Genomic DNA, 57671 nt, shown 5'->3' with positions numbered 1-57671 from the left:
TATGTCCCTGGCACCCACTGCAACCTGCGGAACCCAATGGCTTTCTTCGAGCAGGCGAATCTTAGAGTCAATTGCCTTGTCCTTATAACTTTGGTCTCCACTCAAAGCCTCCGCACCATAAACTCGGTTAGTGATTGCGGTGTACCGAAAAGAACCTTCAAACCAGTCGAACGGTTGGAACGACACGCTGTATCGGCTATAAGGATCGGTCCGACTTGCAGTCAAAGACAATTCACCCGCTGGCGCCATGCGTGCGCTAGGTGTCTGTAACAGGCCAATACCGCCAAAGTCGCTTTGCGTGTGGCGGGGTTCGGCGATCGTCCAAGCGCTACATCCGAGCAACAGGCATGGAATCAAACGATATCTCATGGCTTCACCTCCAGCAGTGGCTGGGTGGCGATAAAAGCGGCCAGTTCAGTATTCAGGTCTGGTGTTGGATCACCCTTGGAGGTGCGATGCACGGGCACATAAATGCGCGCCCCAGGCGCGGGAGGTACTGACTTAGTTTCGTTCCACAGCGCTATACCTTCCTGGAAAACGCGACCATCCGGCTGGATGACAAACAGCAAATCATTGTCGGCACCAGCATCACGCGGGCAGTTTTTCAGATAACTGATTGCCGGCTGCAAAGCCTGATATGGAAGTTCGCACTCGCCAGTAACCGCACCGACAATCTTCACAGTGTTCGGACGAGGGGGGTAGAGCAGCACATCACCGTTGTTCAGGTAGGGATTGTCCACACGGTTCAACTCAACTCGCACTGGATCAAGTTGAGCGACTCGGCGGCCAGTAACCGGCATGGCTTGCACCTTGTCGATCAAACGCTGAGCCAACGCTACCAGCTCGGTTTCGTCATCCTGTAACGCGTTGCTCCTAACAGTCGCGAGATCGAAGAGCACACCCAGCTTCAAACGCTCCTGCGCGTTGCGTAGTGGGGTGTGCAACCACGCAGCACCAAGCAGATAAGCCTTCGGGTTAACCTGGGCCGGTAGCAAAACGTCATGCAAGCGAGTCCCTTCCTGGAACGCATAGCGCCCAGGTTTGGCGGCATCACCCTGCACGGTGACCAGCGAGTCAGCATATGCGGCAAAAGTCATGAGAAGGCCGCAGCAAAGCAGCCAGGAGGAACGAGGAATCATTGCACTACCGGCTTATTCGGGCGCACTTGAACAATGCGTAGGGGCAATTCGGGAGTCAGGTGTTGCACACTGGCCATGATGAAGCCGTCGGCAGGGTCGACCCAATACTGGTTCCGCGCGGTGAAGCCCAGACCTTCCAAGGCGATGTCCTCGTCAACGCGCAGTAGCTCTACGTCGCGGTCGAGGATATGCACGGTTTCCAGGCCCTTTTTCTCGAATCGGCTGGTAAGAGTCACACCCATCCGGTAACCATCGACAAAGTCCACTTGACGGCGGGTCTGCAGGCCATCGGCAACTCGGTGCAAGCCGGCTTTGAAAGGCGACACATCATCAAAGCGAGTGCCATCGAGGTTGTTGTTGAAACCAACGCTACGAATGGCCAAGCCGTCTTCGAGCATTAGGATCTGACGAGTCGAGGCCATCCAGAAACCAACCCCATCCTGCACACGCACCAACGCCATGACGGCTTCACCTGTAGGTGCCGTAATGGTGATCTGGTAGTACGGAGTTGCATCCACCTGTTGGCGGGTGAGTTCCAGGGGCTCAGGACCTTCGAAAGCGGCCTTGAGCGTATCCATGGAAGCGGTCATCAACGGGTTGCAGGCGCTAACCAGCAAGGAGGCCACCGATAGGGTGGCCAGTCGCAGAAATTTCACTAGACATCCAATTCTTAATTATTACTGCCCAAGTCATCTTGAATGCCAACACCGGTACGAAGCAGGTTTGCTGACGGGAATACCTGGCTTATGAAGCGGTTCCAGCGAGTGACGTCTGCTGGGCCGACATAGACCACATCCTGCGGCTTCAATTTGAAGTGCTGGGACAAGGCGAATGCTGAAGGCGATTTGAGATCGATCTGAAAGACTTTGACGGGCTCGTCGGCTAGATTCTCCACGCCACGAATGACGTAAACCTCTTTGCCGCTGGAAGTTTCCTGGCGCAACCCGCCTACACTACCTAGTGCATCGGTTAAGTTCATGTTACTTCCTTTGAAGTTCAGCGCGCGCGTCGCCGTTACCTCACCCAACACATAGACCTTCTTTTGGTCATTGTAAGGAAGGTGCAATTGATCACCGTCTTTAAGATAAATATTGTGTAAACGTGAATCCTTACGATTGAGTGCGTCGAGATCGATAAAATATTCGCGGCCGTCTCGTTTGAGTACTAGTCCGGAAATATCAGCAGTTTCCGCAACGATAGACCCTTGGCCGACCGCGTCAAGCAGCCTGAGGGGAGTGTTCGTAATAGGAAACTGACCTGTCTTTAGAAATGCGCCAGAGAGAATTACTTTCTGACTGACAAATCTCAAGATGCTGACATCCACCTGAGGCTCTGCTACTACTTTAGCTAATTTCGAGGAGATAGTTGACCGTAGTTCTTCAATTGTTTTACCAGCCGCAGCAATCGTACCTACATAGGGATAAAAGAGACTGCCATCGGGGCGGACAAGCCGGCCATTTGCTTCAATTTGTTGTTGCGATCCGGAAGGCGCAGTGAGTTCCGGATGGTCCCAAACGGTAATGTAGATCAGATCACCGGCACCGATTCGATATTCAACTGGCTGATAGTTCAATAATTCAGGTGCTACGAAGTTGGAGAGATCGGTGGCCGACTCTACAGCGACAAGCTTCGGAGTGATCGGTATCAGCTCGATCCGGCTGCTCTCAGGCGAACCTTCACGTACTAGATTACCCGTGTCCATGTGCTGACCAGGGGAAAATATGCAGCCTTGCAGGGTCAGGCCAACCAGCATGGCCAAGGGAAGCGCGCGATTCATTGTTGAAATTGCTCGAGGGATAGGCAAAACAAAACCTCCCAGCAGGGCTGGGAGGTTAGCGTATCGAACTTAAAGCGATGGGAACTGGTATCAGTTGGTGCCAGTTGTGCCGGTGGTGCCTGTAGTGCCGGTAGTGCCTGGAGTTCCATCATTACCGCCACCACCGCCGCTGTTGGAAGCAGCAACGCCAACAGCGATCAGGCCAGCGCCAACAGCCAAGCCAGTTCCAACAGTTACGCCACCAGCGATCGGCGTAGACAAGCTCAGCGGAGCATCAGTTTTAGGCGCCGCTGGAGCTTTTGCAGGTGCAGTTTCCGCAGCCATCAATGGGAGGCTGATGGATGTTACGAGGGCCAATGCCAGTAGTTTTTTCATGATCGTGCTCCTTGAAAGGATAATCCCTGAGGGTTATCGGGGTAGGGTATTGCAGTCCGTGTATCCAATGCAAGCTACTGCTGCATGAATCTTGTATTTTTCAGCGTTTCAGTTCTGGCTGTAGCCTCTGAGGTTCTAATTCAGGAACCGAGAGCGTGATTCATAATCGAGGGCAGATTCTGTGGCTTGTTCAATCACCACGAAAGGTTGTCAAGCCAGCTAATTCCAACAGGATCAGCCTTTCTTCTCTACCATGTTTTTCGCCGGTTTTGGGGCGTTAGCCTTGAAACCAAAGGTCGGCGATCTCGACAAAAATTTTATAAGCTGAAGTCAGGCAACTTGGCCTCGGATATAGGATGCCATTGATTTAACAGCCCTTCGTATTCGTGTAAAACTCTGCCCCACGTGAATCGCTCAAGAAAACGGTTAGAACTGCCTATTTTCATTTTTTCAACAGCTATGTCGTCCGTCAATAACTTATCGAATAAGCTAGCGCAGCTAGACTCATCTTCGAAGTAGGCCGCTGCAGGCCCAGCCACCCAGCGGTTAAAATGATTGTCATGCGCGATAACCGCGCAACCGGCCCCGAGTGCTTCAACTAAAGAAGGATTGGTTCCTCCCACACGATGACCGTGCAGATAAAAACGGCAGAAGAATCGCAAAGCTTCAACTACCTGCGTTTGGTATATGGCCCCAGGGAAGATGACCTCGTTGCTAGCAGAATTAATGACCTGGCGATGAAAGATGTTGGTGTCTGGCGTGAAGTTGCCAAGTACGACAAGTTTTTGATTGCGCGGTGATTTGCTGAACGCTCTAACCATTTCAAGAAACGAGTTCTCAGGCTCGGGACGGGCAATGATCACTGAATATTGTCGAGGTTGAATACCATACGGTTTAAGAAGATCGGGATCTGCCGCAGTTACCTCGTCTCCCCCATATGGGATCATAGTTATTTTGTTTTCATTAACTCGAGTGGATAAGTGTTCCATAATTTTTGGATGGTCGGCAATCAAATGATTTCCAAACCAACAGCCTGCACGCTCATTCAACCAAAACCATGTTTTGGCAAATTTACCCCATTTGTCGCGTCGCCACTCGATGCCATCCATGTTGATGACATTTGTCTGGCCTTTAATTCGCTGCATTATATTAAAAATTGCGGTGTTGTAACCAAGGGTAAGAAACAATCCATTTTGCGTTAGAGCATGCTGAGTGGCTTTCCAGTCAAAAACAACCGTACCTGCAGCACCATCCCGACTTACAGGGATATGTATTCTTCTAACGTTATTCCAAAAGCTTTCTGATATCGCGCCAGTGCCTTCCTCTTGACAATAGACCGTTACGTCCCAATCGCGCGACGCAAGGTATAGAGAGATTTTTTCTGCAAATGTTTCAAATCCACCATGTTGGGCGGGAATGCCGCGTGTGCCTAGTATGAACAGACGTTTTTTACTTGTATTCAACTGCATATTTTTTTGCTCTGCAATACATTCCGATTGTGAGAAGTGGGTAAGCTATGCTCATCAAGTTGAAAGCGTTTTCCGATAGCGCCGATACAATCAACTGGGCGAGAATGATTTTAGACAAATAATGTTTGAGTCCTAATCGAGAAATCATCGCGACAAAAGGTAACATCCATAGGATGAAACCAATCAGTCCAAGTTGGCCTAACAGACTACCCCAAAAAGAGTCCCCAACACCTTGAGCAATTTGGCCAGAGGTATTGAACATCGCGCTATAGTTTCCGAAAGTCGAAAGGCCGTGACCAAAAGCGGTTATATGAGAAAATACGCCGATAAATCCGTTTAAATGTATCATGAATCCGGCATGGCTTTGGGCGTAGATAAAAATCGCGGGAATAGCCATTAATAGAGCTATGAGTTTTAATGTAATGCTGCCGCGAGAATTTAAGGCTACTGTTACTAAGAAAAGTTCCAGCCATGCTCCCTTGGAAAGAGTTAATGCCAAGCATAAAAAAAGGATTAATAGTAAGCCAACCATTCTAGACTTTTTAATCGTGATATTTGTGTCGTACATTACTACGCATATAAAGAAAACGAGCGTATGTCCAAGGTTTATTGGGTCCAAAAAAGAAGAGACCATTCGGGGAATACCGTTCGGGAGCTCCATCCAACCCATGATGCTGATTGGTTCGATAAAAAAAATCGGGTAACCATATTCAAACACAGGTATTTTTTTTGATATGAAAAAACGAGATATGTCTATTAGCGTCCATAAATGCAATAGTCGTTCAAAAACTCCGAACGCGCACATGATCAATGCGATTGACACGAGCGTTTTTAGAGCGGCCTGATAGTCTGAATATTTATTGATACTGATATATCCGACCGCAAAAATTATGAACGGCATTATCAGCTGTCTGATAGATGCAATTTTTGCAAAGTCCTCTGCAGGGCTGATTGCGTAAGAGTAAAGTATCAAAATAGGAAGGGCAAAAATTACGGAGATTATTATGGGGTTGTTTTGAACTCTTATTTTCCGTGCACTTAACGCGAGTACTGCGATAATCGCCCCATCTTTCAAATACACCCAATCGATTGAAGGCGCTACTGAGTACAGCAGCGCAATCAGCAAGCTTGACCACGCTAAGTAATACATCAGTATTTTCGTATTTGAAATTGGACTCATGTTTCACGGGCTCGAATGGAAATTTTTTCGTAATAAGCAGAGTAGTGGGCATCCCAATAACTTTTCGCTGGTTCCTCATTAAAGGGAAGCAGTCTGAGAAGCTCCTCAATTTTTTTTAGCGAAAGTTCAAAGTTATTGTTGGAAAAGTCAGAGGCATCTAAGGAAATTCCGGTTTTCATTGACGCGATTTCAATTGCATGTGGGATGATACTTGAGATTATTATTGGCTTTCTGAAATAAATGTGTTCATAAAATTTATTCGGTGCCGCGTATCGATGCAACTCTTTTTCTGGGGAGTAGTACGCCCAAGTAATATCTATTTTATCGTAAAGTTTAGGTAATGAAGCGTGATTGAATGGGCCTAGGAACTGAATGTTTTCGTGTTTTTTAGATAGTTCTGCTATTGCTGGAGACATCGCTCCTTGACCTGCGATAATGAGATTTATAAAGTTAATGTTTTTAATAGAAAATTCGATTAGCCATTCCAGCCCTCTAGTTTCTGAATCGAGAGTACCAAAATATCCAACATTCGTTTTTTTTCTATGGGGTGGCTCAGTATCTAATTGAGTTGGCTTCGCATCAGACTCGTATAGTGGTACATTTTCTATAATAAAGTCGTTGGCGAATGGCTTGAAACCTATAATACGATCCTTATAAAAATCGAGTCGGCATGGGTGAGGTACGATTACCTTGCTAGAATTTTTAGCAAAAAAATATTCGAGCCTGTCAAAAAGAACTTCAACTTTCGGGCTGTTAGCTTTGGTTTGGGAACAGGGGTCGACGATATCAAAGTATATTCTGACTCCCTTTAGTTTCGCGAAAAAAAAGCCAATAATTATAGTCTCAAGATCCATAAAGATAACAGTGTCATTTTTTTTTGCGGATACAATTATTTTTAGCGGCACCCATACAATATACATCAGAAAGAATATTTTCTTTAATCTTCCCTGTCTTTTAATTGGGAATGACTGGGATTTATCTGTGGATAATCCATCTAGCTCCCAGGTGTATGTATTTTCTGGCTTTACGCCGAATACTGAAGCATTTCGAGAGGTTCTAGAGTCAGCACTAAGCGGTAAACTACGGAATATGAAGCGGCTCATGCGGTCTCCTCGATATTCGATATTCGATATCGTAAGATTGTTTTTTATCAAAAAATTTTCAACGTTGAGGCATGCACCATTTTTTCCAAACTCATAATATTGATATTGTTTTTCTTCGGATATGAGTTTTGTTAAAGTGTCTAGTGTTTCGCAATATTCAAATGGAAGTTCTTCAAGTTTGAAATATAAGCCGCCTCGGGAAATCTCATACTGCTCTCTGTCAGGGCAGAATAGAATTATTTTCTTATTTGTCGATGCGTAGTCAAACGCGACTGACGAATAGTCGGTGATTAGCATGTTCGTAACTTGCAAGATATCTTGGATATCTTCAATTTTATTTGCGTTAATTACATTCTGTGTGTAAAAGCTATCTGGAATTCCTGACTGGTCAAATGGGTGTAACCTAATTGCCAGAGTCTTTTGAGGGAAATAGGTTTGGAATATCTTTTTTATAGCTTCACATTGAAAAGTTATGTTGGTACTTGCTTCTCTGAACGTAGGTGCATAAAGGACGATATCCGAATCGAAACATACACCCAGCAGTTGGAACACCTTTAATCGTGTTTCGTGTTTCGGATTGTATAGAATATCGTTTCTAGGTAATCCAGTAAGAAGTATTTTTTCAGATCCGAATGAGAGAGCAGAGCGAAATGCTTCTGAAAAGAAATCACTCTGCACCGTAATGTAATCCCATTTTTTATATGGATCTTTAGATGGTAGCCATCTGTATTTTTTCAGCCAGGCTAGGTCTACCGGAGAGTCGAAGCCCATTTTTTTTATCGGCGAACCATGCCATAAGTTTATTTTCTTTATCCTGCTTGGTATATATGTCGCTATATCTCTCGATGAGTGTGTGAAGCAAACTGCACTGCAATTTTTCAGCAAGCTGAAGTGCATTCTGCTTCCGAACTTAACTCCTTCTGTGCATGCATCACTGTCTGTAACATAAAATACTCGGTGCCCCCGGTTTCTCATGTGCTCGTATAGGTATTTGCTGTTGTCGCAGTATTTATTATTAAGTGCAGTGAAAATAATTGATTTTTCCAGCGTTGTGTTTTTTTTGCTCGTGCTGACGCCGATAAAAAATTTAAGATATGAGAGAGCTTTCTTAACGAGGCTGTTCATCTGTTTTCCGCGCGGTAGCTTCTTAATATTAGAAAATCTTTATTAGTCACTACTGGTTTTGAGCGTAGAGTAAAGCGAATTTATTATTCTTTGGGAAGCTTTTCCATCGCCATAAGGATTATGAGCATAACTCATCTTTTGATAAGCTTCGGTATCGATAAGTAAGCGATTGATCTCACAGACGATCGTTTCAGTACTTGTACCGACAAGCTTTACCGTCCCTGCCGAAATCGCTTCTGGCCTTTCGGTAGTCTCTCTCATTACCAGCACTGGTTTACCGAGTGAAGGCGCCTCCTCTTGAATTCCACCTGAATCTGTGAGGATTATGTGGGCCCGAGTCATCAGATGCACGAAAGGTAAATAGTCTAGCGGTTCAATCAAGTGAATATTCCCGATGTCATTGAGTAACCGATTTACTGGTTCGCGAACATTGGGATTCAAGTGCACAGGATATACGATATCGACATCTGGATGCAGTTTTGCAATCTGAATAAGTGCGTGGCAAATGCGGTCGAAGCCGTCGCCAAAGCTTTCGCGCCGATGGCCAGTAACCAGTATGATTTTTCGGGTTATCTCTAGAAACGCCGTTGGCTTCGCTGCTAGCGATCGTAACTCTGTATTTGCCTCCAGCCGAACCGTAACATCTAACAACGCATCGATGACTGTGTTCCCAGTAACTAAGATATTTTCTGAGGAAACATTTTCCCGTATCAGATTTGCCTTTGAGTTTTCAGTCGGCGCAAAGTGCAGGTTAGCAAGCGCAGCGGTAAGCTTCCGATTACCCTCTTCCGGCCATGGAGAATAAATGTTTCCAGTCCGTAAACCAGCTTCCACGTGAGCTACTGGAATCTGAAGATAATATGCTGCAAGGCTAGCGGCAAAGGTAGTCGCTGTGTCTCCATGTACCAGCACAACATCTGGTCGGTATTCAAAGAATACTGTCTTCAAACCCTGAAGAATGGCGGTTGTAACGTCCGTTAAGTCTTGGCCAGATTTCATTATATCGAGATCAAAATCTGGTTGTATTTCAAAAAGATCGAGCACTTGATCCAACATTTCCCTGTGTTGACCAGTTACACAGACTTTAGCTTCGAAGCGTCCATCTGCCGCCAGAGCGAGAGCTAAGGGGGCCATTTTTATCGCTTCAGGCCGAGTGCCAAAAATACAGAGAGTTTTCATAGTGATTCTTTAATGAGTATTCTGGAGTGGTAAATGTCTATCGAGCATTTGGCGCGGAATACTAGAACCATGATCTCGACTATTAGTACGGATAATGCGATTTGCCAAGCCTGATGGAATTCTAAGAAATAGCACGCTGTTAATAAAGCAACTTGTGCTAAACCTGCCCACATCACGCTGACGTTTGCGGCTCTGGAGTTTCCAAGAGCGCCTAGAAACGGGTATCCCAAAAGTACGGACGGAGTAGTAACAACAAACGTGAGCATGAAAATCACAAGAACGGTATAACTCGCAGAGAACTCTTGACCAAAGATTAACTCAATAGCCCAAGGCCCTAACAAAATTCCACCTATGAGTCCTGCGAAACCTAGAAAAATAACCGCCTTAAAAATTCTAAAAAATAATGCAAAATTCTGGTGTTTAGCCATATGAGGGTATAGCGCTTGAGATACGGGAGAAAATAAAGACTGAGCACCTTTATAGAGTTGCTCTGCTGCAGAGTAGTAGGCAACTTGTATAGGCGAGGATACTAAACCGAGAAAAAATGCGCCGCCTGCTGTGTATGTCGCAACTGCTGCACGTGCCCAGAAAAATTCGGAGGAATCCCTGAATGTCTTCTTTACAATGCCCCATCCGCACCATTGTGGCCAATAACCAACTCGTAACATCATAGCAATGCCCATGGCTGCGGCGACGACACTGCTGATACCGTTTGCAATTGCAACCCAGTAATAATCTTCTGGTCCAGATACCCAATACACTACTAATCCCAAATAGAGCGTGCGGGATAGCACTGTGTATATCGTGATGAAGGTCATTCTTTCAATGCCCTGGAAAAACCAAATTGGTTGAAATGTTTGTCCTATTACGGGCAGGATCAGCAGCCATAAGAAAGTCTCATAATCTTGATATTTGTCTTGGAGCGAAATGAATGCGATAACTAGGCATAATACCGGTATAAGCAATCCCAGCTTGCACATAAAAACTGCACTTATTATTTTTCGAAGCGCAGGCTTATCTGACTGCTGTTTTGCTATTTGATATGTCGCGGATAGCCCGAATCCAAAATCTGTGAACACGCACGCTATCTGGACCATTGCGAGGCCGAATGCAATAATGCCGTAAAGTGGTGCTCCAAGTGTATGCGTTAGATACGGGATTAAAAGAAATGGAAGAATATAATTCGCAATCTGGATGGCGAAAAGCGCTCCAGTATTGCTAAATAGTGTCCGAGATTGGCTCGCCATTTTATTATTCGAATCGATCAACTATTGATGAAATTAAATCTAGCGCTTGTTTTAGGTCGGCTACATGCGAGCGATCAAGAATTTTTAATAATTGTTTCACATCGGTACTAGATATATTAGGTGTACGTGGAAGGTAGACAACGTCGCAGTGCTGTCGCAGTTCGTCAAATTTACCCTCCCAGTCGTGCCCCATGCCAAAAATTGAAACTCCATAATGCCTGATGTCGATAGTTTTTTGTTCCCAGCTTGATTCGGGAATGGCTAAGTCGACACATTTGATGTTACGAACGATTTCGATCCTGTCTTCAAAAGGAACTATCGTTTGCTTTTTTTTTCCTGCGTTGAACTCGTCTGTAGACACCGCAACAATCAAATAGTCACCCAGCTCTTTGAGTCGCTTAAGTAAATTCAAGTGCCCGATGTGAAATAGGTCAAATGTTCCATAGGTTAGTACTATTTTCTTCATGCTGTTTGTCTGCGAGTGTTGGATTAATATAGATGGCGGTAGCAAAAATATTGCGGTTGACTTCATGGGTCGAACTGTCGACGGGTGGAAATGTTTAAGGGGTCAATATATATCTTTAGAGAGGAGAGTGAATGGTGTTTTTATTAGTATTTTAATATCAAGCCAGAGGGACCAGTTGTTTATATACGCTAGGTCTAGTTCGACTCGTTTTTCCATTTTTTCAATTGTTTCAGTCTCTCCTCTGCACCCGCTTATTTGAGCTAGCCCAGTGATGCCTGGTTTAATTCTATGCCGAGCCATATAAGCATCAATTTTTCCCGTGTAGTAGTTATTGTGGGCGACCGCGTGAGGGCGAGGTCCAACTAATGACATACGCCCCTGGAGCGCATTGAACAATTGAGGTAGTTCGTCGATTGACGTGCGACGTATGAACTGACCTACACGAGTAATGCGAGGATCATCTCTTTTAGCTTGCTTAACTTGTCTATCATCGTGAATGCGCATGGAACGGAATTTCCATACTTTAATAATCTTGCCGTTCCAGCCATGTCGTTTTTGCTTAAATAAGACGGGACCAGGTGATGAAAGCTTTACTGCTACAGCTGTCGCCAGCAGCACAGGGCTAAGAGCTATGATTGCGAGTAATGCACCTACACGATCTAACATTGCTTTGGAGAGGGCTGCTGTAGGATAAGAAGTAAGGGGACTTTCGTTGAGGTGAATCGCGGGCAATCCCTCAATTTCCGACACGGAATGGTTGAGCAGAATAAGACTCTGCAGATCAGGGATCCATATGACGTCTACACTCGAATCTAGCATGTCAATGTAGAGACTTTCGATTTGTTCTGCTTCAGTTAAAGGTAGGGCGATGTAGAGGCGACGTATGCGATGGACTGAAATTAGATCTCTCAAGTGAGCCAAATTTCCAATCACAGGATAAGATGAACCCTCTTTTATAGGATGATCGTGTGCAGCCACTAATCCAATCAATGGTTCATTTTTTTGACGGGTCAATTTGTCGGCAAGATCAAGCGCTAGGTCGCCTGTTCCCACAATCAATGATGTGCGGGCAGCTTGCAACCTATGTTGATAGCGCTGCGAGAGATTATGAAGTGGTATATACAAACAAGCTTGGATAGCGAAGCCTGCTAGGGCGAGAGTTATAATCACCTCGCGAGAGTACATTTCACTCGTTTTGGTAATAAAAGCCATAACAACCAAGCCTGAGAGCAGAGTTACCCATCCAGCTAGCAATCTCCCCAAGCCAACTAAATATCCATGTTGTTTATGGTAGACCTGCATCATGGAATAAGCGGGTACTGACCCTAGCATAATCAGTATTGCGAGCATGCGATATGGGGTATCAACTTCGCCAGTTTTGATCACTGCTAGAGCGCAGAGAAGTAGAGTGAGCACCGAGATTGCCGCAGCCCATTGTGCCCAAAATGTGAGTCCACGATTTGCTGGCATTGTTGTGTTGCGCTTGCGAATCAAGATTATGTCCCTTGCGTCGAAATGGGCACAGGCATCCAAAACTGTGCCCGCTGTACGGAGTGTCTTCCCCGTGCAACTGGATTACTGTTCCGTTGTTGCTCCGCACGGTCCTGTCGCGTCGTATCCCCAACCAGTTAGAGGTAAGCGCTTGCCTTGGTCAATATCAAGGTTTTGGGCACGCTACCGCCCCAGGATTGACAGTTGGATTCCTGAGAACGTGCGCCGAGGGTGCGACGTGAGCCGTATGCGCAAACGCTGGCAATTTTTAGGGTCGAGGACAAATCAGGCAGGCCGAGTCTACGCTCGGTAAATGGCAAGCAGAGGAGATGAGTCTTTCCTTGACTGCTGCACAACGCTATGGCTGTGCAATGGCATCCTGCCGAGATGAGATGTTACCCCAGCCGACGGCACATTTTACTGAATTGCTGGGAAAAGTGAAGGCAAATACACCTTTGTGTGACAGATAGTGTATTCGGTTTGGTCTTTCGAGAGGCGGCCCACTGACAGGATCCACACGGTGACAGCGAAGATAGTATTTTGGTGAGATAATTGCGCATCGAATAGGGGGATGGTGTCGCGCGGGACGTTCGTCGCGTTTTCCACGAATGATTTGGCTTGGCGCCGTTCATAAAAGATTATGTCGTGAGCTGGATATTCATTCATTCACTTCGACTAGTGGGGAGAGCTTGTGCTATTTTTCAGGCGAAAGAGTTTGGGCGTTTTCAATTGCCGTGATTGGGACACTTAGGATGTGTTCGCGGTGTAGAAGCTGTAGGAGGATGACGATGCGTTCGGTGCCGTCTCTCGATAGTACGATGGCTTCGAGTTCTTTGTAGCTGCCGCTGTTTAAGCGCACGCGATCGCCGGGTTCGATAGTTTTAGGAGCTTGCTGTTTTTCGGCCAGATGCTGCTTTAGTTGTTCGATCAATTCGTCTGCGACAGCGATCGGTTGCGTGCCGAACGTGACCAGCTGATTAACTCCGCGAGTCGAGCGGATCGGGTGCCAGTTGTCGTTGAGTTGGTCAAGTTGGATGAACAGATAACCAGGGAACAGTGAATCCTGAGTAGTGGTGCGACGGCCGCGTAAGAAGCGTTCAACTGTTTGAATAGGACGATAACACTTGAAGCCTTGGCGCATGAGATTTTCCTCGGCTCGTGAGTCTTGTCGAGGCTTGCACTGGATCAGGTACCAGCGGGGCGGTGGGTGCTGGGGGGGCATGCGAAGGGCTCTCTTGGGTAGACCAAGGCAGCAGTGCCGCCCTGGTTTGCCGATGTTATTTGTCGGAAGCGTAATCGTACTGGTAGTAGCTGTAGTTGCCGTAGCCGTAGGCGGAAGCTTTGCGCTCCACGGCGTTAAAAATAGCGCCCTTTACAATGATGCCATTTTGTTCAAATCGACGCTTCGTTATTTGAATCTCTTTAGCAGCGTTGACGCCAAAACGCGTAACGATCAAGCTCGTTCCTGCTTGACGGCCGACCAGAGCTGCATCGGTCACCGCCAGTATAGGTGGAGTGTCAATAATTACCAGGTCATATTGGCTGCTTACTTGCTCCAAAAACTGGGTGAAATTACTGTGCATCAACAGTTCCGACGGATTCGGTGGGATCTGTCCGCGAGTAATGATGCTGAGGTTTTCCACCTCGGTAGAATGCGTCGACGTTTTCAGATCAACTTTTCCTGCTAAAAGATCGGATAAGCCGTTGTTCACATCCTTGCGGAAAAGCTTATTCAAGTATCCTTTGCGCATGTCGGCGTCGACTAGTAATACACGTTGTCCTGTTTGCGCGATGATTGCTGCAAGGTTACATGATACGAAGGATTTACCTACAGCCGGGCTTGGTCCGGAGATCATAAGGATATTGTTTTTCGCTTCTAGCGTAGCGAAATGCAGGCTGGTGCGCAGACTCCGCAATGATTCAACAGCCAGATCTGCGGGATTGTTCACGGCAAGTAGTAGGGAACCTTTACTATCACGACTATTACCTTTCAGACTGGCTTCAATCAGAGATTGGCCTTTGCTTAGCGGAATAGACGCGTATACAGGAATTCCAAGTTGTTCAATAATTTCTGGGTCTTCGACGCCTCGATTCATCGCTTTTCGAATCAAGACGTAACCCACGGCTATTAACAGCCCAAGCATTGTGGCAATTAAAACTATCAGTGGTTTTTTCGGTTTAACCGGCTTTTCTACGTTGGCGTCTGCAGCGTCAATAATTCTAACGTTCCCCACGGTGCCGGCACGGAGAATGTCTAACTCTTGGGTTTTGTTCAGTAGTTGAGTGTAGATTTGTGTCGTAACTTGCATGTCGCGAGCCAGTCGCAGTAGTTCTTGTTGGGTTTCGGGTAGGTTTTGAACCTTTTTTTCTAACGAGCGTTTTTGACCGGCTAACTGGGACATTTGAGTCATTAATGCCTGATAGGCAGGATGCTCTCGTGTGAAGCGGTGTTCCATTTCTGCTTGTTTTAGCTTCAACTCTGATATCAATGTTTCTAATGCGACAATTTGATCCAGTACAGCTTTGGTTTCAATCGTTATATCAACCGATCGAGTGCTAGTTTGATAATTGTTTAATTGGTCCTCAGCTTTTTCGAGCTGTTTTCGAACATCGGGTAGTTGTGTTCTAAGAAATTCTAAGCTCTGAGCCGCTTCCGCGGAGTTACGCTGCACATTTTGAAGGACGTAGAGCCTGCTAACTTCGTCTAGGATCTTGTTGGCAAGTTTTGGATCTTCATCTTCCAGCGACAGAGAAATTATGCCTGACTCTTTTCCTTTCTCGCCTGCTATTACATCATCTTGATACTGCAGGATAGTACTCAGGCGACGCTGCTTGGTCACATAAAACAATGCACCGGGATTAGCGCTCAAAACCGATATTTGAATTTTAAAACCGTTCTGCTCAATTTTTTCGCCGATTTTACCTGTCGCGAGTGTCTCATTGTCATTGATCAGAGAGAAAGCTCCAGCGCTTTCTGAACGAAGCGTAAGTTTTTCACCCAAATATGCTTCAGGTACACTAAGTTGGAAGATTTCTATTTTCTCCCCACCCCAAGTGTAGCTGTCCAAACCTAGCAAGGGAGTGGCCGGATCTTTCGATGATTGAAATCGCCGACTAAGGGCGTGGCCAATTATTGGAAAGTAGTTGGGCTCTACAATGATGTCTAGCTTAAGGTTTTCAACTGCCTTTCCGATAATGGCCCGTGATTTAAGTAATTCAATCTCTGTCACGGCCGCGGATGTTCCACCAAACATCTCGCTCATTTCGCCCATGCCACCCAGTGCGGCCATCCCACCTTTCTTCTCTTCGACTTGGACGAGGGCGTTTGCCTGATAAATTGGTGTTGCTAGCAGTGCATACAGAACGCCCACGGCGAAAAAAAATGCGGTAATTCCGATGATGATCCATTTGCTATCGATCAACGTGCCGAATAGCGCAAGTAGATTGACTTCATCGTCGTCTTCGCGGTGTTCCTGAACTGGGAGGCTGTTTGGGCTCGTCATGCGGGGTACTTTTACAAGAGGTGATTATAGTTTTTGCGACCAGCTGTCGACGCCTTGCGTCATCAGCTGGTAGACGTGTTCGAATGCGACTTTCTGCTGGCGGTGCGGGTCGGGGATTTCCTGGTTGTTCTGCCACTTGCCGACCAGGAAGGTCTTGCCGCGTACTTCCGGGGCCATTCGCGCGATGCTGTCTACATGGCGTTGTTCCATGGTCAGTATTACATCGGCCTGTTGCAGCATTTCTCGAGTCAATTGCCGAGCTTTGTGGTCTGGCAGGTCGCCGCCGTGTTCGCGCAGGACTTCCAGCGCGGTGGCGTCTACGGGTTTGTCCACGAGGGCGCCGAGGCCCGCTGAGCTTACGTCGATGCCGCGATGGGCCAGCTTGCTTTTAAGCAGGGCTTCTACGGTGGGGCTGCGGCAGATGTTGCCGATGCAAACGACCAGGATTTTATTGAACATAGGGCTGCGCAGGTTACGGGATCGAGTGTGATGACCGCACGGGCAGCAGGAGGAGGGGGATGGAAGTCCTTTCCAGCGCAACAGTACGGCCTTCTCCGGTGCATTACTGCTGCCGGGGCCATTTTAAAAGCGTGCACTCTAGTGGCGTAGGGGGGGAGGGTCAAGGTTCAGTTGAACTTTCTGTCATACGGGCGTTTGCTTGGTCCCTGTTGCTATCCCGCCAGCATTGGGTAGGTGAACAGCCCGAAGTGCAGCAGGTTTAACCCGAAATGCGTGGCCATCGCAGCGGCCAGTCCGCCGAAGCGGTAGGCCAGGCCGTAGCCGATGCCGGCGAGGGTTGCCAGCAGGACCCACTGCCAGCCGGCGCCCCAGTGGGCTAGACCGAAAACTGTTGCGGCGAGTAACAGGGCGAGGTTTTCGCCGTAGGGCAGGTGTTTGAGTCTTTGGGTCAGGCCGCCTTGTATATAGCCGCGGAACAGGGCTTCTTCGACCAGGGTGACTAGTAGCAGGTTGTTGATGAGCCAGATGCGGGCGACGTCGGGCCACTTTGGGGACCATTCGATGATGCCCAGGAGCCAGGCGCTGGCGAATGTGGCTAGTGCAGTGAGCGGCAGGGCGATGGCGCTGATTTTCAGGGTTTGGCTGAATGAGCGCTGGGCGATGATCCATGGGCAGGCGAGCAGGAGCCAGAAGCCGAGCAGCGGTTTGTCGAGATTGAGGTACATGGAAAACGGGACGGCGTTTTCGCTGAAGCGTTGGGGCTCTATGGCTTGGGCGTTGTGGAAGCCTGGCAGGTAGTGCAGGGCCAGGGCTAGCGCGAGGAGGACGAACAGGCTGTGGCCTAGGTAGCGGGCGTAGCGGTGGTTTTGTGGTTGGACGGCGAGGCCGGCGAGCAGGAGCAGGGTGATGGGGATGCTGGCCTGGAGGGACAGTTGACCGTAGGTGAGCGCCAGGACGTAGCCGGCGGTGAGCATGGTGAGGTACGGCCAGGGTAGGCGGAGCATTGGGTCATCCTTGGTTGGGGCGTGATTCGGTGGGGCAATTTAGGCAGATGCGGGGCGGGATCGGCAATGGATCCGGCAGATTTAGTTGTTTTTAAAAGTGTTCGGGCTTGGTGGGGTATTGTTTAACTGGCGTTCTGCAGCCATGGTGTTCACCCTACAAATGCGGTTCGGGGGTTCCATCCCAGGCAATAACGACGATAGGTTCTTAAGCGCGTTATTCCGGGACGGATTGTCGAAATTGGGCAATAGGGCGTATTTTCACTTCACCTAGAAACTCCCCATCTATTTTATCAAATCGCTGAATGTGCTCAGAGCCCAGACGTATGCGACGCACTGGTAGTTTGGGAAGTTTCTCTGTTGCGTTCTTTTTGTTATGAAACTCCATCAGTTTTTTTTTATTATTTATTCTTTCAGTTTTGTAATCCATGTAATTGAAAGATGCCGTAGGGCCGGCGTACCGTTGCGCAGCTGTCGTTTTAATGTCATCGATCAGTGTTACCGCCTCCTCCTCATGAAGCAATGTCGACGCGTTTGAAAGCGTGTTGCTTCTGGTCTTCGAGGTGAAATGAGGAAAATCAAAAAGCTTCCTCTGAATCGGCGTTTCGGGCTCCACGGCTGCTACTCCAGCGGTATCTTCAGATGTAATAAGAGGCGCTTTGCGAGATCTGGGAGGTACAGGGGGCCTGTTCACGCGGAGAATTGACTTGAGGCCATGCCCGGATGGATCGCGATTGTTAATCGGATCCCCCGCGCAATATGCATAGGCATTCAACCCACCAGCCCCGAACGGACTCCAGCTGTCCGGGCCGTTGAACCGCATCAGCACTGGGTTGTACTCGCGATACCCATTCCCAAGATGATAGTAACCGGTCACCGGGTCCATGGTTTCGCCGTTGAAGCCGAGCAGGTCGAGCACACCGTTCGTTAGTGGACGATGGCCGTAGGGCGTGTATGCAAAGACGTAAGGCAAGTTGCCATGGATTGCGTGGTGTAACGATCGTTGCAGATCCGTTAACAGCAGGGCGGTGGAGGTCGCTGCGCCATCTCGGTGGTGCTGCGCCAATAGCTGGTCTTCGTGTTGCAAGATGCTGCGGTGGGTGGTGCCTTGTATCTCGGTGGAGAGGCGCGTCTTGCAGTAATAGCGCTGGATGTAGGGCTGTTCGGAGGGGGAGCAATGGGTCAGGCGGTCGAGTGGGTCGTAGGTGTAGCGAGCCAGGATCAAGTGGGCGTTAGTTGGCATTTGAGGTGATCCCGAGGCGCTGGAAATCGTGGGCCTAGGATCGTTGGATTCGCAGGTTCTGCCTACTATCAGAAGTGTTAGGTATTTTGGGGTTGCGGTCGCGGGTGGGTGCATTTGCTGAGGGGATTTAGTGGCTGATGGACCGCTATCGCGAGCAGGCTCGCTCCTACAGGGGGGGGGGTTGGGGTGTTGGGGGGATTTTTGGTCCCCCCGACTGGATTACGAGGCTATTAGTTGGCGCAGTACGTAGTGCAGGATGCCGCCGGATTTGAAGTATTCGACTTCGTTTAGTGTGTCGATGCGGCACAAGACTTCGATTTTTTCGCGGCTGCCGTCTTCTCGGGTGATGACCAGGGTCAGGTTCATCCGGGGTGTCAGCTCGATGCCAGTCAGCCCAAGGATATCGATGGTTTCCTTCCCTGTGAGCTTCAGGCTTTTGCGATTCTGATCCAGCTTGAACTGCAACGGCAGTACGCCCATCCCCACCAGGTTAGATCGGTGAATACGCTCAAAGCTCTCGGCAATGACCGCTTTCACGCCCAGCAAGTTGGTCCCTTTGGCCGCCCAGTCACGACTTGAGCCTGTGCCATATTCCTGACCAGCGATAACAACCAGTGGCGTACCAGCCGCCTGATAGCGCATGGCGGCGTCGTAGATCGCGACTTTTTCCCCAGTAGGAATGTAGAGGGTGTTGCCACCTTCTTCCCCACCCAGCATTTCATTACGAATCCGAATGTTGGCAAAGGTGCCCCGCATCATCACTTCATGATTCCCACGGCGTGAGCCGTAGGAGTTGAAGTCCCGAGGATCCACACCCTTGCCACGCAGATATTGGCCAGCAGGGCTGTCGGTCTTGATGTTGCCGGCAGGCGAGATGTGGTCGGTGGTGACGGAGTCGCCGAGCAGGGCGAGGACCCGGGCGCCGGAGACGTCTTTTACAACGGGTGGCGGGCCGCCGATGTCGTCGAAGAACGGTGGGTGCTGGATGTAGGTGGAGTCGTCCTGCCAGACGTAGGTCGCGGCTTGCGGGACTTCGATGGCTTGCCATTGTTCGTCGCCGGCGAAGACTTCGGCGTATTCCTTGTGGAACATGGCGGTGTTGACTTTATTTACCGCGTCGGCGATTTCCTGGGTGCTGGGCCAGATGTCGCGCAGGTAGACCGGGTTGCCGTCCTTGTCGTTGCCCAGGGGTTCGCTGCTGATGTCGGTGCGCACGGTGCCGGCCAGGGCGTAGGCGACGACCAGTGGCGGGGAGGCGAGCCAGTTGGTTTTCACCAAGGGGTGCACGCGGCCTTCGAAGTTGCGGTTGCCGGACAGGACGGAGGCGACGGTGAGGTCGGCTTTCTGGATGGCTTTTTCGATCGGTTCCGGCAGCGGGCCGGAGTTGCCGATGCAGGTGGTGCAGCCGTAGCCGACCAGGGCGAAGCCGAGTTGATCGAGGTATTGGGTGAGGCCTGCGGCTTTGTAGTAGTCGGTGACGACTTTCGAGCCGGGGGCCAGGGAGCTTTTGACCCAGGGTTTGCGCGTGAGGCCTTTTTCCACGGCCTTTTTTGCCACCAGGCCCGCAGCCATCATCACGCTGGGGTTGGAGGTGTTGGTGCAGGAGGTGATGGCGGCGATGACCACGGCGCCGTTTTTCAGGCGGTAGGTGTGGCCGTCGTATTCGTAGTCGGTTTCGCCGACCAGATCGGCGTTGCCCACCGCTACTCCGCCGCCGCCTTCACTTTCCAGGCGACCTTCTTCCTTGCTGGTGGGTTTGAATTGCAGGTCGATGAAGTCGCTGAAGGCCTGGGCGACGTTGGGCAGCGAGACGCGGTCTTGCGGGCGTTTCGGGCCGGCGAGGCTGGCTTCGACGCTGGTCATGTCGAGGGCGAGGCTGTCGGTGAATACCGGTTCCTTGCCCGGCAGGCGCCACAGGCCCTGGGCTTTGCAGTAGGCCTCGACCAGTTTCACGGTTTCTGGCGGGCGGCCGGACAGGCGCAGGTAGTCGAGGGTGACGTCGTCTACCGGGAAGAAGCCGCAGGTGGCGCCGTATTCCGGGGCCATGTTGGCGATGGTCGCGCGGTCGGCCAGGGGCAGGTCGGCGAGGCCGTCGCCGTAGAATTCGACGAATTTGCCGACTACGCCTTTCTTGCGCAGCATCTGGGTGACGGTGAGCACCAGGTCGGTGGCGGTGATGCCTTCCTTGAGCTTGCCGGTGAGTTTGAAGCCGATGACTTCCGGTATCAGCATCGATACTGGCTGGCCGAGCATCGCCGCTTCGGCTTCGATACCGCCGACGCCCCAGCCGAGGACGCCGAGGCCGTTGATCATGGTGGTGTGGGAGTCGGTGCCGACCAGGGTGTCGGGGAAGGCGTAGGTGCGGCCGTCTTCGTCTTTGGTCCAGACGGTGCGGCCGAGGTATTCGAGGTTGACCTGGTGGCAGATGCCGGTGCCCGGCGGCACGACGCTGAAGTTGTCGAAGGCGCTCTGGCCCCAGCGCAGGAAGGCGTAGCGCTCGCCATTGCGCTGCATTTCGATGTCGACGTTCTGTTCGAAGGCGCCGGGGCTGCCGAATTTGTCGACCATCACCGAGTGGTCGATCACCAGGTCGACGGGTGATAGCGGGTTGATCCGTTGCGGGTCGCCGCCGGCCTTGGCCATGGCGGCGCGCATGGCGGCCAGGTCGACTACGGCGGGCACCCCGGTAAAGTCTTGCATCAATACCCGCGCGGGGCGGTACTGGATTTCCCGGTCGGAGCGGCGCTCCTTGAGCCAGGCGGCAATGGCCTTGAGGTCGGCGCCGGTGACGGTTTTTTCATCTTCCCAGCGCAGCAGGTTTTCCAGCAGCACTTTCAACGACATAGGCAGTTTGTCGAGGTCACCGAGGCTTTTTGCAGCGTCGGGCAGACTGAAATAATGGTAGGTCTTGTCGTCGATTTGCAGGGTCTTGAGGGTTTTCAGGCTATCGAGGGACGGCATTACGATCACTCCTTATGATCCGCACGGCTACGGACTGAGGGGACGAACTGAGGTCTAAACCTAGTCCTGTTTGCGGCTGAAAGCTAACGACTGGACTCTATGGACAGGTCCAAGGTTCCGAACTCGGCTATCATGCGCCGGTTTTCGTGACAGGCTTTGCTACAGGGCAAGTTGCGCAACTTAATATTGCCGATTGCCCAGGAGATTTAATGAACACCCTCTTTATGCATTGCCGGCCGGGCTTCGAAGGCGAAGTCTGCTCGGAGATTTCCGAGCATGCCGCCCGCTTGAATGTGTCCGGTTATGCCAAGGCCAAGACCGCCAGCGCCTTTGCCGAATTTATCTGTACCGAGGAAGACGGCGCCCAGCGCCTGATGCGCGGGCAGCGTTTTGCCGAGCTGATCTTTCCGCGCCAGTGGGCGCGCGGGATGTTTATCGATCTGCCGGAAACTGATCGCATCAGTGTGATCCTCGCGCACATGGCGGATTTTCCGCTGTGCGGCAGCCTGTGGCTGGAGATGGTCGACACCAACGATGGCAAGGAGCTGTCGAATTTCTGCAAGAAGTTCGAAGTGCATTTGCGCAAGGCGCTGATGGCGGCTGGCAAGTTGGTGGAAGATGAGCACAAGCCGCGGTTGTTGCTGACGTTCAAGAGTGGGCGTGAAGTGTTCATGGGGTTGGCGGAGTCGAATAACTCGGCGATGTGGCCGATGGGTATTCCGCGTTTGAAGTTTCCCCGTGAAGCGCCGAGTCGTTCGACGTTGAAGCTGGAGGAGGCTTGGCATCATTTTATCCCGCGTGATCAGTGGGATGAGCGTTTGCACAGTGACATGACGGGTGTGGACCTTGGCGCTGCGCCGGGTGGCTGGACCTGGCAGCTGGTGAACCGTGGGATGCTGGTGACGGCGATCGATAACGGGCCGATGGCGGAAAGCCTGATGGAAACCGGGTTGGTGCAGCATTTGATGGCGGATGGTTTTACCTTCAAGCCAAGGCAGCCGGTGGACTGGATGGTTTGCGACATTGTCGAGAAGCCGGCGCGCAATGCGGCGATGCTGGAGGAGTGGATCGGCGAGGGGCATTGCCGTGAGGCGGTGGTGAACTTGAAGTTGCCGATGAAGCAGCGGTATGCCGAGGTGAAGCGGTTGCTTGAGCGGATTGCCGAGGGGTTTAAAGCGCGGGGGATTCGGGTTGAGATTGGCTGTAAGCAGCTGTATCACGACCGGGAAGAGGTGACGTGTCATTTGCGCAGGATTGATGTGAAGAAGCCGAAATCCCGATAAACGCCTGGCCCCCTGTAGGAGCTGTCGAGAGAAACGAGGCTGCGATCTTTTGATCTGGACAGTGTGGAAGCAAGATCAAAAGATCGCAGCCTCGTTTCAATCCGCAGCTCCTACAGTGGATCGGCGGTGAGCCATAGATGACCGAACACCCGACATTGCGCGACAATGTCGGCCAGTTTCAGGAGTGAATCATGAGTGAAATGCTTGATACGCCGGTTGACGGCACCCTCGACGCCACCGGCCTAAATTGCCCGGAGCCGGTGATGATGCTGCACCAGCACATCCGCGACCTGGTGCCCGGCGGGTTGTTGAAGGTGATTGCCACCGACCCGTCGACCCGGCGCGATATTCCCAAGTTCTGCGTGTTTCTTGACCATGAGCTGGTTGGGCAGCATGAAGAGGCGGGTACTTACCTGTATTGGATTCGCAAGAAGCTCGCATAACCGTGGACGGTCACCTTGTGGGAGCTGGCTTGCCTGCGATGGTCGTTAACGATTACGCGGGCAGTCTGGATGCGCGCGGTGTTTGGGGGTTTTTCGCGAGCAGGCTCGCTCCTACAGGGGAGTGGTTGTTGGCGATTGCGCGGGCTGTCTGGATGCACGCGGTGTCTGGGGGTTTTTCGCGAGCAGGCTCGCTCCTACAGGGGGGTGGTCGTTGGAGATTGCGCGTGCAGTCGGGCTGCACGCGGTGTTTGGGGTTTTACAGGGTTATGCGGATGCGGCGGCGGGCGCTGCGGGTCAGGCGGATTGACAGCATCAGCGCTGCGCAGCTTAGGCCGACGATCAGGCCTTGCCATAGGCCGCTTGGGCCGCTTGGGGTGCCGAACCAGTCGGTGAGGCCCAGGGCGTAACCCACGGGTAGACCGATGCCCCAGTAGGCGAACAGTGTGAGGATCATCGTTACCCGAGTGTCCTGATAACCACGCAGTGCGCCGGCCGCCGTGACCTGGATCGCGTCGGAGAACTGGAACAGCGCCGAGTACACGATCAGCATCGCCGCAACGTGAATCACCGTCGGGTCCGAAGTGTAGATGGTCGCGATCTGCTCGCGCAGCAACAGCATCATGCTCGCCGAAATGCACGCATACGCCAGCGCAGTGCCCATGCCTACACCAGCGGCGAACCGCGCTTCCCGCGGCTGCTCGCGCCCCAGAGCCTGGCCGACCCGTACGGTCACGGCCATGCCGAGGGAGTAGGGGATCATGAATACCAACGAGCTGAAGTTAAGGGCGATCTGGTGCCCGGCGACCACGGTGGCGCCGAGGCTGCCGATCAGCAGGGCGATCACGGCGAAGATGCTCGACTCAGCGAACACCGCGATGCCGATCGGCAGGCCGATGCTCAGCAGGCGCTTGATTACAGCCCATTGCGGCCAGTCGAAGCGGCTGAACAACTGGCTCGACTGGTACGCCGGGGCCCAGCGCTCCCACCCGGCCATGCCCAGCGCCATCACCCACATCACGATCGCCGTGGCCCAGCCGCAGCCGACGCCGCCCATGGCCGGCACGCCGAAGTGGCCGTAGATGAAGATGTAGTTGAGCGGGATGTTCAGCGCCAGGCCGCACAGGCCCAGGACCATCGCCGGTCGGGTGCGCCCCAGGCCGTCACTGAAGCAGCGCAGCACGTGATAAAGCGCGACCGCAGGCAAGCCGCTGGCGATGCCGTGCAGGTATTGCATGCACGGGCCAATGAGCTCGGGGTCGACGTTCATCAGGTGCAGGATCGGCTCGGCGCTGAACAGCATACCGGTGGCCATCAATCCCACCACCAATGCCAGCCACAATGCCTGGCGCACGATCGGGCCGATTTCGCTGTGGGTGCCGGCGCCGAAACGCTGGGCGACTTTTGGCGTGGTGGCCAGCAGGGTGCCGGTCATCAGCAGGAACACCGGGACCCAGATCGAGTTGCCCAGAGCCACGGCTGCCAGATCTTTCGGCCCGACCCGGCCGGCCATCACCGCATCGACGAAACCCATCGCGGTGGTGGCCAGCTGCGCGATCATGATCGGCAGGGCCAGGCCGAGCAGATTTTTCAGCTCCAGGCGCACCCGGGCCGGGCGGGTGAGGGGGAGGGTGGTGGAGCGGTCAGTTACGGAATTCAAGGCGAAGCGTCCAGAAGGTTTTGATGCGCGAGGCGGCGGGGCATTCTACGCGTTGACGCAGTGGTCAGGAAAATAGCTGTGTTGGGGATTTGTAATCGCGTGATCACCGTTCCGGCACCTCGCCACGATCCCCCCGTAGGAGCTGCCGAAGGCTGCGATCTTTTGATCTTGCTTTGATTGGTACGAATGCCCCGAAGATCAAGGTCAGAAGATCGCAGCCTTCGGCAGCTCCTACGGGGGTGGCAGGTTGGTTTGAATGCCCCGAAGATCAAGGTCAGAAGATCGCAGCCTTCGGCAGCTCCTACGGGGGTGGCAGGTTGGTTTGAATGCCCCGAAGCTCAAGGTCAGAAGATCGCAGCCTTCGGCAGCTCCTACGGGGGTGGCAGGTTGGTTTGAATGCCCCCGAAGATCAAGGTCAGAAGATCGCAGCCTTCGGCAGCTCCTACGGGGGTGGCAGGTTGGTTTGAATGCCCCGAAGATCAAGGTCAGAAGATCGCAGCCTTCGGCAGCTCCTAAGGGGGTGGCAGGTTGGTTTGAATGCCCCGAAGCTCAAGGTCAGAAGATCGCAGCCTTCGGCAGCTCCTACGGGGGTGGCAGGTTGGTTTGAATGCCCTGAAGATCAAGGTCAAAGGATCGCAGCCTTCGGCAGCTCCTACGGGTAGCCGGGGATCGGTGCTAGGCGCTGGATAGCATCTACGCCTACACTGCCGATCCCCCAAAGGAGCCCGCCATGCTGATTGTTGCCGACGAAAATATCCCGCTGCTCGATGCCTTTTTCGAATCTTTCGGTGAAATCCGCCGGGTCCCGGGGCGGTCCATTGATCGCGCTACCGTCGCAGAGGCCGACGTGCTGCTGGTGCGCTCCGTGACCAACGTCAACCGCGCACTGCTCGAAGGCAGCAAGGTGCGGTTTGTCGGAACCTGCACCATCGGCACCGATCACCTGGACCTGGACTACTTCCAGCAGGCCGGCATCACCTGGTCGAGCGCCCCCGGTTGCAACGCCCGGGGCGTAGTCGACTATGTGCTCGGCAGCCTGCTGACCCTGGCCGAAATCGAAGGCGCGGACCTCAAGCAGCGCACCTATGGCGTGGTCGGCGCCGGTGAAGTGGGCGGGCGTCTGGTCAAAGTCCTGCAAGGACTGGGCTGGAAGGTGCTGGTCTGTGATCCACCGCGGCAGGCCGTCGAAGGGGGCGAGTTTGTCAGCTTTGAGCAGATCATCGAGCAGTGCGATGTGATCAGCCTGCACACGCCCTTGAAAAAACATGGCGCGCAGTCAACCTGGCACCTGTTCGACAAAAATCGCCTGAACCAGCTCAAGCCCGGCACCTGGCTCATCAACGCCAGCCGTGGCCCGGTGGTCGACAACGCTGCCCTGCGCAACGTGTTGCTGGAGCGTGAAGATCTGCAGGCGGTGCTGGATGTCTGGGAAGGCGAGCCTGAAGTTGATGTGGCGCTGGCGGACCTTTGCGTGCTGGCGACGCCGCACATTGCCGGTTACAGCCTGGATGGCAAGCAGCGCGGGACGGCGCAGATCTATCAGGCGTATTGCGCTTTCCTCGGGCAGCCTGCCGAGGTGCAGTTGAGCGATTTGTTGCCCGCACCGTGGTTGGCGCAGGTGACTTTGAATGCCCAGACCGACCCGGCCTGGGCGCTGGCGATGTTGTGCCGCGGGGTGTACGACCCGCGCCGGGATGATGCGGATTTTCGGCGTAGCCTTGTAGGCAGTGTGGGTGAGCAGCGTGCGGCGTTTGATTTGCTGCGCAAGCATTATCCGCTGCGGCGGGAAATTGATGGGTTGCAGGTCAGGATTGAAGGGGAGTCGGTGGAGTTGCGGGGGATTGTGGCGGCGTTGGGGGCTGTAGCGGTTTAGGGACCGAGTTGGCCCAATCGCGAGCAGGCTCACTCCTACAGTTGATCTGCAGCGACCACGATTACGTGAGCGGCCCAACCCCTGTAGGAGTGAGCCTGCTCGCGATGGCCACACCGCAGACCCTAATACAAGCACCCATAAAAAACCCGGCCATCTAGGCCGGGTCAAGAAGACGGGCTATATCAATCTTGTTTGGCAGGCTTGACCAATCGCTGTTCCAGTTCGCTGCAAGCGCCCTGGATCATGTCTTCAGTGATCGGTACTTCGCGCCCCTGCTCGTCGATAATCGAGCAGCCCAGAGACTGGCCTGGCTGTGTACGAATCACTTCAATCTTGTCATCGCTGCGTTGTTGCAAGGACATGGCCTGTCTCCTCATCAGGTTGTGTGCTTACTTTAAAACCGCTTGGTGACCGGGCTGTGACAGCTCCCTGCAGTCTTTCCTGAACGGCATCGACAGTCCACCAGAAATAACGCAGGGTTGCCACCCGGACTTTAGACCAATAGCGTCTAGAGGCTAGGCCTTGCGGTCATAATTAACCTGACTCATTGTGATTTACACAAGTTCCCTTCAACCCACGCGCCGTGGCGTCAATGGATGATTTAAATGCTTTCTGCCCGTCACCGCCGTGCCATTCGCCTGACCAGTCGTTTCCTCGCACCCTACCGCGGGCCAGCCCTCGGCGCCTTGCTGGCGTTGATTGTCACGGCGGGGATTACCTTGTCCATGGGGCAGGGCATTCGGCTGCTGGTGGACCAGGGGTTCATGACTCAGTCGCCGCATTTGCTCAATCAGTCCATTGGTCTGTTCATGGTGCTGGTGGTGGGGCTGGCCATCGGCACCTTTGCGCGTTTCTACCTGGTGTCGTGGATCGGCGAGCGGGTGGTCGCGGACATTCGCCGGCAGGTGTTCAATCATCTGGTGTACCTGCATCCCGGTTTTTACGAGGACAATCGCAGCTCCGAGATCCAGTCGCGCCTGACCGCAGACACTACGTTGTTGCAGTCGGTGATCGGCTCGTCGCTGTCACTGTTCCTGCGTAATTTGCTGATGGTGATCGGCGGGATAGTGCTGCTGTTCATCACCAACCCCAAGCTCACCAGCATTGTGGTGATTGCCTTGCCGCTGGTGATCGCGCCGATCCTGATCTTCGGTCGGCGCGTGCGCAGCCTGTCGCGCCTGAGCCAGGACCGGATCGCCGATATCGGCAGTTATGTGTCGGAAACCCTCGGCCAGATCAAGACCGTGCAGGCCTATAACCATCAGGTGCAGGATGAGCAGCGCTTCGCAGTGACGGTGGAGCAGGCGTTCGAGACCGCGCGCAAGCGCATCTTCCAGCGCGCCTGGCTGATTACCCTGGTGATCGTGCTGGTGCTGGGGGCGGTCGGCGTGATGTTGTGGGTGGGCGGCATGGACGTGATCGCCGGGCGGATTTCCGCGGGCGAGCTGGCGGCGTTCGTGTTTTACAGCCTGATCGTTGGCAGTGCGTTCGGCACGCTTAGCGAAGTGATCGGTGAATTGCAGCGCGCCGCCGGCGCCGCCGAGCGGATTGCCGAGTTGCTGCGTTCGGAGAACATCATTCAGCCACCGACCTCGGGGCTGGTGACCTTGCCGGAGCGGATAGCCGGCGATGTAGTGCTGCAGGATGTGCGCTTTTCCTATCCCTCGCGCCCCGACAGTTATGCGGTCGATGGCCTGAACCTGACCATCCGTGCCGGCGAAACCCTGGCGCTGGTCGGGCCTTCAGGCGCCGGCAAGTCGACCGTGTATGACCTGTTGCTGCGCTTCTACGATCCGGTCGAAGGACGCATCCTGCTGGATGGCGTGCCCTTGACCCAGCTCGACCCGCTCGACCTGCGCCGCTGTTTCGCCCTGGTGTCGCAGAACCCGGCGCTGTTTTTCGGCAGCGTTGAAGAGAATATCCGCTACGGCCGCCCTGACGCGACCCTGACGCAGGTGCAGGAAGCGGCAAAAATCGCCTATGCCCACGACTTCATCGAGCAGATGCCCGACGGTTACCAGACCCACCTCGGTGACGGCGGCCTCGGCTTGTCCGGCGGCCAGCGCCAACGCCTGGCGATCGCCCGCGCGCTGCTGGTCGACGCGCCGATCCTGCTGCTCGACGAGGCTACGAGCGCCCTTGATGCCCAGAGCGAGCATCTGATCCAGCAAGCTTTGCCCAGCCTGATGAAAAACCGCACCACCCTGGTCATCGCGCACCGCTTGGCCACGGTGAAGAGCGCCGACCGGATTGCGGTGATGGATCAGGGGAAATTGGTTGCGGTGGGCACGCATCAGGAGTTGATTGCGGGGAATGCGTTGTATGCGCGGTTGGCGGCGTTGCAGTTTAGTGATGGGCATGAGATTTCGTGAGTCGGCGCTGGTGGGCGACCCAGTAACCGACCCAGTACCGACCCAGTAAACGACCTAGTACCGTCCTGGCACCGACCAAGTAACCGACCAAGTAGCTCCGCTCAGAAATAAGCAGAAATCGCGCAGATCATCGGCCTCAGCTCGGTGAGCTAGCCTTGCGTAATCTGCATAAACAGGGAGGGCAACGGAATGCCCATTGCCGCAAACGGATGTCGCCTGCGCACGTCCAGATTTTCTGAAGAGGGGCGCCTGTATCTGCTGACAGCAGTCACCCATCAGCGCCAGCCGGTGTTTGCTGATTGGCGCTTGGGTCGCCTGTTGGTAGAGCAACTGCGCCACGCCGATGAAACCTCGGCGATCACTTCTATGGCCTGGGTGGTGATGCCGGATCATCTGCATTGGCTGGTTGAACTGAAGCACGGGACGCTCGCGGAGTTGATGTGTCGCATCAAGTCGAGAAGCAGCCGTTCGATCAATCTGCTGCGGGGGAACCAGGGGCGCTTGTGGCAGCGGGGGTATTACGATCGCGCGTTGCGGCGTGATGAGGATATCAAGGGGGCGGCAAGGTATATCGTCATGAATCCGTTGCGGGCGGGGTTGGTGAGTCGGATTGGTGATTATCCGTTGTGGGATGCAATCTGGATTTGAGGATCACAATCAAAAGATCGCAGCCTTCGGCAGCTCCTACGGGGGGGGTACGCCGTTGCATTTATCTGGTGTGGGGTGGCGGGGGCAGAATCCAAAGATCGCAGCCTTCGGCAGCTCCTACGGGGTGTACACCGTTCCACCGTAGGAGCTGCCGCAGGCTGCGATCTTTTGATCTTGCTTCAGGCAGCCTTACTGATCATCAAAATACCGCTCATGCCAATCCACCAACGGCTGCGGCGAATTCAACTTCTGCCCGTAGATCACCGAATACGACAACACGTTCTGCACATACTGCCGCGTCTCATCGAACGGAATACTCTCCACCCACACATCAAAGCTCAGGTGGTCGGCACCGCGCAGCCACTGACGCACGCGGCCTGGGCCAGCGTTGTAGGCGGCAGAGGCGAGCACGCGGTTACCGTTGAACTGGGCGTGGACCTGACTCAGGTAAGCCGCGCCGAGCTGGATGTTGGTGTCCGGGTTGAGCACTTGCTGCGGCGAGGCCAGGGGGATGCTGAACTTGCGTGCAGTTTCTTTGGCGGTGGCCGGCATCAGTTGCATCAGGCCGCTGGCGCCGACGCCGGAGCGGGCGTCGTCCATGAAGGCGCTTTCCTGGCGGGTAATTGCGAATACCCAGCTGGAATGCAGGCCCCGGACCTTGGCTTCGCGCACCAGGGTTTCGCGGTGGGCCATCGGGAAGCGAATATCCAGGTCGTCCCAGTACTGCGCCTGGCTGATGGTGCGGATCGCCGGGAAGTACCATTTCAGGTCGTAGGCCAGCTTGGCCTGGGCGACCATTTCATCGCGGTTGAAATGGCGGCTGACGTGGTACCACTCGCGGCGACCATCGACGATCTGCCCGCGGGCATGAAACTCCAGGGCCCGACGCACACCCGGGGTGTTGCGCACCTTGGTGATCAATGCCTGGCTGAGCACCAGCGGCTTGTTGTTCAGCGAATAAGGCGACTGCGAGCGATCGGCGGCCAGGAAGCCATAGAAATCACGCTCGCGGGCGAGACCTTTGTACAGCGTCTGCGCTTCCGGGTTCTGCGGTTGCGCCAATTCCAGGCTGCGGGCCTGCCAGTAACGCCAGCGGTTGGTGGTGGCCAGGTCCTGAGGCAGGCGACGGGTCAGCTGATAGGCATCATCCCAACGCGCCAGGCGTAGCAACAGGCGCAGGCGCCATTCGGATACGGTGTTGTCGCGCAGCTCCGGGTCGTATTTGGTCATGACGTCCAGCGCGCGGCTGTCGAAGCGGCGAGCGAGGGTCAGGCCGATCTCCCGGGCAATGGCGACTTTCTCGTCGCGGGAGAAATGCATGCTGCTGGCATAGCCATCGAGCAGGGCCATGGCCTTGTCCGGATCCTGGCGCGCCAAGCGACGCAGGCCGAGGCTGACGATGTCGGACATCGGCTCATCGGCCGGGCTGAAGCGCGACGGCTGGTTGAGCATTTCGGGCTTCTGCGCCACATCGACCAACAAGCGCCCGCGTGGGGCGAGGGTGGTGAGGCCGTTCACCAGGCTGTTGGCCAGCGGGTAGTTGCGCGCCTGGGCCGCGAGCTTGGTGCGTTCCCAGCGTTTCTGTTCAGTCAGTTGGCCGTCAGCCGCCCACACGCCAAACAGGCCGTCGCAGGCAGCAGGCAGCGACTTGCCGGTCAGCCAGAGTTTGTTCGCGTTGGCGTAGCCTTCGGTTTTCTGGTTGTGGCCGATCTGGTACTGCGCGTTCAGGCAGTCCAGCTCGGTGAAATTCAGCTTGGGGTCGTAATACTTGACGAAGGGTGCCCAGTCGCCACGTTCGGCCAGCCAGCGCAGCCAGCGCAGTTTCATCCAGTTGGCCTGGGGCAGGTCGCCATGTTCGGCGAGGAATTTCTCGATTTCGGCGTTGCTTGCGGTTTTCAGGCGCGCGGTCAGCTCGTCATACGCCAGGTAGGGTTCCAGCGGATAATCGGCGAGGGCCTGGCTGTAGCGCATATAGGGCCCGGTATCGCCCTTGGCCAGCGCGCGCTTGGCTTCATCGTAATACTGGCGCTGGGTGGACAGGTCTACCGCCTGGGCTGATTGGATGGCAGTGGCAGAAAGAAGCAAACATGAAAAAAGACTGAAAAGGCGACTGCGCATGAGACATCCGGGCAGAGAAATCGTGACAAGTGCAGGCAGGACCCGCACTGAATAATCTGTAGCTTAGCCTTTTGCCAGCGACGGGCGAAAGCTTTGCCGAGCTCTTGGCATCAGTTCGCAACATTTGTTGTGCAGAGTGCCCCCACAGTGAAATTGCCGGCCTTTTGCAGCCTCAAGTCAGGTAGAATGCGCGCCCGGTTTTTGGAGAAGCTCATGACCCTGCTCAAATTCAGCGATGTGTCCCTTGCTTTCGGCGCTATGCCGTTGTTGGACAAGGTGTCCTGGCAGATCGCCCGTGGTGAGCGGGTGTGCATCATCGGCCGTAACGGCACTGGCAAGTCCAGCATGATGAAGCTCGTCAAGGGCGACCAGAAGCCTGACGAAGGCTCTGTGTGGCGTGCACCTGGCCTCAAGATTGGCGAATTGCCGCAAGAACTGCCGGTAGCCGACGAGCGGACCGTGTTCGACGTGGTGGCCGAAGGCCTGGACGGCGTTGGCGAGCTGCTCGCGCAGTATCACCACCTGAGCCAGAACATCGTCACCGACGCCGACCTGGACAAGCTGATGCACGTCCAGCACGACCTCGAAGCCCGTGACGGCTGGCGCTTGCAGCAACTGGTCGACAGCACCCTGAGCCGCCTGCAGTTGCCGGCCGACAAGACCCTGTCCCAGTTGTCCGGCGGCTGGCGTCGTCGCGTCCTGCTGGCCCAGGCCCTGGTTTCCGAACCGGACCTGCTGCTGCTCGACGAACCGACCAACCACCTGGACATCGGTGCAATTGCCTGGCTCGAAGAAGCGCTGAAGGATTTCCAGGGTGCCGTGCTGTTCATCACGCACGACCGTTCATTCCTGCAGAACCTGGCAACCCGCATCCTCGAACTGGATCGCGGCGGCCTGATCGACTGGAACGGCGACTACGCCAGCTTCCTGGTGCACAAGGAAGCTTCGCTGGCCGCTGAAGAAACCGCCAACGCGTTGTTCGACAAGAAGTTGGCCCAGGAAGAAGTGTGGATCCGTCAGGGCATCAAGGCCCGTCGCACCCGTAACGAAGGCCGCGTACGCGCCTTGAAAGCCCTGCGCGTCGAGCGTAGCGAGCGTCGTGAGCGCACCGGCAAGGCCAACATCCAGCTGGACACCGCCGACAAGTCGGGCAAGCAGGTAATGGTCCTCGAGAATGTGAGCTTCGCGCATCCGGGCGGCCCGTTCCTGATCAAGGATTTCTCGATGGTCCTGACGCGGGGCGACCGTATCGGTCTGCTCGGCGCCAACGGTACCGGCAAGACCACGCTGCTGAAGTTGATGCTCAGCGGTCTGCAGCCTACCAGCGGCACTGTGGAAGAGGGCACGCGCATCGACGTGGCGTACTTCGACCAGTTGCGCCATCAGCTGGACCTGGAAAAGACCGTGATCGACAACGTCGCCGAAGGTCGCGATTTCATCGACATCGACGGCCAGAGCCGCCACGTGCTGAGCTACCTCGGCGATTTCCTGTTCAGCCCGCAGCGTGCCCGCACGCCGGTGAAGGCGCTGTCGGGTGGTGAGCGCGCGCGTCTGTTGCTGGCCAAGCTGTTCAGCAAGCCGGCGAACCTGCTGGTACTCGACGAACCGACCAACGACCTCGACGTGGAAACCCTCGAGTTGCTGGAAGAGGTGCTGCTGACCTTCAACGGCACTGTACTGATGGTCAGTCACGACCGGGCATTCCTCGACAACGTGGTCACCAGCACTCTGGTGTTTGAAGGTGAAGGCAAGGTCCGCGAATACGTCGGTGGTTATCAGGACTGGCTGCGTCAGGGCGGCTCGCCGCGCCTGCTGGGCGTGACTGAGAGCAAGTCGGGCAAGGCTGATCTGAATTCGGCGGTGGTGACCGCTGAAGTCGCTCCGGTAGCTGCAGCGGTCGAAGCGCCAGTGGCGAAGAAGAAGCTCAGCTACAAGCTGCAGCGCGAGCTGGAGATGTTGCCGGCGCAGATCGAAGCCATGGAGCAGCAGATTGCTGCGGTTGAGGCGCAGATGGCGGATGGCGGTTTCTACCAGCGCCCTGCGGCAGAGACGGCTGCAGTGATCGCCCAGCTGGAGCAGTTGCAGGCTGAGCACGATCTGATGGTGGAGCGTTGGGCCGAGCTGGATGCCTGATTGACCCCGCAATAAAAAAGCCCGGCGTTCAGAAATGAGGCCGGGCTTTTTGTATGAACACGATCTACAGATGAACCCAAATCCCCTGTAGGAGTGAGCCTGCTCGCGATGAGGCCCTGTCAATCGACATCAATGTTGACCGATAGGGCCTCATCGCGAGCAGGCTCACTCCTACAGTAAGGATGCAGCAGAGGCTTTCAGTTTTTGTTGGCGAGGCGCACCGCCAGCACGTCACAAGGCGCGCCGTGCAGCACGTCGTTGGCCGTGGAGCCCAGCAGCAAGGCCAAGCCATGGCGGCCGTGGCTGCCGACCACGATCAGGTCGCAGGTCTGTTCCTTGGCCAGATGGTGGATCTCCTGGCGTGGCTGGCCGTAGGTCAGGTGACTGTATTCCTTGGAGAGCTCAGGGTATTTGATGATCAGCCGGTCAAGCCGCTCGCGGGCCTGGTCAAACTGCTGTTGCTGCAGTTGCGACAGGTCCATCGGCACGTCGCCGCCAAAGGCCATGGCCATCGGTTCGACGATGTGTACCAGGGATAGCTTGGCACCGTTGCTCACCGACAGCTCGCGAGCGCGGTGGATGACAGGGTCGCACTCTTCGGTCAGGTCTACAGCGACCAGAATATGGTTGTAGGGCATGAGGTGCTCCTCCTGAGGTTTGCAATATGGGTAAGTATGGCTGGTTTCAAGCGCAGTGGTTCCCAAGAGGTCCGGCGCGCTCATTTAAAAAGCGGAGTACAGATATGACGGTCTGGATAGTGGTGTCAATCCTGTTAGTGGTTTTGAGCCCGCTGGCATGGTTGCGGCCGTCCCGTGGTCAGAGTGGCCGCATGGCCCTGCGCATGGAGGCGCGACGCATCGGCCTGGCCATGCAGCTGGCGCCCGTGGAGTGGCCACACTGGCTCAGCCAGGAGCCCCCGAGCCCGTGTGCGCAGTACCATCGGCCACGGCGCGGCACGCGGCCGGCCTGCTGGAGTTACTGGCAAAAGGCGCCTGGGGTGTGGGTCAATCAGTGGCAGGAGGTCTGCGAGGATCAGCTGCTGCTGAATCATTTCGAAAAATTGCCGGCCAATGTGTACAAGGTCGAGGCGGACAAGCAGATGATCACGTTGTATTGGGGTGAGAAGGGCGAGGCCGAGGTTTTGCAGCAAATTGACGCCACCCTCAAGGCCCTGGCCTGAGACCCGTATCCCCCGTATACCCCCGTAGGAGCTGCCGAAGGCTGCGATCCGTTGATCTTGTTTTTAAAAGCCAGATCAAAAGATCGCAGCCTTCGGCAGCTCCTACGGGTGGTCCTCCAGATGCGATGACAAGTCTGCAGGCAATAAAAAGCCCGACATCAACATCGGGCCGGGTTGGCCAGGCAGGCCGGAAAACGGTGTGGGCTGATCTTACGCCGGGCGTTCGCCAAAGCGTTTAAATTTTTTCTTCCAGGTCCCGCCAGCGTAGTCTCTTAAACAGAGGCTGCCGCGAATTAGGGCGACTTTTCTAACTATTGATTCTATGAATGGCCGCACATGCATCGGCGTGTTGCAGCACCTTGTGGTGCACGAATGACCGCAAAGTCGCGTTTGCGCCCCTGTTCTGGGCGATTGACAATTGTCGGAAATTCCGTGAAGGTGACGTACCCAAATCAAACGGGCGTATGAATTGAGCGTTTGTCTTAAACTTCGCTCCTACAGAATCCCGACTATCGCGTTGGCGGGTGTGCCGGGTGGATTGGCGTAGCATCGACGAATAACGTCCTGCCAAGCCATTCGCCTGCGTCCGACGTGTACTGTTCAGCTTCCATATCGTGGAGATCAGTTGATGATTTACGAAGGTAAAGCCATCACGGTTACGGCTCTTGAAAGTGGCATCGTCGAATTGAAATTCGACCTCAAGGGTGAGTCCGTCAACAAGTTCAACCGTCTAACCCTGAACGAATTGCGTCAGGCCGTAGACACTATCAAGGCAGATGCTTCGATCAAGGGTGTGATCGTCAGCAGCGGCAAGGACGTCTTCATCGTCGGCGCCGACATCACCGAATTCGTCGAGAACTTCAAGCTGCCTGATGCAGAGCTTGTTGCAGGCAACCTCGAAGCCAACAAGATATTCAGCGATTTCGAAGACCTCAACGTCCCGACTGTCGCCGCGATCAACGGCATCGCCCTGGGTGGCGGTCTGGAAATGTGCCTGGCGGCGGACTACCGCGTCATGTCCACCAGCGCCAAGATCGGTCTGCCGGAAGTCAAGCTGGGCATCTACCCGGGCTTCGGCGGTACCGTGCGCCTGCCGCGCCTGATCGGTGCCGACAACGCCATCGAGTGGATCGCCTCCGGCAAGGAAAACCGTGCTGAAGACGCGCTGAAGGTCAGCGCCGTGGACGCCGTGGTTGCACCTGAGAAACTGCAGGAAGCCGCTCTGGAACTGATCAAACGCGCCATTTCCGGCGAATTTGACTACAAGGCCAAGCGCCAGCCGAAGCTGGAAAAGCTCAAGCTGAACGCGATCGAGCAAATGATGGCCTTCGAAACCGCCAAAGGTTTTGTTGCTGGTCAAGCTGGCCCGAACTACCCGGCGCCGGTTGAAGCGATCAAGACTATCCAGAAAGCTGCGAACTTCGGTCGCGATAAGGCGCTGGAAGTCGAAGCCGCAGGTTTTGTGAAACTGGCCAAGACCTCTGCTGCGCAGAGCTTGATCGGTCTGTTCCTGAACGATCAGGAACTGAAGAAAAAGGCCAAGGCCTACGACGAAATCGCTCGCGACGTGAAGCAGGCTGCCGTATTGGGCGCCGGCATCATGGGTGGCGGTATCGCTTATCAGTCGGCCTCCAAAGGTACGCCGATCCTGATGAAGGACATCAACGAGCACGGTATCGAGCAAGGCCTGGCTGAAGCAGCCAAGCTGCTGGTCGGGCGCGTTGATAAAGGTCGCATGACTGCGGCGAAGATGGCTGAAGTGCTCAACGGCATTCGTCCAACCCTGTCCTACGGCGACTTCGGTCACGTGGATCTGGTAGTCGAAGCTGTCGTCGAGAACCCGAAGGTCAAGCAAGCCGTGCTGGCTGAAGTGGAAGACAAGGTCAAAGAGGACACCATCCTCGCGTCCAACACCTCGACCATTTCCATCACCTTGCTGGCCAAGGCCCTCAAGCGTCCGGAAAACTTCGTCGGCATGCACTTCTTCAACCCGGTGCACATGATGCCGCTGGTTGAAGTGATCCGTGGCGAGAAGTCCAGCGAGCTGGCTGTTGCCACTACCGTTGCCTACGCCAAGAAAATGGGCAAGAACCCGATCGTCGTCAACGACTGCCCGGGCTTCCTGGTCAACCGCGTGCTGTTCCCGTACTTCGGCGGTTTCGCCAAGCTGGTCAGCGCTGGTGTCGACTTCGTGCGCATCGACAAGGTCATGGAAAAATTCGGCTGGCCAATGGGCCCGGCCTACCTGATGGACGTGGTCGGCATCGACACCGGCCACCACGGTCGTGACGTGATGGCTGAAGGCTTCCCGGACCGCATGAAAGACGATCGCCGTACAGCGATCGACGTGCTCTACGAAGCCAAACGCCTGGGTCAGAAGAACGGCAAGGGCTTCTACGCCTACGAGACCGACAAGAAGGGCAAGCAGAAGAAAGTTGCTGACCCGTCGGTACTGGAAGTGCTCAAGCCAATCGTTTACGAGCAGCGCGAAGTCACAGACGAAGACATCATCAACTGGATGATGATCCCGCTGTGCCTGGAAACCGTGCGTTGCCTGGAAGACGGCATTGTCGAAACCGCCGCCGAAGCCGACATGGGTCTGGTCTACGGTATTGGTTTCCCTCCATTCCGTGGTGGTGCGCTGCGCTACATCGATTCGATCGGTGTGGCCGAGTTCGTTGCCCTGGCTGACCAGTACGCTGATTTGGGCGCGCTGTACCACCCGACCGCGAAACTGCGTGAAATGGCCAAGACTGGCCAGCGGTTCTTCGGTTAAGCGTCCCAACACTTGAGCGAGAGTGAAATTTTATGAGCTTGAATCCAAGAGACGTCGTGATTGTCGACTTCGGTCGTACTCCGATGGGCCGCTCCAAGGGCGGCATGCACCGCAATACCCGCGCCGAAGACATGTCGGCGCACCTGATCAGCAAGCTGCTGGAACGCAACGTCAAGGTTGACCCGAACGAAGTCGAAGATGTGATCTGGGGCTGCGTCAACCAGACCCTGGAGCAGGGCTGGAACATCGCGCGCATGGCGTCGCTGATGACCCAGATCCCGCACACCGCTGCCGGCCAGACCGTCAGCCGCCTGTGTGGCTCGTCGATGAGTGCACTGCACACTGCCGCGCAAGCGATCATGACCGGCAACGGTGACGTGTTCGTCGTCGGCGGCGTCGAGCATATGGGTCACGTGAGCATGATGCACGGTGTCGATCCGAACCCGCACATGTCGCTGTACGCGGCGAAAGCCTCGGGCATGATGGGCCTGACTGCGGAGATGCTCGGCAAGATGCACGGCATCACTCGCGAACAGCAGGACGCCTTTGGCGTGCGTTCCCACCAGCTCGCCCACAAGGCGACTGTGGAAGGCAAGTTCAAGGATGAAATCATCCCGATGCAGGGCTACGACGAGAACGGTTTCCTGAAACTGTTCGACTACGACGAAACCATTCGTCCGGAAACCACCCTGGAAAGCCTGGCGGCGTTGAAGCCAGCGTTTAACCCGAAGGGCGGCACCGTGACAGCCGGTACTTCGTCGCAGATCACCGATGGTGCCTCGTGCATGATCGTGATGTCGGCGCAACGCGCTCAGGACTTGGGTATCCAGCCGCTGGCCGTGATTCGTTCGATGGCAGTGGCAGGTGTGGACCCGGCGATCATGGGCTATGGTCCAGTACCGGCGACCCAGAAAGCACTGAAACGTGCGGGCCTGGGGATCAACGATATCGACTTCTTCGAGCTCAACGAAGCTTTCGCCGCACAGGCCCTGCCAGTGCTGAAAGATCTGAAAGTGCTCGACAAGATGAACGAGAAGGTTAACCTGCACGGCGGCGCGATCGCCCTGGGTCACCCGTTCGGTTGCTCCGGTGCGCGGATTTCCGGCACTTTGCTCAACGTGATGAAGCAAAATGGCGGCAACCTTGGTGTTGCAACCATGTGCATTGGTCTCGGCCAAGGCATCTCCACCGTCTTCGAACGCGTTTAAGCGTTCCGTTGATGGAAGCCGGGGCCAAGTGCCCCGGTTTTTGTTTTTCCGAATTTTTTTATTTTTATTTTGAAAAGATTTGTGCGAGGGCCAAACCATGCCGATTCAACCTGGGCTCTACCAACATTACAAAGGTCCGCAGTACCGCGTATTCAGCATTGCGCGACATTCGGAAACAGAAGAAGAAGTGGTCTTCTACCAAGCCCTGTATGGTGATTACGGCTTTTGGGTGCGTCCCCTGAGCATGTTCCTGGAGTCGGTCGAGGTTGACGGCGAACAGGTGCCACGCTTTGCTTTGGTGCAAGCCGAACCGAGCGTTTTTTCCAAGGCATAAGCTGAGTGCGCGCGGAACCCTGCGCTTGACCTCACCTTGTAGCCACTATATATAGCGGTGCCGCGTCAGGCGCCAACCGCCTTTCACTTCTAGAATTCAGGAATTTTCTGATCCATGGGCAAATCGCTGGTCATTGTGGAATCCCCGGCTAAGGCCAAGACCATCAACAAGTATCTGGGTAACCAATACGTGGTGAAGTCGAGTATCGGCCATATCCGAGACCTGCCCACCAGCGGTTCGGCTAGCGCCAGCAAAGAGCCAGCCGCCAAGCGTGGAAAGGCCGCTGCGGGCGAAGGTCCGGTGCTCACGCCGAAAGAGAAATCGCGCAAGCAGCTGGTCTCGCGCATGGGTGTCGATCCCGATCATGGCTGGAAAGCCAAGTACGAGATCCTCCCGGGCAAGGAAAAGGTCATCGAGGAGCTGCGCCGGCTCGCCAAGGATGCTGACACCATCTATCTCGCAACCGACTTGGATCGCGAGGGGGAAGCCATTGCCTGGCACCTGCGCGAAGCCATCGGTGGTGATGACAGCCGCTACAAGCGCGTGGTGTTCAACGAAATCACCAAGAAAGCGATCCAGGAAGCCTTCTCCAAGCCGGGCGAACTGGACATCGACCGTGTCAACGCCCAGCAGGCGCGTCGTTTCCTCGACCGCGTAGTGGGTTACATGGTTTCGCCACTGCTGTGGGCCAAGATTGCTCGTGGCCTGTCTGCCGGCCGCGTGCAATCGGTGGCCGTGAAGCTGGTGGTCGAGCGTGAACGCGAAATTCGTGCGTTCAACCCGGAAGAATACTGGGAAATCCACGCTGACCTCGGCACCGCCAAGGGCGCGACCGTGCGCTTTGACGTGGCTCGCGAGAAAGGCGAGGCGTTCAAGCCGCTTAACGAAACCCAGGCGATGGCCGCGCTGGAGAAGCTCAAGGCCTCCAGCTACAGCATCGTCAAGCGCGAAGACAAGCCGACCAGCAGCAAGCCGTCTGCGCCATTCATCACGTCCACCCTGCAGCAGGCTGCGAGTAACCGCCTGGGCTTTGGTGTGAAGAAAACCATGATGATGGCCCAGCGTTTGTACGAAGCCGGCTACATCACTTATATGCGTACCGACTCCACCAACCTCTCGGCTGATGCCGTGACCATGGCGCGCAGCTACATCGAGACCGAGTTCGGCAAGAAATACTTGCCGGAAAACCCGAACGTCTACAGCAGCAAGGAAGGCGCACAGGAGGCTCACGAAGCGATTCGTCCTTCTGATGCCAATACCGAGCCAAGCAAGCTGTCGGGCATGGAGCGCGATGCTGAGCGCCTCTACGAGCTGATCTGGCGCCAGTTCCTGGCCTGCCAGATGTTGCCGGCGCAATACCTGTCCACCACCGTTACTGTCGGTGCCGGTGAATTCGAGCTGCGCGCCAAGGGCCGCATCCTCAAGTTCGACGGTTACACCCGCGTCATGCCGCAGATCGCCAAGCCAGGCGATGACGATGTACTGCCGGACATGGCCCAGGGCGACTCGATGAAGCTGATCAAGCTTGATCCGACCCAGCACTTCACCAAGCCGCCTGCGCGTTACTCGGAAGCGAGCCTGGTAAAAGAAATGGAAAAACGTGGCATCGGTCGTCCTTCGACCTATGCGGCGATCATTTCGACCATCCAGGACCGTGGCTATGTTGCGCTGCACAACCGTCGGTTCTACTCGGAGAAGATGGGCGACATCGTCACCGAGCGCCTGTCCGAAAGCTTCTCTAACCTGATGGACTACGGCTTCACCGCCGGCATGGAAGAGAACCTCGATGACGTGGCCCAGGGCGAACGCGACTGGAAAAGCGTGCTCGACGAGTTCTACGGCGACTTCAAGAAGAAACTCGAAGTAGCTGAAAGCGCCGAAGGTGGCATGCGTGCCAACCAGCCGGTGATGACTGATATTCCGTGCGTGGTGTGCGGTCGCCCGATGCAGATTCGTACCGCATCGACCGGCGTGTTCCTCGGCTGCTCGGGCTACAGCCTGCCGCCGAAAGAACGCTGCAAAGCCACCGTCAACCTGGTGCCGGGCGACGAAATCGCTGCGGATGACGAGGGTGAGTCGGAATCCCTGGTGCTGCGCGGCAAGCATCGCTGCCCGATCTGCAGCACGGCGATGGACGCCTACCTGCTCGATGAGAAGCGCAAGTTGCACATCTGCGGTAACAACCCGGATTGCAATGGCTACGAGATCGAGGAGGGCAGTTATCGCATTAAGGGCTACGAAGGTCCGAGCCTGGAATGCGACAAGTGCGGCAGCGAGATGCAACTCAAGACCGGCCGTTTCGGCAAGTTCTTCGGTTGCACCAACGCAACGTGCAAGAACACCCGCAAGCTGCTGAAAAGTGGTGATGCGGCGCCGCCGAAGATGGATCCGGTGAAGATGCCTGAGCTGAAATGCGAAAAGGTCAACGACACCTACATCCTGCGTGACGGTGCTTCCGGGTTGTTCCTGGCGGCCAGCCAGTTCCCGAAAAACCGTGAGACCCGTGCGCCGTTGGTGATGGAGATCATTCCGCACAAGGACGAGATCGATCCGAAGTATCACTTCCTGTGCGAAGCGCCTAAGAAGGATCCCGACGGCTTGCCGGCAGTGATTCGTTACAGCCGCAAGACCAAGGAGCAGTACGTGCAGACAGAAGTCGACGGCAAGCCGACTGGTTGGAAGGCGTACTACGACGGCGGTAAGTGGAAGGTCGAGGACAAGCGCCCGGCTGCGAAGGCGTAGAATCGCAAGACCCCTTGTGGGAGCGAGCCTGCTCCGGGCGGCGCTCCGACGATGAACCTGAGAACGCCACGGGAGACCAGGCTCCCCGTGTCATCTTTCACGACCATCGCGAGCAGGCTCGCTCCTACAGGACCTGCGTGAAGCAATTATCTCGTTGTGGAGACTGCCGTCATGGCCCACGAACTCTATACCCGCACCAACCAGAAAATCTATTTCGCCGGCCTGTCGCTGGAAGCCCTCGCCAAGGCGGAAGAGGGGCGGGCGATGAACTCCCTGGCGCTGATCCAGGCAGGGCGCGAATCGGCGTTGTTTCACCTGTACGGTGCGCTGCTGGGGCTGTGCCATGAGATCGCCGGCTTCTATCGTCTGCCCCAGGCCAACGCTCCGCGCGCTGAACTGTTGCTGACCCGCGAAATACTGGACGCCATCGCGATCCCGGAAATGGCCGAGATGGTCGAGCTGGCGCAAAACCGGGAAACCTGGCTGGCGAAGTTGCTCGCCGCTTATTCCGCGCTGTTCCAGCCGCCCCGCGCTCCTCACAAGCCCAAGGGTGACGTGACCCAGCCGCTGATCCAGGCAATTAACCTGGACGAGGAAGAAGCGCCGCAGGAACTCAGCCGTGAAGAGCTGGAAACCTGGCGGCAGAACCTCAAGGGCCTGGCCATTCGTTTTCGTGAAGGTTTGAACGAGTGCTGATCGCCCGTGACTCAGCGGTGCGATCCATAGCGCTGCTGGTCAAGATCCCGAGCGAAGCATGGCCGATGCCTATATAATCCCCGCCTTTCGTGGAGAACAGACTTTTATGCCAACGTCGTTTCTGGAAATTGTCGAGCTACCTGATGGCCGTATCGAGCTGCGCAGGGCTGAGGACGAGGGTTCTCTGGTGACTTTGGATTTCTCCGAAGATGCCAAAGCGTTCCTGCAAGGTCAGCACGTGGAAGTCGCCAAGGCGATGTTGAGCGTCGGCGTGCAGATGGCCGGTCGCATGGTTGAAGGCGAATTCGAAAAAGATGAGGGTTCGCGGGTTCTTCACTGATCCCCGCCCGTCGGTTTCTGCTGATTGCCGCTTCGGTTCGGCTTCTCTGTCCTTGAGAAGCCCCGCGCATAATCCATGCGCGCAGTATTACTTGCTCAGCCCAGTCGAATATTCAGACTTTGCGCGTCCCCGATTCGGGCGGCGCTGATCAGCTGTTGCCGTTGGTTAGAGCCCAGCGGATTGAGCCAGCTGACGACCGTGTGGCTGCGGCCCAGTCGAAGTGCTTCGCAAGTAAGTTGCTGAGTGCTCTGGGTGCCTCGCGGTTGCAGTAGCAGGATGCGCTCGCGGTTGAGCCCGGCGTCCCGCAACCAGGCCTGAGTCAGGCTGGCGGGCGGGGCGATCAGGGTCAGCCAGCGGGCGTCCTGGTCCTGGCTCAGTTCCCTGAGGATCGGGGCGAGAAGGTTAAGGCAATTCCCGGCTGCACCACGCAGCGACAGTTCGCTGAAGACTTCCGGCTCGGCGCTCCATGGCGACTCGACCACGTCTTTGAGGATGGGCGCCAGCGGCTGCACCATGAACGCCTCGAACAACGGCAGTTGGGCTTGCTGTGATGTGTGCGGGAATTGCATAAAGCCTCCTTTAGCGGCGAATGACGCCAACACTCAAGCCTTCGATCACCAGTTCCTGATCTTTCAGGTTGACTTCGATAGGGGCGAACTCAGGGTTTTCGGCCAGCAACCAGACTTTGCTGCCATCGCGCTTGAAGCGTTTGACGGTAACTTCATCGCCAATTCGCGCGACCACGATCTGGCCATTGCGGGCTTCGCGGGTGGTATGCACCGCCAGCAGGTCACCGTCGAAAATGCCGACGTCCTTCATGCTCATGCCGTGAACCCGCAGCAGGTAATCCGCGCGCGGATGGAAGAAGGCCGGGTTGATGTTGCAGGACTCTTCGATGTGCTGCTGGGCCAGGATCGGCGCGCCGGCAGCGACCCGACCAATGATCGGCAGGGTGGAGTCGTCGTTCTTGGCTTCGAAGCCGGGAATACGGATGCCGCGGGATGCGCCCGGGGTCATCTCGATTGCACCCTTGCGGGCCAGTGCCTTAAGGTGTTCTTCCGCCGCGTTGGGCGATTTGAACCCCAGTTCCTGGGCGATTTCCGCACGGGTCGGCGGGTAGCCGTTGTCTTCTAGGCAGCGTTTGATGAAGGCCAGAATCTCTGCTTGGCGTGGCGTCAGCTTTAGCATATTGATCGCTCTGTCTTTTTATACAGTGACTGGGATTATATACAGTGGAACGGTCTTGGCAATGCCCGTTTTTTTACCTGCCGCTGGACGGTCGATCCAGGCCCTGATTGAAGCTGTGCAGTTGTATGGTTAAATAGCTGACCGACCATTCCCAAAACGAACAGCCAGGCTTGACAAGACAAGGTCTGAAACGTATGTTTCAAACAAGTGTTTGTCAGGCGGAGTAGCCATGGCCCAGTCGGAAACCGTTGAACGCATTCTCGATGCTGCCGAGCAATTGTTCGCGGAAAAAGGTTTTGCTGAAACCTCGTTGCGCCTGATCACCAGCAAGGCAGGGGTCAACCTGGCGGCGGTGAACTACCATTTCGGCTCGAAAAAAGCCCTGATCCAGGCGGTGTTCTCGCGCTTCCTCGGACCGTTCTGCCTGAGCCTCGATAAAGAGCTGGAGCGGCGTCAGGCCAAGCCGGAAAACAAGCCGACGCTTGAGGAACTGCTTGAGATCCTGGTCGAGCAGGCACTGGTGGTGCAGCCCCGGAGCGGCAACGATCTGTCGATTTTCATGCGCTTGCTGGGTTTGGCCTTCAGTCAGAGCCAAGGCCACTTGCGGCGTTACCTGGAAGACATGTATGGCAAGGTGTTCCGCCGCTACATGATGCTGGTCAACGAAGCCGCTCCGCGCATTCCGCCGATCGAGCTGTTCTGGCGCGTGCACTTCATGCTCGGGGCCGCCGCGTTCAGCATGTCGGGGATCAAGGCATTGCGCGCGATTGCCGAAACCGATTTCGGCGTTAATACCTCGATCGAGCAGGTGATGCGCCTGATGGTGCCGTTCCTCGCTGCCGGCATGCGTGCCGAAACCGGTGTGACCGATAGCACCATGGCCACCGCGCAGCTGCGTCCGCGCAGTAAATCGACACAGGTTGCCGCCAAGGTTTAACCGCGCACGGGTGGGCGCGGCTGCTTACATCCGCTAAGCTAGCCGCCCATGCCGACTCTCGTTCTGAACCCGCTCCCTATCGCTTTCGCCAACCTGCCGGGCCTCGCCCTGGTTGGCGAATTTGCGCGAGCTGGGTTTTTGTTTATCAAGGAATCTCTATGACTGCTGGCCTGCAAGGCTCGTTGATGGTGGACGTCGCCGGTACCTGGCTGACGGCCGAAGATCGCCAGTTACTGCGCCAACCCGAAGTGGGCGGGCTGATCATTTTCGCCCGCAACATTGAACACCCGCGCCAGGTGCGCGAACTGAGCGCGGCGATCCGCGCCATTCGCCCGGACCTGTTGCTGGCGGTGGACCAGGAGGGCGGTCGCGTGCAGCGTCTGCGCCAGGGCTTCGTGCGCCTGCCAGCCATGCGCGCCATCGCCGATAATCCGAACGCTGAAGAACTGGCCGAACACTGTGGCTGGATCATGGCGACCGAAGTGTTGGCGGTCGGTCTCGATCTGAGCTTCGCCCCGGTACTGGACCTGGACTACCAGCGCAGCGCGGTGGTCGGGACCCGTTCGTTTGAAGGTGACCCTGAGCGTGCAGCGCTGTTGGCTGGCGCGTTCATCCGCGGGATGAACAGCGCCGGCATGGCCGCCACCGGCAAGCATTTCCCCGGTCATGGCTGGGCCGAAGCCGATTCCCATGTCGCGATTCCTAACGACGAACGCAGCCTCGAAGAGATCCGCGCCAACGACCTGGTGCCGTTCGCCAAATTGAGCAAGCAACTCGCCGCCGTGATGCCGGCCCACGTCATCTACCCGCAAGTCGACTCCCAGCCCGCCGGCTTCTCCCGCCGCTGGTTGCAAGACATCCTGCGCGGCGAGCTGCAATTTGACGGAGTGATCTTCAGTGATGACCTGTCCATGGCCGGCGCTCATGTGGTCGGCGATGCTGCCAGCCGCATCGAAGCGGCACTGAGCGCCGGTTGCGACATGGGCCTGGTGTGCAACGACCGCGCGGCTGCGGAGCTGGCCCTGAGCGCCGCCCAACGCCTGAAGGTCACGCCGTCGCCGCGCATTGCGCGGATGCGTGGGCAATCCTTCGCCAATACCGAGTACCGTCAGCAGCCGCGTTGGCTGGCAGCCATCGGCGCGCTCAAAGAAGCTCAACTGATTGAATAAGGACTTAACGTTATGACGGTTTACGCGATCATCGGTGGCACTGGCCTGACCCAGCTCGAAGGCCTGAACATTCGTCAGTCCCTGGCAGTGGACACGCCCTACGGCGCGCCTTCGGCCGAGGTGCAGATTGGTGAATACGCCGGCAAGGAGGTGCTGTTCCTCGCGCGTCACGGTCATCCGCACCGTTTCCCGCCGCACCAGGTGAACTACCGCGCCAACCTCTGGGCGCTGAAGCAGGCCGGTGCCGAAGCGATTCTGGCGGTCAACGCGGTGGGCGGCATTCATTCGGCGATGGGCACCGGGCATTTTTGCGTGCCGCATCAACTGATCGACTACACCAGCGGGCGCGAGCACACGTTCTTCGCCGATGACCTGGAGCAGGTGACACACATCGATTTCAGTTTTCCGTACAGCGAGCCGTTGCGTGAGCAATTGATCGCGGCGCTGGCAGCGGAAGGTGTCGATTACAGCAGCCAGGGCGTTTATGCCTGCACCCAGGGTCCGCGACTGGAAACCGTTGCCGAGATCACCCGTCTGGAGCGAGATGGCTGCGATATCGTCGGCATGACCGGGATGCCTGAAGCGGCACTGGCGCGTGAGCTGGACCTGGATTATGCGTGCCTGGCGCTGGTGGTGAACCCGGCGGCGGGCAAGTCGACGGCGGTGATTACCATGGCTGAGATCGAGCAGGCGTTGCATGATGGGATGGGGAAGGTTAAGTCGACTTTGGCGCGGGTGCTAAAGGGCTAACAAGACGCTAGACCGAGTTGAGTTCATCGCGGGCAAGCCTTGCTCCCACAGGCCTTGCTCCCACAAGAGCCTTGCTCCCACAGGCTGTCGCTCCCCAAGGGTTAATTAATACCTGTGGGAGCAAGGCTTGCCCGCGATGACGATCTGACGGGCGCTGCTGAATTCAGCGCTTCTCGAGCTTATCCGGCAACGGCGCAAACAACGCCTCAATATCATCATTCTGCAACTTCCAGTCCCCGGCCTTGCGCCCATCCAGCACACCCGCCGCCAGATCAGACTTTTCCTTTTGCAGGTGCTGAATCTTCTCTTCGACTGTGCCTCGGGCGATCATCTTGTAGACGAACACCGGCTTCTCCTGGCCGATGCGATACGCACGGTCAGTCGCCTGGTTTTCCGTCGCCGGGTTCCACCACGGATCATAGTGAATCACCGTGTCCGCCTCGGTCAGGTTCAGGCCTACACCGCCGGCTTTCAAACTGATCAGGAAGATCTGCCGCTTGCCACTCTGGAAGTCTTTCACTGGCGCACGGCGGTCCCGGGTTTGCCCCGTCAGCAGGGCATATTCAACTCCGCGTTTCTTCAACTCGATTTCGATCAGCGCCAGCATCGAAGTGAACTGCGAGAACAGCAGGATTCGCCGGCCCTCCTCGAACAATTCATCGAGCATCTCCATCAGGCTGTCGAGTTTGCCCGAGGTGCTGCCACGAGTGGGTGGGGCAGCATCGCTGACCAGGCGCAGATCGCAGCACACCTGGCGCAGTTTCAGCAGCGCTTCGAGAATGATGATCTGGCTGCGGGCCACGCCTTTGCGGGTGATCTCGTCACGGACTTTTTTGTCCATGGCCAGGCGCATGGTTTCGTACACGTCCCGCTGGGCTTCGTTGAGTTCGACCCAATGAATGATCTCGGTTTTCGGCGGTAACTCGGTCGCCACCTGCTCCTTGGTCCGGCGCAGCAGGAACGGTTTGATCCGTCCGTTGAGGTGCTGTAGACGGACTTCACTGGCGCGCTTTTCAATCGGCACGCGGTAGTCACGGTTGAAGCTTTTGACGTCGCCCAGCCAGCCCGGCAGCAGAAAGTGGAACAGCGACCACAGTTCACCCAAGTGATTTTCCAGCGGCGTGCCACTCAGGCACAGGCGCTGGCGCGCGTTCAGTTCACGGGCAGCCTGGGCGGCCTTGCTGTTGGGGTTCTTGATGTACTGCGCCTCATCCAGCACCAGCACGTGCAATGGTTGCGCGGCCAGGCGTTCGACGTCCTTGGGCAGCAGGGCATAGGTAGTGAGGATCAGGTCGTAATCGGCCAGGTTGTCGAAATGTTTCTTGCGAGTGGCACCGTACAGCGCCAGCACCTTGAGCTGCGGAGTGAAGTGCGCCGCCTCGTCGAGCCAGTTGGGGATCAGGCTGGTCGGCATCACCACCATGCACGGGCGATCGAGGCGCCCAGCGTTCTTCTCGCTGAGAATGTGCGCCAGGGTCTGCAGGGTTTTACCCAGGCCCATGTCGTCCGCAAGAATGCCGCCGACTTCCAGCTGACGCAGCGACTGCATCCAGCTCAACCCCTCCAGCTGATACGGGCGCAGGGTCGCGTTCAGGCCTTGCGGCGCGCTGGTGGTCAAGTCCTTGATGTCGCGCAGACGCTGGGCAAAGGTACGAATTTGCTCGCCGCCCTCCCACAGCAGGGGCATGCCTTCCAGCGGGTTGAGGCGCGTGGCATCGGCCTTGCTCAGGCGCAGCGTGGTCTCGCCAGGCTCCTGCAGGTAGAACTCGCCGAGGGTCGCCAGCACCGGTTTCAATCGGCCGAGGGGCAGTGCGACTTGCAGCGGGCCGTGCTCGGAATTCGGGCGGTGGGGAATGTTGACCAGGATCAGCTCGTCGTCCCGACGCCGCGCCAGGCGTTCCGGGTTGAGGATTTCGGTGTGCGAGCGCATCAGGTTCAACAGGATCGGCAGCAGGCTCAGGCGCTCGCCGTTGACGATGATGCCGAGCTCCAGATCGAACCAGTCGCGCTCCGGGGCTTGTTCGACGGTGGCGTACCAATCATCCACGGCCGTCAGGTCGAAGCCGAATTCCTCGTCGATCTGCAGCTCCCAACCTTGGGTGCGCAGCTTCGGCAGCTCATTGAGCGTGAAGGTCAGCCAGGCGCTGTCGTTGATCATCTCGAACAGTTCGCCGGCACTTTCCGGCAGGGCCTTGCTCTGCCGGGTGGCAATCTTGAATCCCAGAATGCGCAACTGTTCCCTGTAGGACTGTTCCACTTCGGGCTGGCGTTTTATCCGCAGGGTCTGGGTTTCCTGGCGGATCAGGATGTCGGCATTCTTTTGCCCGGAGACATACTCATCCAGATAGCTGAAGGACAGCGCCGCGCGATGCTGGATGTAGCGCTGCATCTTGCCGTTGCGCGGCTCGAATGCACTGAATTCGATGCTCGCCAGCCACAGGCGCGGCACCGGCTGGACATTGTCCACCAGCACATGCGGCACGGCTTTCGGATTGCGGTTTTCCAGGACTGCCGACAGTTTTTCCAGCAGTTCGGCGTCTTTGGCCGCAGCCGGGTAGTCGAGGGTTTCCTGCACCTGCAGGAGCACTGCGGCGCAATGCTTGCAGTTGTTGCGCACCGGGCAACTGCAAGTGGCATCGACCATCAGCAACGTCGACTTGGCCGACTCGCGCAGGCGAATGGTCTGACGGTAGACGTTACCGCCAGAGCCTTCGCAAGCCGCAGTAATGGTTGCGTCGCCGACTTCGACGATCCTGACGCGATTCTCCAGCGCGTAGCGACGGCCACGCTCCAGGCTCTGTTCCTTGAATCGGCTGACCCAGGAAGGTGCCAGCGGTTTGCTCAGGGTCGTGGACATAAGGACTTCAATCAGTCCGGAATTTCATCGGGGACTGGCCGAGGTGCGGGGGCGGTCAACGAAGTGATCTTGATCAGCAGGCCGAGGTGGCCGTTGTCGAGGAAATTCAGCTGGCCGTTCTTGGTGTGGCTTTCCTGCTTAAGGCGCTCGCTGGCGGTGACCAGGCCGTTGGCGTCGATCTGGTTGACCCAGAAGTCGGCGTCGACGTCGGTGAAACGCCCCAGTTTCAGGTTCAGGGTGCCCTCGATCGGGAACTGGCCGAATTGTTCGGCGCCGTCGCTGACCGCGACCTTACTGGCTTCTTCGCCCAGGGTCTGTTGCCAGGCCTTGTGCAGCAATACCGTGTATTCATTGCTGGCGGTAAGTTTCTCCACCTCACCATTCAAGGTTGGGGTACGCAGGCTGTCAGGGCTGACAAGTTTGGCGCCTGCGGCCCAGTCTTCCGGTGCAGCGCGGCTGACGATGGCAGGCACGGCGTTCTGCCGCACCAGGATCATTTCAACTTGATACAAATCGTCGGCAAACACCGAGGGGGCGACCAGGGTCATCAGCAAGGTCAGTGAGCGAAACAGGCGCATGCGGCGTCCTTCAAGCAGTTTTCGGGATGAGGAGCTCAAGCAGCGCCTCTACAGTATTAAAGCGCTCTTCCGCGCGCTCCATCGGCACCATGAATTTGAACATCGTGGCGCCTTCGAATTTGTAGCGTTTGGGCTGGCCCTGGATCAGTTTGATCAGCGTCAGCGGGTCGACCGGCGTCTGCGCCGCGAACTCGATGCGACCACCTTGCGGCCCGCCGTCGACTTTCTTGATGCCCAGCAGTTCGGCCTGCAACTTCAGCGCAGTGATGCGCATCAGGTTCTTGGTCGGTTCCGGCAGCAGGCCGAAGCGGTCGATCATCTCCACTTGCAGGTCCTTGAGGCCTTCTTCATCGGCCGCCGAGGCAATGCGCTTGTACAGGATCAGGCGCGCGTGCACGTCCGGCAAATAGGCTTCGGGGATCAGTGCCGGCACTCGCAGATTGACTTCCGGACCACCGCCCAGGGGTTGGTCGAGGTTCGGTTGTTCGCCCTTGCGGATCGACTTCACTGCGCGCTCGAGCATCTCCATGTACAGGGTGAAACCGACTGCCTGGATCTGCCCGCTTTGCCCGTCGCCGAGCAGTTCGCCGGCACCGCGGATTTCCAGGTCGTTGGTGGCGAGCACAAAGCCCGCGCCGAGGTCCTGGGTATTGGCGATCGCTTCCAGGCGCTTTTCCGCATCGGCAGTGATCTGCTGGCGCGGCGGCGTGAGCAGGTAGGCGTAGGCCTGGTGGTGACTGCGCCCGACGCGGCCACGCAGCTGGTGCAACTGCGCCAGGCCGAACTTGTCGGCGCGCTCGATGATGATGGTGTTGGCGCTCGGCACGTCGATGCCGGTCTCGATGATGGTCGAGGCGATCAGCACGTTGAAGCGCTTGTGATAGAAGTCGCTCATCACCTGCTCGAGATCGCGCTCGCGCATCTGCCCGTGGCCGATGCCGATCCGTGCTTCCGGCACCAGCTCGGCGAGGTCGGCTGCGCATTTCTCGATGGTCTTCACGTCGTTGTGCAGGTAGTAGACCTGGCCGCCGCGCAGCAACTCACGCAGCAGGGCCTCCTTGACCGTGCTTTTGTTCTGTTCCATGACGAAGGTGCGCACCGACAGGCGTCGGGCTGGCGGCGTGGCGATGATCGACAGGTCGCGCATGCCCGACACGGCCATGTTCAGCGTGCGCGGAATCGGCGTGGCGGTCAGGGTGAGGATGTCGACTTCACTGCGCAGAGCCTTGAGTTGTTCTTTCTGGCGAACCCCGAAGCGGTGTTCTTCGTCGATGATCACCAGGCCCAGGTTCTTGATTTTCACATCGTCCGACAGCAGCTTGTGCGTGCCGATGACGATGTCGATCTTGCCTTCGGCGAGGTCGGCGATGGCCGCATTCACTTCCTTGGGCGACTTGAAGCGGCTCATCACTTCCACGCTCACCGGCCAGTCGGCGAAGCGATCGCGAAAGCTGTTGTAGTGCTGCTGGGCGAGCAGGGTGGTTGGCACCAGGATGGCGACCTGACGACCGCCGTGCACGGCAATAAACGCTGCGCGCATCGCCACTTCGGTCTTGCCGAATCCCACGTCGCCGCAGACCAGGCGATCCATCGGCTTGGGCGCGAGCATGTCGGCGCGCACGGCTTCGATGGTGGTCTGCTGGTCCGGGGTTTCCTCGAACGGGAAGCCGGCGCTGAAGGTGGCGTAATCGGCTTTCGGATCGGCGAAGGCATAACCTTCCCGAGCGGCCCGACGGGCATAGATGTCGAGCAATTCGGCCGCCACATCGCGCACCTGTTCGGCGGCTTTGCGCTTGGCTTTCTGCCAGGTTTCGGAACCCAGGCGGTGCAACGGCGCCAAGGCGTCGTCGCTGCCGGTGTAGCGCGCGATCAGGTGCAGGTTGGCCACGGGCACATACAGCTTGGCGCCTTCAGCGTATTGCAGGGTGAGGAATTCGGCGGCCTGATCGTCGATTTCCAGGGTCGCCAGTCCGAGATAACGACCGACCCCGTGGTCGATGTGCACCACCGGCGCGCCTTCGCGCAGCTCGGTGAGGTTCTTGATGACGGCGTCGTTGTTGGCGTCGGCGCGTTTCTCGCGGCGACGGCGCTGCATCACGCGCTGGCCGAACAGCGGGCTTTCCGCTACCAGTGCCAGGGCCGGATCGTCCAGCACCAGGCCTTCGTCGAGCGGCGCAATGGTGATCGCCAGGCGCTCTTTGCTCGCGACAAAATCCGGCCAGCTGTCGACGGTTTTTGGTCGCAGCTTCAGGCGTTCCAGCAACTCCAGCAATACTTCACGACGGCCCGCAGACTCGGCGGTGAACAGCACGCGCCCGGGGAACTCGTCGAGGAATCCGGCCAGTGCCGCCAAGGGCTGAGTGGCCTTGGCTTCGATGGCCAGGTTGGGCAGTTCGCGCGCCGGGAAGCGCTCGCGCCCGGCGCCGGTTTCCACGTCCTGCTGGCTGGCCACCACGCGGGGCCAGTTTTTCAGGCGGGCGAAGCAGTCTTCCACCGGCAGGAACAATTCGGCAGGCGGCAATAAAGGCCGCGCCGGATCAACGCGGCGTTCTTCATAACGATTGCGCACGTCGTTCCAGAAGTTTTCCGCAGCCTGCTCGATGCCTGGAAGCGAGAACACCTGGGTGTCCTGCGGCAGGTAGTCGAACAGGGTGGACGTTTCGTCAAAGAACAGCGGCAGGTAGTACTCGATGCCGGCCGGGGTAATCCCGCTGCTCAAGTCCTGGAAGATCGGGCAGCGCCGGAAGTCGACGTCGAAGCGCTCGCGAAAGCGTGCTTTGAAGCGCGTGACCGCATCTTTCTGCAGCGGGAATTCCCGTGCCGGCAGCAGGCGCACAGTGTCGACCTTGTCGATGGAACGCTGGCTCTCCGGATCGAAAGTACGCAGGGTTTCGATTTCGTCATCGAACAGGTCGATCCGGAACGGCAGTTTGCTGCCCATCGGGAACAGGTCGATCAGCGAGCCGCGCACGGTGAATTCGCCATGCTCGTACACCGTGTCGACATAACGATAGCCACTGGCTTCGAGCCGGGTGCGCATCTGCTCGACGTCGAGCTTCTGGCCGACGTCCAGCACCAGGCTGCTGCCGAGCAGGAATTTGGTCGGGGCCAGGCGGTGCAGGGCGGTGGTGATCGGCACCACCAGCACGCCATGACTCAGCTCCGGCAACCTGTACAAGGCGGCGATGCGCTGGGAAATGATGTCCTGGTGCGGCGAAAACAGGTCGTAGGGCAAGGTCTCCCAGTCCGGGAAATGCAGTACGGGCAAATCCGGGGCGAAGAAGCCCAGCTCCTGTTCCAGCCGTTCGGCACTTTGGCTGTCGGCGGTGAGCAGCAGGGTAAAGCGCTTGGCAGCGCTGGCGGCCTCGGCAATGGCCAGGCTCAGGGCGGCACCGGGCAGATTGCCCCAGTGCTGTTTACCTGCCGCGGCAGGGAGAAGCGGTAGACGCAGAACGGGCACGGAAGGTTGAGCTCCAAGCGTTGCGACAAAGTCGGTAATTGTAGCGGTCCCGGGTGCCGCCTGTCAGTTGCAGACTGTGTCTATTACACAGGTTGTACGAAATGTAGTGGTAAAGACAAAATCGGCGGTTTTTTTAGTGAAATTTACCGAATAGGTAGTGGCAAAACGGACCAGTGTTACGGATGGTTACGGACAAGGCAGCGCTGTCTGCAAAAAAAATGACGGCGCTGGAAGGCCCGTGTTTACTGGGCTCCAGCGCGGTGTAAATTTTTCGAGGAGAAAATTGTTACGGATCGCACGACAGGCGCGCATTGCTACGAGAGGCACTCGGCGGCATAATGTAGCCCCTTTTTTCTGCCCCTACATGTGGAAGGTTCCCGTGACTCAGAAGCCCGACCAGTGTCTTGGTGAATGGATCGACCGTGAAGCACTCGCAGAAGCGATGATTCCGCTTATCGGTCAGCTCTACCGCAATAACAACGTGGTGAGCTCGATCTATGGCCGCAGCCTGATCAATCGTTCAGTCATTGCGATTCTCAAAGCTCACCGCTTTGCTCGTCATCGCCAGTCCGATGACAGCGAATTGTCCGTCCACGAAACATTCCCTCTGCTCAAGGCGATGAGCGAGCTCAAGCTCGGCGCCGCTTCGGTAGACCTGGGCAAGCTTGCGGTCAAGTTCAAGACCGAAGGCAATGGCCGTACTGCCGAGCAGTTCGTCCGCGAAGAACTGGCTGATGTCGTTGGCCAGCAGAACGTAGCAGCACGCAAAGGCACCGACGTTGTCCTGTACGGCTTCGGTCGTATCGGCCGCCTGCTGGCGCGGATTCTGATCGAGAAAACCGGTGGTGGCGACGGCCTGCGTCTGCGCGCCATCGTCGTGCGCAAGGGCGCCGAGAATGACCTGGTCAAGCGCGCAAGCCTGCTGCGTCGTGACTCGGTGCATGGCCCGTTCGATGGCACCATCACCATCGATGAAGCCAACAACACCATCACCGCCAACGGCAACCTGATCCAGGTTATCTACGCGAAAAACCCGACTGAAGTGGACTACACCCAGTACGGCATCAAAGACGCGCTGCTGGTGGACAACACCGGTGTATGGCGTGACGCCGATGGCCTGGGCCAGCATCTGGCCTGCCCGGGTATCGATCGCGTTGTTCTGACTGCGCCTGGCAAGGGCAAGCTGAAGAACATCGTGCACGGCATCAACCACGGTGAAATCACTGCTGATGACAAGATTGTCTCGGCCGCTTCCTGCACCACCAACGCCATCGTGCCGGTGCTTAAAGCAGTCAATGACAAGTTTGGCATCATCAACGGTCACGTTGAAACGGTTCACTCGTACACCAACGACCAGAACCTGATCGATAACTTCCACAAGGGCGATCGCCGTGGCCGTAGCGCCGCGCTGAACATGGTAATCACCGAGACCGGTGCTGCCACTGCTGCTGCCAAGGCTCTGCCTGAACTGGCTGGCAAGTTGACCGGTAACGCGATCCGCGTTCCGACGCCTAACGTGTCGATGGCGATTCTCAACCTGAACCTTGAGAAAGCCGCTACCCGTGAAGAGATGAACGATTACCTGCGCTACATGGCGTTGCACTCGGATCTGCATAAGCAGATCGACTACGTCAATTCGCAGGAAGTAGTGTCCACAGACTTCGTTGGCTCGCGCCACGCCGGTGTTGTGGATGCTGAAGCGACCATTACCCAGGATAACCGCGTTGTACTGTACGTCTGGTACGACAACGAGTTCGGTTACAGCTGCCAGGTGGTTCGCGTGATGGAAGACATGGCCGGGGTAAACCCGCCAGCGTTCCCGCGCTAAGCTTTAGCTGCAATTAAAAACGCCCCGGCCTTGGTCGGGGCGTTTTTGTTTGTGAAGATCAAAAGATCGCAGCCTGCGGCAGCTCCTACAGAGAATTGCGTTTGATCCTGTAGGAGCTGCCGAAGGCTGCGATCTTTTGATCTTCAGCGACCTCAAACGCGCCACAATCAAGATCAAAAGATCGCAGCCTTCGGCAGCTCCTACAGTGGATGTGCATAATGGCTGATCTTGGTGGTGTGTCAGGGATTCTGCAGAAGATGAGCGGGTTGCGAGGTGTTGTTTTGATAGCGGCTGCCGGCTTGTCCGGCTGCGGCAACGGCGATTCCATGGAAAGCATCGGCGGTCCGACCATGGGCAGCTCTTATTCGATCCAATACGTGCACCGATCAGGCCTGCCCGCACGAAAGGAAGTCCAGGCGCAGGTAGAAAAAATCCTCGCCCAGGTCGATCAACAAATGTCGACCTATCGCAGCGACTCCGACATCGAGCGCTTCAACCATCTGCCCGCCAGCCACTGTCAGAAAATGCCCGCCCCCGTCCTTGAGTTGGTTCGGGTCGGCCAACAGCTGTCACAACAGAGCGAAGGCTCCTACGACCTGACGGTCGAGCCACTGCTCAATCTCTGGGGATTTGGCCCGCAAGCCCGCGAGGAAAAGGTTCCGACTGCTCAAGCGTTGGCCGAGGTGCGTCAGCGAGTCGGGTACCAGCATCTGCGCATCGAAAACGATCAGCTGTGCAAGGACGCCGCCGTCGAAGTCGACTTCAACAGCATCGCCGCCGGTTACGCTGTCGACACCATCGCTGCACGCCTTGAGTCGATGGGCATCCGCGATTACCTCGCCGAAGCCACCGGCGAGCTCAAGGCCGCCGGGCGTAAACCCGACGGCACACCCTGGCGGATCGCCCTAGAGGAGCCGCGCGATGACCAGCAGGTGGAGCAACGAATCATCGCCGTCGACAACTACGCGGTGTCCACTTCCGGCGACTACCGTAATTATTTCCAGCAGGATGGCCGGCGCTATTCCCATACCTTCGATGCGCGCACCGGCGCACCGGTCGCCCACACCCTGGCGTCAGTCACGGTGATTCATCCTTCAGCCCTGATGGCCGATGGCTTATCGACGCTGTTGCTGATTCTCGGGCCCGACCGCGGTTGGGATTACGCGGAAAAACACGATGTCGGCGCATTTTTTGTGCTTCGCGCCGACACAGGTTTCGTCACAAGAACCAATCAGGCTTTCGAGCGGCTCAGTGCTGCACAAACCCGATAAAAGCAATGAACACTGGCGTTGTAGTGCAGGCAAAACTAGCCTACGACGCGACCAAGGGTTAATGTGCGCGGCGTTGACGCTTCTATAGACTGTGTCCGGGTTCTGCACTGGC

The 57671-nt window shown here is 56.3% G+C and carries 45 protein-coding genes (1 of these 45 running past the window's edge); 18 read left to right on the top strand and 27 right to left on the bottom strand.

What is annotated here, in order from left to right; genetic code table 11:
- The 18 genes from ACYZTK_RS06405 to acnA form a co-directional block, all read right to left on the bottom strand.
- Positions 1-369, bottom strand: the start of a protein-coding gene (locus ACYZTK_RS06405) for a YjbH domain-containing protein (protein WP_462013673.1). It extends 1731 nt beyond the left edge of the window; only the first 369 of its 2100 coding nucleotides appear in the window; it begins with the start codon at positions 367-369; the stop codon falls past the left edge of the window.
- Entirely contained in the window at positions 366-1139 is a 774-nt protein-coding gene (locus ACYZTK_RS06400) for a capsule biosynthesis GfcC family protein (protein ID WP_462013672.1), read from the bottom strand. Before ACYZTK_RS06400 ends, ACYZTK_RS06405 begins: the two co-directional genes overlap by 4 nt.
- Entirely contained in the window at positions 1136-1795 is a 660-nt protein-coding gene (locus tag ACYZTK_RS06395; protein ID WP_462013671.1) for a YjbF family lipoprotein, read from the bottom strand. The genes ACYZTK_RS06400 and ACYZTK_RS06395 overlap by 4 nt, the downstream gene beginning before the upstream one ends.
- Positions 1796-1809: 14 nt before the next feature.
- Positions 1810-2916, bottom strand: a complete 1107-nt coding sequence (locus ACYZTK_RS06390; protein WP_462013670.1) for a polysaccharide biosynthesis/export family protein — start codon at positions 2914-2916, stop codon at positions 1810-1812.
- 90 nt (positions 2917-3006) lie between these two features.
- The gene (locus tag ACYZTK_RS06385) at positions 3007-3291 is read right to left on the bottom strand and encodes a hypothetical protein (RefSeq protein WP_462013669.1); all 285 of its coding nucleotides are present in this window, start codon (positions 3289-3291) and stop codon (positions 3007-3009) included.
- Between the two features lie 317 nt (positions 3292-3608).
- Positions 3609-4760 carry a DUF1972 domain-containing protein gene (locus tag ACYZTK_RS06380; RefSeq protein ID WP_462013668.1) on the bottom strand — a complete coding sequence of 384 codons (1152 nt, stop codon included), beginning with the start codon at positions 4758-4760 and terminating at the stop codon, positions 3609-3611.
- Positions 4741-5940: a hypothetical protein gene (locus ACYZTK_RS06375; protein ID WP_462013667.1), complete on the bottom strand. Its 1200-nt coding sequence runs from the start codon at positions 5938-5940 to the stop codon at positions 4741-4743. The genes ACYZTK_RS06380 and ACYZTK_RS06375 overlap by 20 nt, the downstream gene beginning before the upstream one ends.
- Positions 5937-8168, bottom strand: a complete 2232-nt coding sequence (locus tag ACYZTK_RS06370; RefSeq protein ID WP_462013666.1) for a CDP-glycerol glycerophosphotransferase family protein — start codon at positions 8166-8168, stop codon at positions 5937-5939. The genes ACYZTK_RS06375 and ACYZTK_RS06370 overlap by 4 nt, the downstream gene beginning before the upstream one ends.
- Before the next feature lie 42 nt (positions 8169-8210).
- The gene (gene wecB / locus ACYZTK_RS06365) at positions 8211-9347 is read right to left on the bottom strand and encodes a non-hydrolyzing UDP-N-acetylglucosamine 2-epimerase (RefSeq protein ID WP_462013665.1); all 1137 of its coding nucleotides are present in this window, start codon (positions 9345-9347) and stop codon (positions 8211-8213) included.
- Positions 9344-10594, bottom strand: coding sequence for an oligosaccharide flippase family protein (locus ACYZTK_RS06360; protein ID WP_462013664.1), 1251 nt, complete (start codon positions 10592-10594; stop codon positions 9344-9346). The genes wecB and ACYZTK_RS06360 overlap by 4 nt, the downstream gene beginning before the upstream one ends.
- Positions 10595-10598: 4 nt before the next feature.
- Positions 10599-11060, bottom strand: a complete 462-nt coding sequence (locus ACYZTK_RS06355) for an adenylyltransferase/cytidyltransferase family protein (RefSeq protein ID WP_462013663.1) — start codon at positions 11058-11060, stop codon at positions 10599-10601.
- 102 nt (positions 11061-11162) lie between these two features.
- Positions 11163-12554, bottom strand: a complete 1392-nt coding sequence (locus ACYZTK_RS06350) for an undecaprenyl-phosphate glucose phosphotransferase (protein ID WP_462013662.1) — start codon at positions 12552-12554, stop codon at positions 11163-11165.
- Positions 12555-13245: 691 nt separating this feature from the next.
- Positions 13246-13773 carry a transcription/translation regulatory transformer protein RfaH gene (gene rfaH / locus ACYZTK_RS06345; protein ID WP_462013661.1) on the bottom strand — a complete coding sequence of 176 codons (528 nt, stop codon included), beginning with the start codon at positions 13771-13773 and terminating at the stop codon, positions 13246-13248.
- Positions 13774-13828: 55 nt separating this feature from the next.
- Positions 13829-16054 carry a polysaccharide biosynthesis tyrosine autokinase gene (locus ACYZTK_RS06340; protein WP_462013660.1) on the bottom strand — a complete coding sequence of 742 codons (2226 nt, stop codon included), beginning with the start codon at positions 16052-16054 and terminating at the stop codon, positions 13829-13831.
- Positions 16055-16078: 24 nt separating this feature from the next.
- Complete coding sequence (locus ACYZTK_RS06335) at positions 16079-16513, bottom strand: low molecular weight protein-tyrosine-phosphatase (protein WP_462013659.1); 435 nt, start codon at positions 16511-16513, stop codon at positions 16079-16081.
- A 212-nt stretch (positions 16514-16725) separates the two neighbouring features.
- Positions 16726-17517 (bottom strand): lysostaphin resistance A-like protein, encoded by a 792-nt coding sequence (locus tag ACYZTK_RS06330; protein ID WP_462013658.1) that lies wholly within the window; start codon positions 17515-17517, stop codon positions 16726-16728.
- A 214-nt stretch (positions 17518-17731) separates the two neighbouring features.
- Positions 17732-18757 carry an RHS repeat-associated core domain-containing protein gene (locus ACYZTK_RS06325; protein ID WP_462013657.1) on the bottom strand — a complete coding sequence of 342 codons (1026 nt, stop codon included), beginning with the start codon at positions 18755-18757 and terminating at the stop codon, positions 17732-17734.
- A gap of 219 nt (positions 18758-18976) precedes the next feature.
- Positions 18977-21718 (bottom strand): aconitate hydratase AcnA, encoded by a 2742-nt coding sequence (gene acnA / locus ACYZTK_RS06320; RefSeq protein ID WP_462013656.1) that lies wholly within the window; start codon positions 21716-21718, stop codon positions 18977-18979.
- A gap of 209 nt (positions 21719-21927) precedes the next feature.
- Between acnA and rlmM the strand changes: the two genes are divergently transcribed.
- Together rlmM and tusA are read left to right on the top strand one after the other, a co-directional pair.
- Positions 21928-23001: a 23S rRNA (cytidine(2498)-2'-O)-methyltransferase RlmM gene (rlmM, locus tag ACYZTK_RS06315; protein WP_462013655.1), complete on the top strand. Its 1074-nt coding sequence runs from the start codon at positions 21928-21930 to the stop codon at positions 22999-23001.
- 191 nt (positions 23002-23192) lie between these two features.
- Entirely contained in the window at positions 23193-23444 is a 252-nt protein-coding gene (gene tusA / locus ACYZTK_RS06310; protein WP_045062389.1) for a sulfurtransferase TusA, read from the top strand.
- 256 nt (positions 23445-23700) lie between these two features.
- On the opposite strand, the gene ACYZTK_RS06305 is transcribed toward tusA, so the two are convergent.
- Positions 23701-25101, bottom strand: a complete 1401-nt coding sequence (locus ACYZTK_RS06305; RefSeq protein ID WP_462013654.1) for an MATE family efflux transporter — start codon at positions 25099-25101, stop codon at positions 23701-23703.
- Between the two features lie 730 nt (positions 25102-25831).
- On the opposite strand from ACYZTK_RS06305, the gene pdxB reads away from it, so the two are divergent.
- A complete protein-coding gene (gene pdxB / locus ACYZTK_RS06300; RefSeq protein ID WP_462013653.1) occupies positions 25832-26974 on the top strand; it encodes a 4-phosphoerythronate dehydrogenase PdxB in 1143 nt (380 codons plus the stop codon).
- Between the two features lie 182 nt (positions 26975-27156).
- Here pdxB and ACYZTK_RS06295 read toward each other — a convergent pair whose 3' ends face one another.
- Positions 27157-27336 carry a PA1571 family protein gene (locus ACYZTK_RS06295; RefSeq protein WP_462013652.1) on the bottom strand — a complete coding sequence of 60 codons (180 nt, stop codon included), beginning with the start codon at positions 27334-27336 and terminating at the stop codon, positions 27157-27159.
- Positions 27337-27579: 243 nt separating this feature from the next.
- Here ACYZTK_RS06295 and ACYZTK_RS06290 point away from each other — a divergent pair, with 243 nt between their 5' ends.
- Together ACYZTK_RS06290 and ACYZTK_RS06285 are read left to right on the top strand one after the other, a co-directional pair.
- Positions 27580-29346 (top strand): ABC transporter transmembrane domain-containing protein, encoded by a 1767-nt coding sequence (locus ACYZTK_RS06290; RefSeq protein ID WP_462013651.1) that lies wholly within the window; start codon positions 27580-27582, stop codon positions 29344-29346.
- 189 nt (positions 29347-29535) lie between these two features.
- Positions 29536-29994, top strand: a complete 459-nt coding sequence (locus ACYZTK_RS06285) for an REP-associated tyrosine transposase (protein ID WP_462013650.1) — start codon at positions 29536-29538, stop codon at positions 29992-29994.
- A 189-nt stretch (positions 29995-30183) separates the two neighbouring features.
- Here the strand turns inward: ACYZTK_RS06285 and ACYZTK_RS06280 are convergent, their stop codons facing one another.
- Positions 30184-32112 (bottom strand): transglycosylase SLT domain-containing protein, encoded by a 1929-nt coding sequence (locus ACYZTK_RS06280; protein ID WP_462013649.1) that lies wholly within the window; start codon positions 32110-32112, stop codon positions 30184-30186.
- 213 nt (positions 32113-32325) lie between these two features.
- Between ACYZTK_RS06280 and ACYZTK_RS06275 the strand changes: the two genes are divergently transcribed.
- Positions 32326-34245 (top strand): ATP-binding cassette domain-containing protein, encoded by a 1920-nt coding sequence (locus ACYZTK_RS06275; protein WP_462013648.1) that lies wholly within the window; start codon positions 32326-32328, stop codon positions 34243-34245.
- Between the two features lie 197 nt (positions 34246-34442).
- On the opposite strand, the gene ACYZTK_RS06270 is transcribed toward ACYZTK_RS06275, so the two are convergent.
- Positions 34443-34883, bottom strand: coding sequence for a universal stress protein (locus tag ACYZTK_RS06270; protein WP_462013647.1), 441 nt, complete (start codon positions 34881-34883; stop codon positions 34443-34445).
- Between the two features lie 104 nt (positions 34884-34987).
- On the opposite strand from ACYZTK_RS06270, the gene ACYZTK_RS06265 reads away from it, so the two are divergent.
- The 7 genes from ACYZTK_RS06265 (at position 34988) to ACYZTK_RS06235 (ending at position 43521) form a co-directional block, all read left to right on the top strand.
- Positions 34988-35425, top strand: coding sequence for a hypothetical protein (locus tag ACYZTK_RS06265; protein WP_462013646.1), 438 nt, complete (start codon positions 34988-34990; stop codon positions 35423-35425).
- 628 nt (positions 35426-36053) lie between these two features.
- Entirely contained in the window at positions 36054-38201 is a 2148-nt protein-coding gene (fadB, locus tag ACYZTK_RS06260; protein ID WP_462013645.1) for a fatty acid oxidation complex subunit alpha FadB, read from the top strand.
- Between the two features lie 32 nt (positions 38202-38233).
- Positions 38234-39409: an acetyl-CoA C-acyltransferase FadA gene (gene fadA, locus ACYZTK_RS06255; protein WP_150637486.1), complete on the top strand. Its 1176-nt coding sequence runs from the start codon at positions 38234-38236 to the stop codon at positions 39407-39409.
- Positions 39410-39506: 97 nt separating this feature from the next.
- On the top strand, positions 39507-39743 hold the full coding sequence (locus tag ACYZTK_RS06250) for a DUF1653 domain-containing protein (RefSeq protein ID WP_262164890.1): 237 nt from the start codon (positions 39507-39509) through the stop codon (positions 39741-39743).
- Between the two features lie 114 nt (positions 39744-39857).
- Positions 39858-42485 (top strand): type I DNA topoisomerase, encoded by a 2628-nt coding sequence (gene topA / locus ACYZTK_RS06245; RefSeq protein WP_462013644.1) that lies wholly within the window; start codon positions 39858-39860, stop codon positions 42483-42485.
- Between the two features lie 171 nt (positions 42486-42656).
- Positions 42657-43181, top strand: a complete 525-nt coding sequence (locus ACYZTK_RS06240) for a DUF6586 family protein (protein ID WP_462013643.1) — start codon at positions 42657-42659, stop codon at positions 43179-43181.
- 106 nt (positions 43182-43287) lie between these two features.
- Complete coding sequence (locus ACYZTK_RS06235) at positions 43288-43521, top strand: hypothetical protein (RefSeq protein ID WP_034148009.1); 234 nt, start codon at positions 43288-43290, stop codon at positions 43519-43521.
- A 95-nt stretch (positions 43522-43616) separates the two neighbouring features.
- On the opposite strand, the gene sulA is transcribed toward ACYZTK_RS06235, so the two are convergent.
- Together sulA and lexA are read right to left on the bottom strand one after the other, a co-directional pair.
- On the bottom strand, positions 43617-44090 hold the full coding sequence (gene sulA, locus ACYZTK_RS06230; protein ID WP_462013642.1) for an SOS-induced cell division inhibitor SulA: 474 nt from the start codon (positions 44088-44090) through the stop codon (positions 43617-43619).
- Between the two features lie 10 nt (positions 44091-44100).
- Positions 44101-44709 (bottom strand): transcriptional repressor LexA, encoded by a 609-nt coding sequence (gene lexA, locus ACYZTK_RS06225; protein WP_462013641.1) that lies wholly within the window; start codon positions 44707-44709, stop codon positions 44101-44103.
- Between the two features lie 229 nt (positions 44710-44938).
- Here lexA and ACYZTK_RS06220 point away from each other — a divergent pair, with 229 nt between their 5' ends.
- The 3 genes from ACYZTK_RS06220 to ACYZTK_RS06210 all read left to right on the top strand — a co-directional run bounded on the left by ACYZTK_RS06220 (position 44939) and on the right by ACYZTK_RS06210 (position 47565).
- Positions 44939-45646, top strand: coding sequence for a TetR/AcrR family transcriptional regulator (locus ACYZTK_RS06220; RefSeq protein ID WP_462013640.1), 708 nt, complete (start codon positions 44939-44941; stop codon positions 45644-45646).
- A gap of 170 nt (positions 45647-45816) precedes the next feature.
- The gene (nagZ, locus tag ACYZTK_RS06215) at positions 45817-46815 is read left to right on the top strand and encodes a beta-N-acetylhexosaminidase (protein ID WP_462014861.1); all 999 of its coding nucleotides are present in this window, start codon (positions 45817-45819) and stop codon (positions 46813-46815) included.
- A 12-nt stretch (positions 46816-46827) separates the two neighbouring features.
- A complete protein-coding gene (locus tag ACYZTK_RS06210) occupies positions 46828-47565 on the top strand; it encodes an S-methyl-5'-thioinosine phosphorylase (RefSeq protein ID WP_462013639.1) in 738 nt (245 codons plus the stop codon).
- A gap of 163 nt (positions 47566-47728) precedes the next feature.
- Here the strand turns inward: ACYZTK_RS06210 and ACYZTK_RS06205 are convergent, their stop codons facing one another.
- From ACYZTK_RS06205 to mfd, 3 genes are read right to left on the bottom strand one after another with little or no spacing between them, the layout of a single operon-like run.
- The gene (locus tag ACYZTK_RS06205; protein ID WP_462013638.1) at positions 47729-50422 is read right to left on the bottom strand and encodes an SNF2-related protein; all 2694 of its coding nucleotides are present in this window, start codon (positions 50420-50422) and stop codon (positions 47729-47731) included.
- Positions 50423-50433: 11 nt separating this feature from the next.
- Entirely contained in the window at positions 50434-51000 is a 567-nt protein-coding gene (locus tag ACYZTK_RS06200) for a CsiV family protein (RefSeq protein ID WP_462013637.1), read from the bottom strand.
- A 10-nt stretch (positions 51001-51010) separates the two neighbouring features.
- Positions 51011-54460, bottom strand: coding sequence for a transcription-repair coupling factor (gene mfd, locus ACYZTK_RS06195; protein WP_462013636.1), 3450 nt, complete (start codon positions 54458-54460; stop codon positions 51011-51013).
- A 364-nt stretch (positions 54461-54824) separates the two neighbouring features.
- On the opposite strand from mfd, the gene ACYZTK_RS06190 reads away from it, so the two are divergent.
- Together ACYZTK_RS06190 and ACYZTK_RS06185 are read left to right on the top strand one after the other, a co-directional pair.
- Positions 54825-56288: a glyceraldehyde-3-phosphate dehydrogenase gene (locus ACYZTK_RS06190; protein ID WP_462013635.1), complete on the top strand. Its 1464-nt coding sequence runs from the start codon at positions 54825-54827 to the stop codon at positions 56286-56288.
- A gap of 257 nt (positions 56289-56545) precedes the next feature.
- Entirely contained in the window at positions 56546-57559 is a 1014-nt protein-coding gene (locus ACYZTK_RS06185; protein ID WP_462014860.1) for an FAD:protein FMN transferase, read from the top strand.
- Positions 57560-57671: the final 112 nt, after the last annotated feature.

The organism is Pseudomonas sp. LB3P31 (genome assembly GCF_054897945.1).
Note: the sequence above shows the minus strand (reverse complement) of the source record. Positions and strands in the feature narration are given on the sequence as shown.

Bases quoted from the DNA above. Each gene is read 5' to 3' on its own strand.
- ACYZTK_RS06400 (WP_462013672.1), bottom strand. From the start codon at position 1,139: ATGATTCCTCGTTCCTCCTGGCTGCTTTGCTGCGGCCTTCTCATGACT.
- ACYZTK_RS06390 (WP_462013670.1), bottom strand. From the start codon at position 2,916: ATGAATCGCGCGCTTCCCTTGGCCATGCTGGTTGGCCTGACCCTGCAA.
- ACYZTK_RS06385 (WP_462013669.1), bottom strand. From the start codon at position 3,291: ATGAAAAAACTACTGGCATTGGCCCTCGTAACATCCATCAGCCTCCCA.
- ACYZTK_RS06380 (WP_462013668.1), bottom strand. From the start codon at position 4,760: ATGCAGTTGAATACAAGTAAAAAACGTCTGTTCATACTAGGCACACGC.
- ACYZTK_RS06375 (WP_462013667.1), bottom strand. From the start codon at position 5,940: ATGAGTCCAATTTCAAATACGAAAATACTGATGTATTACTTAGCGTGG.
- ACYZTK_RS06370 (WP_462013666.1), bottom strand. From the start codon at position 8,168: ATGAACAGCCTCGTTAAGAAAGCTCTCTCATATCTTAAATTTTTTATC.
- wecB (WP_462013665.1), bottom strand. From the start codon at position 9,347: ATGAAAACTCTCTGTATTTTTGGCACTCGGCCTGAAGCGATAAAAATG.
- ACYZTK_RS06360 (WP_462013664.1), bottom strand. From the start codon at position 10,594: ATGGCGAGCCAATCTCGGACACTATTTAGCAATACTGGAGCGCTTTTC.
- ACYZTK_RS06355 (WP_462013663.1), bottom strand. From the start codon at position 11,060: ATGAAGAAAATAGTACTAACCTATGGAACATTTGACCTATTTCACATC.
- rfaH (WP_462013661.1), bottom strand. From the start codon at position 13,773: ATGCCCCCCCAGCACCCACCGCCCCGCTGGTACCTGATCCAGTGCAAG.
- ACYZTK_RS06340 (WP_462013660.1), bottom strand. From the start codon at position 16,054: ATGACGAGCCCAAACAGCCTCCCAGTTCAGGAACACCGCGAAGACGAC.
- ACYZTK_RS06335 (WP_462013659.1), bottom strand. From the start codon at position 16,513: ATGTTCAATAAAATCCTGGTCGTTTGCATCGGCAACATCTGCCGCAGC.
- ACYZTK_RS06330 (WP_462013658.1), bottom strand. From the start codon at position 17,517: ATGCTCCGCCTACCCTGGCCGTACCTCACCATGCTCACCGCCGGCTAC.
- ACYZTK_RS06325 (WP_462013657.1), bottom strand. From the start codon at position 18,757: ATGCCAACTAACGCCCACTTGATCCTGGCTCGCTACACCTACGACCCA.
- acnA (WP_462013656.1), bottom strand. From the start codon at position 21,718: ATGCCGTCCCTCGATAGCCTGAAAACCCTCAAGACCCTGCAAATCGAC.
- rlmM (WP_462013655.1), top strand. From the start codon at position 21,928: ATGAACACCCTCTTTATGCATTGCCGGCCGGGCTTCGAAGGCGAAGTC.
- tusA (WP_045062389.1), top strand. From the start codon at position 23,193: ATGAGTGAAATGCTTGATACGCCGGTTGACGGCACCCTCGACGCCACC.
- pdxB (WP_462013653.1), top strand. From the start codon at position 25,832: ATGCTGATTGTTGCCGACGAAAATATCCCGCTGCTCGATGCCTTTTTC.
- ACYZTK_RS06295 (WP_462013652.1), bottom strand. From the start codon at position 27,336: ATGTCCTTGCAACAACGCAGCGATGACAAGATTGAAGTGATTCGTACA.
- ACYZTK_RS06290 (WP_462013651.1), top strand. From the start codon at position 27,580: ATGCTTTCTGCCCGTCACCGCCGTGCCATTCGCCTGACCAGTCGTTTC.
- ACYZTK_RS06285 (WP_462013650.1), top strand. From the start codon at position 29,536: ATGCCCATTGCCGCAAACGGATGTCGCCTGCGCACGTCCAGATTTTCT.
- ACYZTK_RS06280 (WP_462013649.1), bottom strand. From the start codon at position 32,112: ATGCGCAGTCGCCTTTTCAGTCTTTTTTCATGTTTGCTTCTTTCTGCC.
- ACYZTK_RS06275 (WP_462013648.1), top strand. From the start codon at position 32,326: ATGACCCTGCTCAAATTCAGCGATGTGTCCCTTGCTTTCGGCGCTATG.
- ACYZTK_RS06270 (WP_462013647.1), bottom strand. From the start codon at position 34,883: ATGCCCTACAACCATATTCTGGTCGCTGTAGACCTGACCGAAGAGTGC.
- ACYZTK_RS06265 (WP_462013646.1), top strand. From the start codon at position 34,988: ATGACGGTCTGGATAGTGGTGTCAATCCTGTTAGTGGTTTTGAGCCCG.
- fadB (WP_462013645.1), top strand. From the start codon at position 36,054: ATGATTTACGAAGGTAAAGCCATCACGGTTACGGCTCTTGAAAGTGGC.
- fadA (WP_150637486.1), top strand. From the start codon at position 38,234: ATGAGCTTGAATCCAAGAGACGTCGTGATTGTCGACTTCGGTCGTACT.
- ACYZTK_RS06250 (WP_262164890.1), top strand. From the start codon at position 39,507: ATGCCGATTCAACCTGGGCTCTACCAACATTACAAAGGTCCGCAGTAC.
- topA (WP_462013644.1), top strand. From the start codon at position 39,858: ATGGGCAAATCGCTGGTCATTGTGGAATCCCCGGCTAAGGCCAAGACC.
- ACYZTK_RS06240 (WP_462013643.1), top strand. From the start codon at position 42,657: ATGGCCCACGAACTCTATACCCGCACCAACCAGAAAATCTATTTCGCC.
- ACYZTK_RS06235 (WP_034148009.1), top strand. From the start codon at position 43,288: ATGCCAACGTCGTTTCTGGAAATTGTCGAGCTACCTGATGGCCGTATC.
- sulA (WP_462013642.1), bottom strand. From the start codon at position 44,090: ATGCAATTCCCGCACACATCACAGCAAGCCCAACTGCCGTTGTTCGAG.
- lexA (WP_462013641.1), bottom strand. From the start codon at position 44,709: ATGCTAAAGCTGACGCCACGCCAAGCAGAGATTCTGGCCTTCATCAAA.
- ACYZTK_RS06220 (WP_462013640.1), top strand. From the start codon at position 44,939: ATGGCCCAGTCGGAAACCGTTGAACGCATTCTCGATGCTGCCGAGCAA.
- ACYZTK_RS06210 (WP_462013639.1), top strand. From the start codon at position 46,828: ATGACGGTTTACGCGATCATCGGTGGCACTGGCCTGACCCAGCTCGAA.
- ACYZTK_RS06205 (WP_462013638.1), bottom strand. From the start codon at position 50,422: ATGTCCACGACCCTGAGCAAACCGCTGGCACCTTCCTGGGTCAGCCGA.
- ACYZTK_RS06200 (WP_462013637.1), bottom strand. From the start codon at position 51,000: ATGCGCCTGTTTCGCTCACTGACCTTGCTGATGACCCTGGTCGCCCCC.
- ACYZTK_RS06190 (WP_462013635.1), top strand. From the start codon at position 54,825: ATGTGGAAGGTTCCCGTGACTCAGAAGCCCGACCAGTGTCTTGGTGAA.
- ACYZTK_RS06185 (WP_462014860.1), top strand. From the start codon at position 56,546: ATGAGCGGGTTGCGAGGTGTTGTTTTGATAGCGGCTGCCGGCTTGTCC.